At 66.0% G+C, this 55,759-nt stretch carries 55 protein-coding genes and 1 pseudogene (1 of these 56 cut by a window edge); 13 read left to right on the forward strand and 43 right to left on the reverse strand.

The features are described 5' to 3' along the window. Positions 1-682 precede the first annotated feature (682 nt). Positions 683-1,147 (forward strand): GNAT family N-acetyltransferase, encoded by a 465-nt coding sequence (locus tag VSR34_RS10195; RefSeq protein ID WP_342962506.1) that lies wholly within the window; start codon positions 683-685, stop codon positions 1,145-1,147. A 59-nt stretch (positions 1,148-1,206) separates the two neighbouring features. Here the strand turns inward: VSR34_RS10195 and VSR34_RS10200 are convergent, their stop codons facing one another. The 13 genes from VSR34_RS10200 to VSR34_RS10260 all read right to left on the reverse strand — a co-directional run bounded on the left by VSR34_RS10200 (position 1,207) and on the right by VSR34_RS10260 (position 15,805). Beyond that, positions 1,207-1,536 carry a DUF1488 domain-containing protein gene (locus VSR34_RS10200; protein ID WP_342962431.1) on the reverse strand — a complete coding sequence of 110 codons (330 nt, stop codon included), beginning with the start codon at positions 1,534-1,536 and terminating at the stop codon, positions 1,207-1,209. 37 nt (positions 1,537-1,573) lie between these two features. Further along, positions 1,574-2,044, reverse strand: coding sequence for a hypothetical protein (locus VSR34_RS10205; protein ID WP_342962432.1), 471 nt, complete (start codon positions 2,042-2,044; stop codon positions 1,574-1,576). Positions 2,045-2,076: 32 nt separating this feature from the next. Then, positions 2,077-3,009, reverse strand: coding sequence for an LOG family protein (locus tag VSR34_RS10210; RefSeq protein WP_036044358.1), 933 nt, complete (start codon positions 3,007-3,009; stop codon positions 2,077-2,079). Positions 3,010-3,015: 6 nt separating this feature from the next. Next, complete coding sequence (locus tag VSR34_RS10215) at positions 3,016-4,053, reverse strand: zinc-dependent alcohol dehydrogenase family protein (RefSeq protein ID WP_028230289.1); 1,038 nt, start codon at positions 4,051-4,053, stop codon at positions 3,016-3,018. Positions 4,054-4,180: 127 nt separating this feature from the next. Further along, positions 4,181-5,515: a nitrate/sulfonate/bicarbonate ABC transporter ATP-binding protein gene (locus VSR34_RS10220; protein ID WP_342962433.1), complete on the reverse strand. Its 1,335-nt coding sequence runs from the start codon at positions 5,513-5,515 to the stop codon at positions 4,181-4,183. A 25-nt stretch (positions 5,516-5,540) separates the two neighbouring features. Further along, on the reverse strand, positions 5,541-7,283 hold the full coding sequence (locus tag VSR34_RS10225; RefSeq protein ID WP_342962434.1) for an ABC transporter permease subunit: 1,743 nt from the start codon (positions 7,281-7,283) through the stop codon (positions 5,541-5,543). 67 nt (positions 7,284-7,350) lie between these two features. Then, the gene (locus VSR34_RS10230) at positions 7,351-9,165 is read right to left on the reverse strand and encodes an alpha/beta fold hydrolase (protein ID WP_342962435.1); all 1,815 of its coding nucleotides are present in this window, start codon (positions 9,163-9,165) and stop codon (positions 7,351-7,353) included. Between the two features lie 97 nt (positions 9,166-9,262). Then, positions 9,263-10,141, reverse strand: coding sequence for a potassium channel family protein (locus tag VSR34_RS10235; RefSeq protein WP_342962436.1), 879 nt, complete (start codon positions 10,139-10,141; stop codon positions 9,263-9,265). 40 nt (positions 10,142-10,181) lie between these two features. Next, positions 10,182-10,949 (reverse strand): polyphosphate kinase 2, encoded by a 768-nt coding sequence (ppk2, locus tag VSR34_RS10240; protein ID WP_342962507.1) that lies wholly within the window; start codon positions 10,947-10,949, stop codon positions 10,182-10,184. 99 nt (positions 10,950-11,048) lie between these two features. After that, positions 11,049-12,389 carry an SLC13 family permease gene (locus VSR34_RS10245; protein ID WP_028213015.1) on the reverse strand — a complete coding sequence of 447 codons (1,341 nt, stop codon included), beginning with the start codon at positions 12,387-12,389 and terminating at the stop codon, positions 11,049-11,051. A 52-nt stretch (positions 12,390-12,441) separates the two neighbouring features. Then, positions 12,442-13,479 (reverse strand): transporter substrate-binding domain-containing protein, encoded by a 1,038-nt coding sequence (locus tag VSR34_RS10250; protein ID WP_036019657.1) that lies wholly within the window; start codon positions 13,477-13,479, stop codon positions 12,442-12,444. 13 nt (positions 13,480-13,492) lie between these two features. Next, a complete protein-coding gene (locus VSR34_RS10255) occupies positions 13,493-14,914 on the reverse strand; it encodes a DUF2252 domain-containing protein (RefSeq protein WP_028213013.1) in 1,422 nt (473 codons plus the stop codon). 21 nt (positions 14,915-14,935) lie between these two features. Then, complete coding sequence (locus VSR34_RS10260; RefSeq protein WP_051381321.1) at positions 14,936-15,805, reverse strand: ATP-binding protein; 870 nt, start codon at positions 15,803-15,805, stop codon at positions 14,936-14,938. A 352-nt stretch (positions 15,806-16,157) separates the two neighbouring features. Here VSR34_RS10260 and potE point away from each other — a divergent pair, with 352 nt between their 5' ends. From potE to VSR34_RS10290, 6 genes are all read left to right on the forward strand, one after another. Further along, positions 16,158-18,407, forward strand: coding sequence for a putrescine-ornithine antiporter (gene potE / locus VSR34_RS10265; protein ID WP_342962437.1), 2,250 nt, complete (start codon positions 16,158-16,160; stop codon positions 18,405-18,407). Between the two features lie 36 nt (positions 18,408-18,443). After that, positions 18,444-19,283 (forward strand): universal stress protein, encoded by an 840-nt coding sequence (locus tag VSR34_RS10270; RefSeq protein WP_028230283.1) that lies wholly within the window; start codon positions 18,444-18,446, stop codon positions 19,281-19,283. 118 nt (positions 19,284-19,401) lie between these two features. Beyond that, positions 19,402-19,800, forward strand: a complete 399-nt coding sequence (locus VSR34_RS10275) for a hypothetical protein (RefSeq protein WP_342962438.1) — start codon at positions 19,402-19,404, stop codon at positions 19,798-19,800. Then, positions 19,797-20,399, forward strand: coding sequence for a hypothetical protein (locus VSR34_RS10280; RefSeq protein WP_342962439.1), 603 nt, complete (start codon positions 19,797-19,799; stop codon positions 20,397-20,399). Before VSR34_RS10275 ends, VSR34_RS10280 begins: the two co-directional genes overlap by 4 nt. A 40-nt stretch (positions 20,400-20,439) precedes the next feature. Further along, positions 20,440-22,035, forward strand: a complete 1,596-nt coding sequence (groL, locus tag VSR34_RS10285) for a chaperonin GroEL (protein ID WP_342962440.1) — start codon at positions 20,440-20,442, stop codon at positions 22,033-22,035. Between the two features lie 64 nt (positions 22,036-22,099). After that, positions 22,100-22,687, forward strand: coding sequence for a hypothetical protein (locus VSR34_RS10290; protein ID WP_342962441.1), 588 nt, complete (start codon positions 22,100-22,102; stop codon positions 22,685-22,687). Between the two features lie 22 nt (positions 22,688-22,709). On the opposite strand, the gene VSR34_RS10295 is transcribed toward VSR34_RS10290, so the two are convergent. From VSR34_RS10295 to VSR34_RS10305, 3 genes are all read right to left on the reverse strand, one after another. Continuing rightward, entirely contained in the window at positions 22,710-24,032 is a 1,323-nt protein-coding gene (locus VSR34_RS10295) for an erythromycin esterase family protein (protein WP_342962442.1), read from the reverse strand. A 79-nt stretch (positions 24,033-24,111) separates the two neighbouring features. Further along, positions 24,112-24,825, reverse strand: coding sequence for a phosphoribosyltransferase (locus VSR34_RS10300; protein WP_036044351.1), 714 nt, complete (start codon positions 24,823-24,825; stop codon positions 24,112-24,114). Positions 24,826-24,914: 89 nt separating this feature from the next. Further along, positions 24,915-25,568 (reverse strand): alpha/beta fold hydrolase, encoded by a 654-nt coding sequence (locus tag VSR34_RS10305; protein ID WP_342962443.1) that lies wholly within the window; start codon positions 25,566-25,568, stop codon positions 24,915-24,917. Between the two features lie 433 nt (positions 25,569-26,001). Between VSR34_RS10305 and phaZ the strand changes: the two genes are divergently transcribed. After that, complete coding sequence (gene phaZ, locus VSR34_RS10310; protein ID WP_028213003.1) at positions 26,002-27,264, forward strand: polyhydroxyalkanoate depolymerase; 1,263 nt, start codon at positions 26,002-26,004, stop codon at positions 27,262-27,264. Between the two features lie 94 nt (positions 27,265-27,358). Here phaZ and VSR34_RS10315 read toward each other — a convergent pair whose 3' ends face one another. From VSR34_RS10315 to VSR34_RS10400, 18 genes and pseudogenes are all read right to left on the reverse strand, one after another. Next, positions 27,359-29,698: an FAD-dependent oxidoreductase gene (locus VSR34_RS10315; RefSeq protein WP_342962444.1), complete on the reverse strand. Its 2,340-nt coding sequence runs from the start codon at positions 29,696-29,698 to the stop codon at positions 27,359-27,361. Next, entirely contained in the window at positions 29,695-30,219 is a 525-nt protein-coding gene (locus VSR34_RS10320; RefSeq protein WP_342962445.1) for a flavodoxin, read from the reverse strand. The genes VSR34_RS10315 and VSR34_RS10320 overlap by 4 nt, the downstream gene beginning before the upstream one ends. A gap of 51 nt (positions 30,220-30,270) precedes the next feature. Beyond that, entirely contained in the window at positions 30,271-30,720 is a 450-nt protein-coding gene (locus VSR34_RS10325; protein ID WP_028213001.1) for a CBS domain-containing protein, read from the reverse strand. Continuing rightward, on the reverse strand, positions 30,717-30,947 hold the full coding sequence (locus VSR34_RS10330; RefSeq protein ID WP_028213000.1) for a hypothetical protein: 231 nt from the start codon (positions 30,945-30,947) through the stop codon (positions 30,717-30,719). The genes VSR34_RS10325 and VSR34_RS10330 overlap by 4 nt, the downstream gene beginning before the upstream one ends. Positions 30,948-30,963: 16 nt before the next feature. Next, positions 30,964-31,614, reverse strand: coding sequence for a BON domain-containing protein (locus VSR34_RS10335; protein WP_342962446.1), 651 nt, complete (start codon positions 31,612-31,614; stop codon positions 30,964-30,966). Between the two features lie 50 nt (positions 31,615-31,664). Further along, on the reverse strand, positions 31,665-32,273 hold the full coding sequence (locus VSR34_RS10340) for an NAD(P)H-dependent oxidoreductase (RefSeq protein WP_028212998.1): 609 nt from the start codon (positions 32,271-32,273) through the stop codon (positions 31,665-31,667). 86 nt (positions 32,274-32,359) lie between these two features. After that, on the reverse strand, positions 32,360-33,226 hold the full coding sequence (locus VSR34_RS10345; RefSeq protein WP_342962447.1) for a FoF1 ATP synthase subunit gamma: 867 nt from the start codon (positions 33,224-33,226) through the stop codon (positions 32,360-32,362). Then, entirely contained in the window at positions 33,223-34,740 is a 1,518-nt protein-coding gene (locus VSR34_RS10350; RefSeq protein WP_342962448.1) for a F0F1 ATP synthase subunit alpha, read from the reverse strand. The genes VSR34_RS10345 and VSR34_RS10350 overlap by 4 nt, the downstream gene beginning before the upstream one ends. Further along, a complete protein-coding gene (locus VSR34_RS10355) occupies positions 34,727-35,476 on the reverse strand; it encodes a hypothetical protein (protein ID WP_028212995.1) in 750 nt (249 codons plus the stop codon). The genes VSR34_RS10350 and VSR34_RS10355 overlap by 14 nt, the downstream gene beginning before the upstream one ends. Positions 35,477-35,489: 13 nt before the next feature. Beyond that, positions 35,490-35,735 carry a F0F1 ATP synthase subunit C gene (locus tag VSR34_RS10360; RefSeq protein ID WP_017774099.1) on the reverse strand — a complete coding sequence of 82 codons (246 nt, stop codon included), beginning with the start codon at positions 35,733-35,735 and terminating at the stop codon, positions 35,490-35,492. Next, complete coding sequence (locus tag VSR34_RS10365; RefSeq protein ID WP_342962449.1) at positions 35,732-36,430, reverse strand: F0F1 ATP synthase subunit A; 699 nt, start codon at positions 36,428-36,430, stop codon at positions 35,732-35,734. Before VSR34_RS10365 ends, VSR34_RS10360 begins: the two co-directional genes overlap by 4 nt. Beyond that, positions 36,427-36,702, reverse strand: coding sequence for an ATP synthase subunit I (locus VSR34_RS10370; RefSeq protein ID WP_342962450.1), 276 nt, complete (start codon positions 36,700-36,702; stop codon positions 36,427-36,429). Before VSR34_RS10370 ends, VSR34_RS10365 begins: the two co-directional genes overlap by 4 nt. Continuing rightward, positions 36,695-36,979 (reverse strand): annotated as a pseudogene (locus tag VSR34_RS10375) (AtpZ/AtpI family protein); the annotation flags it as partial. The pseudogene VSR34_RS10375 and the gene VSR34_RS10370, both read right to left, overlap by 8 nt. A 17-nt stretch (positions 36,980-36,996) precedes the next feature. Next, positions 36,997-37,455, reverse strand: coding sequence for a F0F1 ATP synthase subunit epsilon (locus VSR34_RS10380; RefSeq protein WP_342962451.1), 459 nt, complete (start codon positions 37,453-37,455; stop codon positions 36,997-36,999). A 9-nt stretch (positions 37,456-37,464) separates the two neighbouring features. Next, on the reverse strand, positions 37,465-38,916 hold the full coding sequence (atpD, locus tag VSR34_RS10385) for a F0F1 ATP synthase subunit beta (protein WP_342962452.1): 1,452 nt from the start codon (positions 38,914-38,916) through the stop codon (positions 37,465-37,467). Positions 38,917-38,960: 44 nt separating this feature from the next. Next, entirely contained in the window at positions 38,961-39,611 is a 651-nt protein-coding gene (locus VSR34_RS10390) for a BON domain-containing protein (protein ID WP_342962453.1), read from the reverse strand. A 42-nt stretch (positions 39,612-39,653) separates the two neighbouring features. Then, complete coding sequence (gene ppsA / locus VSR34_RS10395) at positions 39,654-42,116, reverse strand: phosphoenolpyruvate synthase (RefSeq protein WP_342962454.1); 2,463 nt, start codon at positions 42,114-42,116, stop codon at positions 39,654-39,656. Positions 42,117-42,164: 48 nt separating this feature from the next. Continuing rightward, positions 42,165-42,617: a universal stress protein gene (locus VSR34_RS10400; protein WP_028212990.1), complete on the reverse strand. Its 453-nt coding sequence runs from the start codon at positions 42,615-42,617 to the stop codon at positions 42,165-42,167. A 190-nt stretch (positions 42,618-42,807) separates the two neighbouring features. Here VSR34_RS10400 and VSR34_RS10405 point away from each other — a divergent pair, with 190 nt between their 5' ends. Further along, complete coding sequence (locus VSR34_RS10405; RefSeq protein ID WP_042288546.1) at positions 42,808-43,287, forward strand: hypothetical protein; 480 nt, start codon at positions 42,808-42,810, stop codon at positions 43,285-43,287. A 53-nt stretch (positions 43,288-43,340) separates the two neighbouring features. On the opposite strand, the gene VSR34_RS10410 is transcribed toward VSR34_RS10405, so the two are convergent. Then, positions 43,341-43,991: a BON domain-containing protein gene (locus VSR34_RS10410; RefSeq protein ID WP_028212989.1), complete on the reverse strand. Its 651-nt coding sequence runs from the start codon at positions 43,989-43,991 to the stop codon at positions 43,341-43,343. A gap of 361 nt (positions 43,992-44,352) precedes the next feature. Here VSR34_RS10410 and VSR34_RS10415 point away from each other — a divergent pair, with 361 nt between their 5' ends. After that, positions 44,353-44,859 carry a lecithin retinol acyltransferase family protein gene (locus VSR34_RS10415; protein ID WP_042288548.1) on the forward strand — a complete coding sequence of 169 codons (507 nt, stop codon included), beginning with the start codon at positions 44,353-44,355 and terminating at the stop codon, positions 44,857-44,859. A gap of 211 nt (positions 44,860-45,070) precedes the next feature. On the opposite strand, the gene VSR34_RS10420 is transcribed toward VSR34_RS10415, so the two are convergent. After that, the gene (locus VSR34_RS10420) at positions 45,071-45,760 is read right to left on the reverse strand and encodes an NBR1-Ig-like domain-containing protein (protein WP_028230269.1); all 690 of its coding nucleotides are present in this window, start codon (positions 45,758-45,760) and stop codon (positions 45,071-45,073) included. A gap of 221 nt (positions 45,761-45,981) precedes the next feature. Here VSR34_RS10420 and VSR34_RS10425 point away from each other — a divergent pair, with 221 nt between their 5' ends. After that, on the forward strand, positions 45,982-46,476 hold the full coding sequence (locus VSR34_RS10425; protein ID WP_342962455.1) for a hypothetical protein: 495 nt from the start codon (positions 45,982-45,984) through the stop codon (positions 46,474-46,476). Next, positions 46,473-47,105 (forward strand): LysE family transporter, encoded by a 633-nt coding sequence (locus VSR34_RS10430; protein ID WP_342962456.1) that lies wholly within the window; start codon positions 46,473-46,475, stop codon positions 47,103-47,105. The genes VSR34_RS10425 and VSR34_RS10430 overlap by 4 nt, the downstream gene beginning before the upstream one ends. A 110-nt stretch (positions 47,106-47,215) precedes the next feature. Here the strand turns inward: VSR34_RS10430 and VSR34_RS10435 are convergent, their stop codons facing one another. The 5 genes from VSR34_RS10435 to VSR34_RS10455 form a co-directional block, all read right to left on the reverse strand. Beyond that, positions 47,216-48,748: an NAD(P)/FAD-dependent oxidoreductase gene (locus VSR34_RS10435; RefSeq protein WP_342962457.1), complete on the reverse strand. Its 1,533-nt coding sequence runs from the start codon at positions 48,746-48,748 to the stop codon at positions 47,216-47,218. Positions 48,749-49,047: 299 nt separating this feature from the next. After that, positions 49,048-49,488, reverse strand: a complete 441-nt coding sequence (locus VSR34_RS10440; RefSeq protein WP_028212984.1) for a hypothetical protein — start codon at positions 49,486-49,488, stop codon at positions 49,048-49,050. Positions 49,489-49,490: 2 nt separating this feature from the next. Next, positions 49,491-50,057 (reverse strand): hypothetical protein, encoded by a 567-nt coding sequence (locus tag VSR34_RS10445; RefSeq protein WP_036019651.1) that lies wholly within the window; start codon positions 50,055-50,057, stop codon positions 49,491-49,493. 243 nt (positions 50,058-50,300) lie between these two features. Continuing rightward, positions 50,301-50,660 carry a septal ring lytic transglycosylase RlpA family protein gene (locus VSR34_RS10450; protein WP_042288551.1) on the reverse strand — a complete coding sequence of 120 codons (360 nt, stop codon included), beginning with the start codon at positions 50,658-50,660 and terminating at the stop codon, positions 50,301-50,303. Between the two features lie 467 nt (positions 50,661-51,127). Continuing rightward, positions 51,128-51,760 (reverse strand): glycine zipper 2TM domain-containing protein, encoded by a 633-nt coding sequence (locus tag VSR34_RS10455; protein WP_028230264.1) that lies wholly within the window; start codon positions 51,758-51,760, stop codon positions 51,128-51,130. Positions 51,761-52,104: 344 nt separating this feature from the next. On the opposite strand from VSR34_RS10455, the gene VSR34_RS10460 reads away from it, so the two are divergent. After that, positions 52,105-53,217 carry a BMP family ABC transporter substrate-binding protein gene (locus tag VSR34_RS10460; RefSeq protein WP_028230263.1) on the forward strand — a complete coding sequence of 371 codons (1,113 nt, stop codon included), beginning with the start codon at positions 52,105-52,107 and terminating at the stop codon, positions 53,215-53,217. A 59-nt stretch (positions 53,218-53,276) separates the two neighbouring features. On the opposite strand, the gene VSR34_RS10465 is transcribed toward VSR34_RS10460, so the two are convergent. Together VSR34_RS10465 and VSR34_RS10470 are read right to left on the reverse strand one after the other, a co-directional pair. Continuing rightward, complete coding sequence (locus VSR34_RS10465; protein ID WP_028230262.1) at positions 53,277-54,344, reverse strand: purine nucleoside permease; 1,068 nt, start codon at positions 54,342-54,344, stop codon at positions 53,277-53,279. Positions 54,345-54,547: 203 nt separating this feature from the next. Beyond that, positions 54,548-55,759, reverse strand: partial view of a methyl-accepting chemotaxis protein gene (locus VSR34_RS10470; protein WP_342962458.1) — the 3' portion only. Its footprint extends 516 nt past the window's final position; the window shows 1,212 of its 1,728 coding nt (coding positions 517-1,728); the start codon falls outside the window, past its right edge; the stop codon is at positions 54,548-54,550.

Raw genomic sequence — 55,759 nt, forward strand, 5'->3', positions numbered from 1 at the left:
AAGTCGGCCTCACAGCGCTTTAAAAAGGTTGATTCGCGTTGAAATTGCACAATGCGAAAGATTTAGCGGCAGTGGGCGCGTAAATCGTGGAAGGCCGCTGCCCGTCGAGGGGTATTTCCGCAACCTGCTAGGGCTGCACCCATAATCCGTCAATCACTTCATTCTGGCCTTGTGCCAATTTCCAACTTTTCTGTCAAATATCGTCAATATCTGAGTTATTGTATTTTTTGAGATTGAAATACGCGGTAAGGCAGTGGCGCACCGTGAGCGCGAGCGGCCCGCACGTGGGGAAGTCCGGCAGTGTTGAAAGCAGTCAAATCATCGCCCGCGCCGTGGCTCGTGCCCATCCCGGCACAAGTCGCATGGGGTTGCGATTTTCATGACCTGGCATGCCCCCGGTTCCTGCGCGGTCAGGCCTGGACAATGCCCTCTCCTTGCCGCTACGTCACTTTCACAAAAAAATGTGGGCCTGAAATCCGTTCTGGGAATTTCCTGACATCACGATAGGTAGCAACCAACTGAAAATATCGTCGCCGGTTGAGACCTTCGACGTCGCGACATCATTCCCGAAAATCATCTACCGCCCGACTAACGGTGTGTGAACAATGAGTAACGTGATTGAATCCCTGCGATTGTTTTTACAGCCCTTTTTCCGGCCGATGCCGATGACGCGTATCAATGCATCACGCCTTCGCTTACGCGTTACATGGCGTGGGAGCCGCCGGCAAGCCCAGACGAATTCGCCACAGTCTGGCGAGCGTGGATAAAGTCATACGCCGACAACACAGAACTGGTCTTTACGGTGAGAGAGAAGCACACCAGCCGCTTCCTGGGGCTGGTGGGGCTGCACCACTTGCAAACATCGGCGCCAGAAATCGGGATATGGATTCGTGAGGAGTGCCACGGAAACGGATTCGGACGAGAGGCTGTAACCTGCCTTTACGTATGGGCAAGTGCGAATTTCGATCGTGCGAGCTTCATCTATCCAGTCGCTGAGGATAACTATCCCAGTCGTCGCATCGCCGAATCACTTGGTGGTGTCGTGGCGGGGAGCCGCCCGACACCAAAATATCGGGCTGTTTTGTACCGCATTCGGTGCCATGACCTCGGCGTCCGGAACGACACGCCCACCCAGAGCACTCATTAAGCAGCAGCAACAAACCTTGTTAGCGTACGAAAAAATGCCTTTCTCGAGGGCAGCCCGAACTAACCAGGTGAATCACCGCCCGGAGCCGCGTCTGGCCGCGCAGCCTCATCGGAATCGCTATACATGCGGAAAAATCCGCTATGAAGCGTAATCGCCTCGTACCGCGTCGCCTCGATCAGGCGGGCAGCCGCCCTTTCGATTGCGGGCCTATGCGCCAGAAAGGCGCCGCGTAGATCCGCTTCGCGCAGCGAGGCCGCGCCGAAATGATCTTCGAGCGCCTCGGCCGTGATGGCGCATTCGACACTCAGGTCGCCTGCCGTGGCGGGAAAGGTCAGCGTGAGGCGGTTGGCGTCATACTGCGGCGGCCGGTCGGGAAAGATGATGTTCATGCTGATGAGCCCCCTGGCATGAGCGTGGGTGAGCGAGCTAGATCGTGATGTAGCCCTGGAAGGACCAGGGCAGCGCCATCTGCGAGTCAACCGCCGCGGCGCCGCGCGCGATACAGCTGCCGAAAAAGCCGGGCGCGCCATCGGCCGAAAACACCGGCACGAACGAGAGCGAATCGTTGATCGTGACGAGGAAGTCGGGGTTGTAGCTCGACGGCGCGACAATCTTCACCGACTCGAAGAAGGCTGCGCCCTCCGCATTGCGCGCCCATTCGGCGGCTTGTGTCGGCGTGGGCGCGCGCATCTCGTAGCACGCAGGCAACTCGATGCTCTGCTCGCCGTGGGAAATCTGCGCGGCCGGCCGGAAGACCATTGTCGCTCCCGGATAGGGCAGGCAGCGCGGCGACTGCGGCACCGGACCTTCGGGCCCGAGCCGCAGCGGCGGCCACGCCGCGAGCGAAAGGCACAACAAGGGCGTGCGTTGAGCAAAGTAATCAGCGAGCCAGTTCATCTCTCTCTCCTTGCGGCGGACTGCCTGATGGGTCAGTCCTCTCCATACCAGTTGCGAATTGCGCTCCAGATTTCCCCGGCCGATTCGCAGTAGCGAAAGAGCGCGAGATCGTCCGGGTCGATCATGCCGGCCTCGGCCATGGCGTCGAAGTCGATCACACTGCGCCACCACGTCTCGCCGGCGAGCAGCACAGGGATCGGTGCGATCTTGCCCGTCTGCAAAAGCGTCAGGACTTCGAACAGTTCGTCGCAGGTTCCGTAACCGCCGGGAAAAAACACGGCCGCCTTCGCGCGCTCCAGCAAATGGAGCTTGCGAATGGCGAAGTAATGAAAGCGAAAACACAGTTCCGGCGTCAGATACGCATTGGGAAACTGTTCGCGTGGCAAGCTGATGTTCATCCCCACCGTGGGCGCTTCTACATCGAACGCTCCACGGTTGGCAGCTTCCATGATGCCGGGGCCGCCGCCCGTCACGACCGTGAGCTTCGGAAGCTTGCTCGTGCCCGGCGCGCGGCCGATCAGCGAGCCGAGTTCGCGCGCGACGTCGTAGTAGACGCTGCGGCGCAGTAGCGCTTGCGCCACGCGCAGTTCGCGCTGCGGATCGGCGCCTGCATCGGCCAGGGCGAGGCGCCGCGCGGCGGCGAGCCGCTTGCGCGCTCGCGCCGGGCTCGTGACGCGCGTGCTTCCATAAACGACCACGGTATGGGCAATGCCGGATCGCTGCAGGCGTTCTTCGGTTTTCCAGTAGTCGAGTTGCAGCCGCACGCCGCACATCTCCGGTCGCCGCAAAAACTCGGCGTCCTCGTCGGCCTGGACGTAGCTCTGGCTCTCGATCAGCTGGCGCACGCGCGGCGCCAGCCGCACCGCATCCTCGCCTGCCCGCTGCCGTTCGCGTGGCCCCTGACGCGCCACGCGCGCCTCGGAACGGTCAAGGCGCACGACGGTGGAAAGACCCCGGTTGCCCATGGCGCCTCACATCTCGATGATGACTTTCAGCGCCTGCGTGCTCGCCGCGTGCGAAAACGTCTCGTAGGCCTTGAGCACGTCTTCGAACGCGAAACGATGCGTGATCAGGCGGCTCGGGTCGATGCGCCCCGAGCACACGGTCTTGAGCAGCATGGGCGTGCTGACCGTGTCGACGAGACGCGTCGTGATCGTCACGTTGCGGTCCCAGAGCTTGTCGAGGAACAGCGAAGCCGGCACGCCATGCACGCCGACGTTCGCAATCACACCGCCAGGCGCGACCAGTCGCTCGCAAAGCTCGAACGTCGCGGGCACGCCGACCGCTTCGATGGCGCAGTCCACGCCCACGCCGTCGGTAAGCTTCATCACGGCTTCGACGGCGTCGCTCGCGCGCGGGTCGACGCACGCGGTCGCGCCGAATCGCTTCGCGCATTCCAGACGGTTCGCGTCCATGTCGATCATGATGATCTGCGCAGGCGAATAGAACTGCGCAGTCAGGAGCGCGGCCAGCCCGATCGGGCCCGAGCCGACGATGGCGACCGTGCTGCCCGGCTCGACCTTGCCGTTGAGCACGCCGCATTCGAAGCCCGTTGGCAGGATGTCCGAGAGCATCACGAGCGCCGCTTCGTCGAGGCCGGCGGGAATCCGGTAGAGGCTCGTCTGCGCGTGCGGCGTGCGCACGTACTCGGCCTGGGTGCCGTCGATGCGGTTGCCGAGAATCCAGCCGCCCGTCTTGCAGTGCGAGTACATGCCGCGCCGGCAGTATTCGCACTGCCCGCAGCTCGAAATGCATGAGACGAGCACGTGATCGCCGGCCTTCAGCGTCGACACGCCGCTGCCGACTTCATGAACCACGCCTACGCCTTCGTGGCCGAGGATGCGGCCCGGCTCGCAACTCGGCACGTCGCCCTTGAGAATGTGGAGATCGGTGCCGCAGATCGTCGTTTTGGAGATCTTGACGATCGCGTCGCCGGGGCCCTGCAAGGTGGGCATCGGCCGCGTTTCGACGGCGAACTTGCCCGGGCCGTTGTAGACCAGTGCTTTCATGTTCCCTCCAGGAATGTTCGGAGCCGCGCCTGGGGGCGCGGCCGTGACGGTGCAACGCTTCGCTCATCATGCGCGGTGGTCGGGCCGCACATTTGACATCGATCAATCGCTTGCCAGGCTGGGGGAATCAATCGCCAAATGTGCGCGTGTGGTCGTCGTAAGTGAACAACCCGGCGTACCGGCCCCAGTCGATCGCGGTCCGCAGCGTCGTTTCGGCGTCGGCGCGATGCAGGTGGTCCTCCAGTTCGAGCTCGAAGCGCGCACGCGGCGCTCGGTGCCCTTCCCGTTCGTCCAGGACCTCGCGGATGTGCGCGATGAGCGGCACGAACTGCACCACGTGTTCGCGAAAGAGCTGCTTGCGTTCGCTGTCTCCGGCGTGCACGAACATGCGACCGGCCGCCGTGAGCTTGATCGTGCGCTCCTGCAACTCCGCGAACGCCAGCAGATGCAGTGCGGCGGCCACGGGAAAGAGCTCGTCGGGTTTGAGCATCAGCGCGGCGGCCATCTGCGCCAGTTCTGCGTGGCCCTCGTGTGCGGCCGCCGCGAGCGCGTCGATGAAGCCCACGAGGCGATGGCTCGATACGGCGGGCAGGCGCAGGGCAAACGCACCGCGTACCGTGCCGGAGCCGTTGCCGGATTCGGCGAGGCGCGCGGTCAGGATGCCGTACAGCGTGTCGACGATCGCGCGAAACGCCGGATCGAGCCGGTTGCGCGGGCGCGGCAGCGGCACGTTCAGCGTCGCCACGATATGTCCAGGATGGCCGCCCAGCACGTGGATGCGGTCGCACATCAGCACCGCTTCCTCGATGTTGTGCGTGACCATGAGCACCGCCTCGATCGGCGTTTGCCGCTGCGTCCAGAGGTCGAGAAAGTCGCTGCGCAGCGTTTCGGCGGTCAGCACGTCGAGCGCCGAAAACGGCTCGTCCATGAGCAGCAGTTTCGGCTCGCTCACGAGCGCCCGCGCAAAGCCCACGCGCTGGCGCATGCCGCCGGAGAGTTCGCGAGGAAACGCGGATTCGAAGCCTTCGAGCCCGATCATCTCGATCGCGGCCATCGCGCGCTCGCGCACCACGCCGGGTTCGAGCCCCGAGGCATCGAGTCCCAGCTCGACGTTGGCGAGCACCGTGAGCCACGGGTACAGCGCAAACGTCTGGAACACCACGGCGATGCCCTCGGCGGGGCCTGCAAGCGGCGCGCTCCGGTACCGCACCCGGCCCGCCGCGGGGCGCGCGAGGCCGGCGGCCACGCGCAGGAGCGTAGACTTGCCCGACCCCGAGCGCCCGAGCAGGCCGAGGATTTCGCCCTCGCGCAGCGTCACGTCGATGTCGACGAGGACCGGCAACGGTTCGCCAGACGGACGGGTGAACGACATGCCTACGCGTTCGAGTTCCAGCACCGGCGCAGCGACGCCAGCTTCGGGCGCGCGGTCGAGTGTCATCGGGGGGCTGTCGGGAACTGACATTGAGGTGGCTTCCATGACGACAGGTTCAGGCGAGCCGCGTGCGGCGTTCCGCGAATACGTAGAGGGGCCGCCATATCAACCGGTTGGCGGCCACGACCATGAGCGACATGACGGCAATGCCGAGGGCGATGTGCGGGTAGTCTCCCCGTGCCGTCATCTGCGCGATATACGCGCCTAGGCCGCCGGCGCTCAGCGTGGTCGTGCCCCAACTGACGGTTTCGGCAACGATGCTCGCGTTCCAGGCGCCGCCGCTCGCCGTGATCGCGCCCGTCACGTAATACGGGAAGATGCCGGGCAGCAGCACCTGCAGCCAGCGCGCACGCCGCCCCAGCCGCAGGCTCGTGGCTGCCTCGCGCAGATCGGTAGGCAACGCCGTGGCGCCGGCTATCACGTTGAAGAGGATGTACCACTGGGTGCCGAGGATCATCAGCGGGCTCAGCCAGATCGCCGGAGCGAGCCCGAAGCGCACGATGCAGAACGCGACGACGGGAAACAGCAGATTGGCGGGAAAGGCCGCCAGGAATTGCGCGGCGGGCTGAACCCAGGCGGCCAGCCGCGGACGCAGGCCCACCGCCACGCCGACCGGCACCCAGACCACGGAGGCGAGCGCGATCAGCACCGCGACCCGCAGCAAGGTGAGCAAGCCGTTGCGCGCCGCCTCGGCCACGTCGGCCCAGGCGAGGGCCGGCGCGGCGAAGCGCAGCACGGCCACGGCCGCGGCGCCGACGCTTGCTGCGCACAACGCGAACCACAGCGCGTCGCCCGCGCGACGCGAGAATGGGTGGCTTGCCCATTCGAAACCGTGCCAATGCGCGCCGGGCGACAAACGCAGACGTGCGGCGCGTTGCAGCGCCGTACCGGCCGGACGGCACGCGTACTGAATCCACGGCGAACGATGAAGGAGGTCCAGCAGCCAGCTGCGCGCGATGGCCTGAGCCGCGACATCGCCATAGCGAAACCGGTCGGCCCATGCCACCAGCGGACGAAACAGCAGCTGGTCGTACAGCACGATTGCGAGGCTCATGGCGAGGATCGCCCAGCCCACTGCCGCGAGATCGCGCCGCATGATCGCCAGCGCCACCCACGACCCCACGCCGGGCAGCGCCACCTGCACGTTGCCCACCGAGATGGCCTCCGAGGCCACCACGAAAAACCACCCTCCCGACATCGACATCATCGCGTTCCAGATGAGCCCCGGCATCGCGAACGGCACTTCGAGCCGCCAGAAACGCTGCCAGCCCGAGAGCCGAAAACTGCGGCTCGCCTCGTCCAGATCCGAAGGCACGGTGCGCAGTGCCTGGTAGAAGCTGAACGCCATGTTCCACGCCTGGCTCGTGAAGATCGCGAAGATCGAGGCCAGTTCGGCGCCGAGCACGTTGCCCGGGAAGAGCGACATGAAGAACACCACCGTGAACGACAGGTAGCCCAGTATCGGCACCGACTGCAGCACGTCGAGCAGCGGAATCAGGATGCGCTCCGCCCGGCGGCTTCTCGCCGCGAGCGTCGCATAGGTGAAGGTGAAGACGAACGAGGCGGCGAGCGCGATCAGCATGCGCAGCACGGTGCGCAGCGTGTAGCCGGGCAGCGCCGCGGGCGAGAGCGAGATGGCCGGACCGTGGCCGCCCGCCAGCGGGCCCGTCATCTGGCGCGCGCCCTCGCCCAGCAGGACGATCGTGCCCGCTACCAGGACGACGGCCGCCACGTCGCGCCACCCAGGCATTCGCGGATACCACCGCAGCCCTCTCAATACTTCGGCATGGTGTTCCACGACGCTCCCCTGCTCACCCGGCGGCGCTCGACTTCGATTCGCGCGAGCCGTGACACGTCGCGCGCGCTCATGTTTCGAGCACGTATTCGCCAGGCGCCGGCCCGAGCCCGAGCCCGGGCTCCGGCGTGCGCGCGCTCACCTCGCCCGTCGAGCGCTCGCGCAGCCACTCGCACCAGCAGATCCACCACGAGCCATCGATCGCAGGCGTCTCGCTCACGTACTCGTGGCGGCTGCGGTAGGGCGCGTCGGGCTCGCGCGTCGCGCATCGAAAGTAGCGCCCCGCGTGGCCGGGCTCGGAGACGATGCCGGCGTTGTGCCCGCCCGCCGTGAGCACGAACGTGAGCGCGTTGTGCGTGAGCAGATGCAGCTTGTAGACCGAGCGCCACGGCGAAACGTGATCGCGCTCGGTCCCGACGACGAACATCGGCGCCTCGATGTCGGAGAGCGCGACGGGCCGCCCGTCCACGCAATAGCGGCCCGCCGCGAGATCGTTGTCGAGAAAGAGCTGTGTCAGATACTCGGTGTGCATGCGGTATGGCATGCGCGTCGTGTCGGCGTTCCACGACATCAGGTCGTTCGGCTTCGTGCGCCGGCCGAGCAGATACTCGCTCATCATGCGGGACCAGATCAGGTCGCGCGCGTTGAGCAACTGGAACGCCGCCGACATCTGCGCGCCGTCCAGGTAGCCCTGGCGCCACATCAGCGCATCGAGCGCGGCGAGTTCGCTTGCGTCGATGAACAAACCCAGTTCGCCGGGTTCGCTGAAATCGGTGAGCGCAGCGAGCAACGTGACGGAGCGCAGCACGTCGTGGCGCCCGTCTCGTGCCAGCGCCGCTGCGGCGATTGCGAGCAGCGTTCCGCCGAGGCAGTAGCCGGTCGCGTGGACTGGCTCGCCGCACCGCGCACGAACCGCTTCGAGCGCGGCAAGGAAGCCGTCGCGCAGGTAGTCGTCGAGGCCGAGATCGCGCGCTTCGGCGCCGGGGTTGCGCCACGATATCGCGAACACCGTGTAGCCCTGTTCGACCAGAAAGCGGATCAGCGAGTCGCGCGGCTGCAGGTCGAGGATGTAGTACTTCATGATCCACGACGGCACGATCAGGATCGGTTCGCGCTCGACAACAGGCGTCATCGGTGTGTACTGCAGCAGTTCGCACAGCGCGTTGCGCCAGACGACGCGGCCCGGTGTCACCGCGACGTCGCGCCCAGGAAGCCAGGGCTGCGCCATGCGCGCACGGGTGCCCCGCACGGTGTCGCCCAGGGCGTTCGCATCGTCGAGCCAGTTGCGCAGGCCATGAACGAGATTGGCGCCGCCGCTGCGCAACGTCGCCTCCAGCACCTCCGGATTGGTGGCGATGAAGTTGCCGGGCGAGCAGGCGTCGAGCCACTGGCGCGCCGCGAATCCAACCAGTTCCTCGTGGTGCCGCTCGACGCCCGGCACGCCGCGCGTCGCTTCGCGCCACCAGTGCTGGACCGCCAGAAACGCGTCGCGGTAGACACAAAAGGGCCAGTTGGACCAGGCGTGGGCCACGAAACGGGGATCCGCATGCCCGGCGTAGACCGTCAGGCCAGCTTCGTCCGCATCGTCGGCGACGCGGGACGACGGGCCCGGGAGCGCGCTCGCCGCGAGCCACCCGTGCGTCGCGAGATCGAAGCATTTTCCGGGCGAGATCGCGAGGTGCCCGCTCCAGTCGAGCGCGGCCAGCGCGAGCGCGAGCGGCGAAAGACCGAATGTCGCCGCCGCGAGCGTCGCATGGGCCGCCCGGTTCCATTGATCGGCGGGCGTATCGTCGGGCCGCCCGCACGGTACGGCACGCGCGCGCGCCGCGCGAAGCGCGCGGCTCGCATGCAAAGGTTCAGCATCGCTCACGGCGGAATCGGTCATGATGGGCGCGCTCCGTTCGCCGTCGGTGCGCGGGATGGCCCGGCGGCGTCAACCGCATTAATGTGCGTTCGCAGCAAGGTCCTTCGATTGATCTGAATCAAGCATGCGGAGGAGCGCCCGTCTGGACGATGCGTGCGCGATCAGCGGGCGCCGATTTGCCGGGCGGCGTTGTCCCGGAACCGCCGTGCCGGGGCGCGAGCGCGTCGCGCAGCGCTTCGAGGTCGCGATGCAGCGAGCCGATTTCCGCATGCAGCGCCTTGATATCCCGATGCATCTCGCGTCTGAGCCGCCGCTCTTCCTTGCCGATGAACCAGGTGGCGATGCCGGCAAAGGCCAGCGAAAGCATGCCGTAGCCGAGCAGCACGACGAAGACGGCAAAAACCCGCGAGGCGGGCGTCGTGGGCGCCATGTCGCCATAGCCGACCGTGGCGCTGCTTTCGAACGCGAGCCACAGCCCCTCGGCGTAGCTGTGCACGCGAGGCTCCAGCGCGTAGAACCCCGCGCCGCCAAGCAGCAGAACGATCGCGCCCGCGACCGGCAGCAACGCGAGGCGGTTCGGCTCGACATACGCATGCAGGGCAACGACGATACGCACCGCGATCATCGCCATGAAGGCGAGTCTGAGCACCCATTCGAGCGAGGACCAGGGATTCGCCCCGCCGATCACGCTCGCAAGCGCGCCACAGGCGATCGCCACATCGAAAGCGTTGCGGTCCAGATACCGCGCAGGTTTGCGGCACGACCACGCGGTGCGCGCGAGCGCGCCCGCGCACGCCAGCGCCATGCCGCCGTAGAGTGCGCGCGCGGTCAGGAGCATGGCGCCAGACGTCGCAAGCAGTTCGAGGTAGAACGCCGGAATCGCGATCAGGCAACCCGCGAGCAAAAGCCAGCGGGCATGCGACCACGCGTGCAACGCCGCTGCGCCATCGTGCGAATCGACGCCGCCGAGTCCTGCCTTGTGCCAGCTGATACTCATTTGCCGTATCCGTCGTTATGCAAGACGCGCAGCGAGCCGGTCAGAACCGCTCCTCGATGAAGCGAAACGGATAATCCGGCTCGACATACCCGCGCGCCTTATCGCGTTCGGGCAGCTTCACTGTCGCGCGCGGCACGCGTTTGTAGGGGATCCTGCTCAACATGTCGCTGATGATGTTGAGCCTCGCGCGCTTCTTGTTGTTCGAGTTCACGACGTGCCAAGGCGCGAAATCGGTGTCGGTTGCGACGAACATGTCGTCGCGCGCTTTCGAGTACTCGTACCAGCGGCTATACGATTTCAGATCCATCGGCGACAGCTTCCAGACCTTGCGCTCGTCATGAATGCGCGCTTCGAGACGCCGCGTCTGCTCCTCCTGGCTCACTTCGAGCCAATACTTCAGCAGGATCACGCCTGAGTCGATGATCGCCTTCTCGACGAGCGGCACGTCCTTCAGGAACGTTTTGACCTGCTCCTCGGAGCAAAATCCCATGACCCGTTCCACGCCCGCGCGGTTGTACCAGCTGCGGTCGAAGATCACCACTTCGCCCGCGGCCGGCAGATGCGGCAGATAGCGCTGCACGTACATCTGGGACTTCTCCCGCTCGGTGGGCGCCGGCAGCGCGATCACCCGGAAGATGCGCGGGCTGACACGTTCGGTGATCGCCTTGATCGCCCCGCCCTTGCCCGCGCCGTCGCGCCCCTCGAAAACGATGCAGATCTTCGCGCCCGTGTGCACCACCCATTGTTGAAGCGCCACGAGTTCCGCGTGCAGTCGCGCGAGTTCTTTCAGGTACTCCTTGTTGCCCATCGTGGCGCGCTCGTCGCTTTGCGGGCTCTCGGTACGTTTCACTTTTTTCGAATCGCTCATGACCCCTCCTCTGACAAAGGTAACGTTTCGAACCGGCCATCAACGCAACAGCCAGGTGAGCAGCAGCACATACAAGGCAGCCACGCCGAGCTGACAAAGCGTGATGGGCAACCCGTAGCGCATGAAACGGCCGAACGTGATCGGCGCACCCTCGCGCGCGCTGGCTCCGGCCGCGACGATATTCGCCGACGCGCCGATCAGCGTAGCATTCCCGCCCAATGTCGCGCCGAACATCATCGCAATGAAGACCGGCAACACGTTCGCCGGCCATTGCGTGAACTGCGCCGAGAGCGCCGCTTCCGGCACCACCTGCGCGACCACGAGATAGCTCTTGATCATGACGATGGACGCCGCGGCGACGGGCACATTGGCCAGCATGCTCGAAAGCAGGCCGATGCCCGCGATCAATGCGAGCGCCACCGGCGTGAGCTGCGCGCCGAACACGTCGTACAGGCGCAGCGCCATGATCTGCAGGAGCCCGGTCTTCACGACGGCCTGAACGAGGCAGAAGATGCTGGCGAGGAAGATCAGCGTTTTCCAGTCGATGTCGCGCAGCACGTCGTCGGTGGGTTCGACGTGCGCCGCGTAGCCCACCAGCAGCGCGAGCGCGCCCCCAACTAGCGCGACCGCCGGGGGCACGATGCGCGTGGGCAGATCCTCGCCGAAGATGAACAGCAGGACCATCGCCACCAGAATGGCGAGCGAGCAGCCGGCATACAGGGGCCGTTCGATCCGTGTCTGCGCCAGGTGTTCGGGCAAGGTGCGGCGCGCGTGCCACAACGGGCCCATCAGGCGCGGCAGCAGCGGAATGATCACGAGGATCGCCAGCACCCCCGCGGCGCTCACGCGCTGCAGATAGCCGCCGAACGTCATGCCGATGGCGCTGCCGACGAGAAACGTCGCCGGGTCGCCGACCAGCGTGAGCAGGCCCGCCGAATTGCTCACGATCGCCGTCAGGATGAGCGGCTCGGCGGGCTCGAAATCCAGCGCCCGCGCGACGCGAATGATGACCGGCGCCAGCAGGACCACCGTGGTGGCATTCGGCAGGAACGCGCAGAGCGGCACCACCACGGCCATCAGCACGAGCAGGAAGCGCTTGCCGCTGCCAGCCGTCGCGCGCAGATAAAAGTCGCCAAGCAAATCGAAAAGCCCCGTGGTCCTGAGCACGCGCGCGACGATCATGCCGCCGAACAGCAGGCTCAGTGGCCCCGCGGAGGTGCCGAACGCGCTTGCGATATCGCCGCTATCGAGGATACCGGGGACGATGAGCACGCAAACGCCGGTCAGCGCCGCCACTGCCATGTCGATCACGTTGAATGCGATGGCGAGAATCACCGCGGAAAATACGACGAGCACAACCGTGGTTTGCAACGTGCCCATCTGTTTCGTTCTCCTTGGTGGTTTGCGAACGTGTTGCGCGCCTGTGCCCCGGCTAGCGGGTGGGCGGTGCGTACATCAGGCCGCCCTGCGTCCAGAGCCGGTTGCGCCCACGCCCGATGTCGAATGGGCTATGCGAGCCCAGGTTGCGCTCGAATATCTCCCCATAGTTGCCCACGGCCGCAACGGCGCGCAGCATCCACCCCGGCGCGACGCCCAGCGAGCGATCGACCTCCGTATCCGGCATCAGCGCGGTGCGCACGGCGGCCTCGCGCTCGCGCTGCGAGAGGTTCTCGCGCGTGAGCCCGAGTTGCTCCGCGCTCACGAGCGCGACGAGCACCCAGCGCACGAGCGCGAGCCATGCTGCGTCGCCCTCCCGCACGGCGGGCCCGAGCGGCTCCTCGGCGATATCCCACGCCAGGATCGTCCAGCCCTGCGCCCCGCCCGGCGCGCTAGAACGCGCCACGGCCAGTTGCGACGCGTCGCTCGTCCACGCCCGGCAGCGTCCGGAGAAGAACGCGGCGCGGACATCGGCCGCGGACGCGAGCACCAACGGCTGCAGTTCGAGCTGATTCGCGGCCGCCCACCGCCGCAGGTGACCCGCGCTGGAGGTGCCCTCCTGCACGCAGACGCTGGCGCCCTTCAGATCGGTTGCGCTCGCAACAGGGTCCGAGGCGCGCACCATCAAGGCCTGCGCGTCGTAGTACAGGATGCCCGCGAACTGCAGTCCCAGCGCGCTCTCCCGCTCCAGGGTCCAGCTCGCGTGCGCGGACAGCATGTCGACGACGCCTTCGGCCAGCGCGGGGATGCGCTGGGTCGGACGTAGCGGCACGAAGGCGACATGATCGGGACTCCCGAGCACGGCGGCTGCCACCGCACGGCAAAAATCGGCGTCGAGGCCCGCCCATGCGCCGGCTGCGTTGCGCGCCGCGAATCCGGGGACGTTCTCGCCCACGCCGCAGCGCAAAACGCCGCGCGCCTTGATCTGGGCGACGGTCGCACCGTCCGCCGCGCGCGCCCCGGCGGCTGCGCCGAGCAGGAGCATGCCTGCGAAAGCGATTCTGGCAAACCAGTTGCGGTTGATGCGGTGCATCGTTTCCCCTCTTTCAATCCTCCGCCACCGCCTGAATCCGCCCTTCGCGGATCGCCCGGATGAACTCGCGATAATCCTGCCGGTTCTGCGAGCTGTATTCCGAAGCGAATTCGGTGATGGCGTCATCGAAGGTTCCGCCCGAGCCCATGTATCCGGCAATCATCGCAGCGTCGCCCGAACGCGCATGTGCGCGAGCGAGCGCATGCGCGCACATTCGGGCGTATTGGCGGAGCAGTCCCGCATCGAGCGCCTCGATCATGACGGCCATTTTCATGTCGCGAAGCTGCCTGACATAGAAGTCGCGCCCGCTGCTCCCGCGGCTCCAGCCCAGAAATACGTCGCTCGCGGCCTGCATGATGCGCTGGCCCGCGATCACACGCTGGCCGTGATTCGCGTGCAGGCTTTTGCCCGCGTACGGTTCGAGCACGGACGCTCTCGCCTCCTTGACCTGCAGGAACAACGGGTCGTCGTCGGAAGCCATGAAGAGACCGACACCGCACACCGTGCCGACGCTGCCCACGCCCACGACCTTGAGCGCGAGATCGACCAGATGGAAGCGGTCGAAGAGCACGCGCACATGCTCGGCGAGGCTCTCCCGATACGATGCGATCGCTTCGGCATAGCCGGATTCGAGCCCGGGTGCGAGATCGGCGTCGGGATGGAAGATGAGCGGCGGCTCGTCCTTGATGCGCGGCCGGGCGCCTTCCTCGCTAACGAGCTTCGGATACAGATGATCGGGCACCGTCTTGCGGCGCTCCACCTCGATGCGCTGCGCGATGCGCTTGCGGGCGTCCTCGACGATCTCCGGATCGCCCGACCTGTCCTGGTACTTCTGCAGATCGATCCGGTCGTACCAGACGTCGAGCGCACGCATGTAAGCATAGTCGTGCATGCGCTCGCGGTATTCGCGCGCGAGATCGGTCGTGAGACGCACGGTATCGCTGTAGGGCAGTTCGAGATGCTGCGCCGCAATCACGACGCTCGCGGCGAGCCGCTTCAGATCCCACTCGAACGGGGCGGGCAGCGTCTCGTCGAGATCGTTGATGTCGAAGATGACGTTGCGCTCGGGCGTGGCGAACCCGCCGAAGTTCATCAGATGCGCGTCACCGCACGCCTGCACGCGCAATCCGCTCGTGGGTGTCGTCGCGAGATCGGCGGCCATCACCGCGGCCGCGCCTCGATAGAAAGCAAACGGCGAAGCCGCCATGCGCCCGAAGCGTATCGGGATCAGGCGCGGCAAACGGTCCGCGTTGGACGCCTCGAGCACTTCGACGACATCGCGGCGCGCATCCGGCAACTTCCATCCTGCCTGCGATGAACGAGGCACCGAGTCGCGGATGCGTCGTCCCTGGGTCGCCCGCTCGTCGGGCGTGCGGTATGGGGCCGGCGCCGCATTCGCTGCGTGGGCGGCCTTGTGCGAAACAGCTTTGTCCATGATGTCCGCTCCTCTCCTGCCTCAACCCTGCCCGTTCGCGCCCGCGCTTTGCGCCGGAAGCTCGATATGGAATGTCATGCCGCGATCGGCGTTGCGCTCGGCCCAGAGCTTGCCGCCGTGCGCCGTGACGATGGTCCGGCTGATCGAAAGACCGAGGCCCAGTCCATCGGGCTTCGAGGTCACGAACGGCTTGAACAGCGTGGCGAACTGCTCGGCGTCGACACCGGGCCCCTGGTCGTGAATGGCGATGCACACCTTGCCCCGATCCGCCGTGGCCGTCACCTCGATACTCACGCTGCGCTGTGCTTCGTCGCAGTCCTCGACGGCATCGAGGGCATTCGACAGAAGATTGACGAGGACCTGCTGCAGGTGCACGGCATCCCCACGCAGTTGCGGCAGTGAGTGCGCGACGCTTGCGCTCATGGTCGCGCCAACCGCCCGCGTTTCGCGGCGCAGCAGGCGCACGGCTTCACGCACGAGTGCGCCCGCATCGATCGAGCTGCTTTCGGGCGGTTCCCGCAGCACCGATTGACGCATCTTTCGAATGATCGCGTGGGCGCGCACGCTATCGGCGACGACCTCGGCGAGCAGTTCCCGCAGGTCGCCGAGAGCCGGCGGCTCCTGGGCAAGAAAGCGCTGGGCCGCCTGGGCGTTGCTCAGAATCGCCGTGAGCGGCTGATCGACCTCGTGGGCGAGCGCGGCCGCCATCTCGCCGAGTTCCGACGCCCGCTCCCGATGCGAACGCCGCGGCTCGTGCTCCGCCATGGCGGCGTCCGCCGCGCCCGCCGTATCCGGTTCAGCGGCGCGCGCGAGCCGCAGCGTTCCGGGCGCGGACGACGCCGGATGCCTTTCTCGCCCTTCGTTATCCTGACCGCCCAGGTGTAGCTTCATCGCCGTCTCTTCCTTTCGCGTCGGCTGCCCTTTCAACCCGACCCAGGTCCGCTCGCGCGGCCTCTCGCCGGTAGACATTAACGAAGGCAAACCCTCAACGATTGACCTGGATCACAATTCCCCGGAAAGCGATTTATATGCGCGTTTCATGAAACGGCACATCCTGATGATCTGTGCAGTCAGCCAGACGACCTTAACCGGTTGACCTATGTCAATCTACGCTTCGCGGGCGGACTTAGCCTTCACACAGGCTCCACGCGTCCAGTCCGTGACGAGGTTCGTAGCCGCGCATGCGACGGCGTCGCTTCGCGCCGCCAGCCGACGGCAGGCGAGGCACGCACAGGAGATCATCATGACCGACCAACCCAGGAAGATGAACGTCGTGCAACTGACGTTCATCGTCACCGTGAACATGATGGGATCGGGCATCATCATGCTGCCCGCCAACATGGCGCAAGTCGGGGCGATTTCGTTGCTGTCGTGGCTGGTTACGGCGATCGGGTCGCTTGCCATCGCCTATGGCTTCGCGGAAGCGGGGCTGCTCAACCAGCGTGCCGGCGGCATGGCCGCCTATGCGGAAGATGCCTATGGCAAGGACGGCTACTTCCAGGTCTTCTTCCTCTACTTCCTCTCCATCGCCATTGCCAATGTGGCCGTTGCAAGCTCGGCGCTCGGCTATCTCGCCGCCTTCTTCCCGGTGCTGACCGCTTCTCCCATTGCGACCTGCCTTGGGGTGATCGGCCTGCTCTGGCTCACTACGCTCGCAAACTTCGGCGGCCCGAAGATAACAGGCCGCATCGGCTCGGTCACGGTCTGGGGGGTGATCCTGCCCGTCGGCTTCATCTCGGTTGCCGGCTGGTTCTGGTTCCACGGCGACACCTTCGCGGCTGGCTGGAATCCGAAGGGGCTGCGCCTCGTCGAGGGCATGGGTTCGAGCATCTCGCTCACGCTTTGGGCGTTTCTCGGCATGGAATCGGCGGTGCAGAATTCGTCGGCCGTCGAGAACCCCAAGCGCGATGTTCCGTTGGCCTGCATGTTCGGCACCCTCGGCGCGGCGGTCATCTACATTCTCTCCACGGCCGTGATCCAGGGCATCGTGCCCAATGCGGATCTCGCCCGATCGACCGGGCCGTTCGGTCTCGCGTTCAGCAGAATGTTCAGCCCTGCCGTGGGTTCCATCGTCATGGCCCTTGCCGCCATGGCCTGCGTCGGCTCCCTGCTCGGCTGGCAGTTCACGCTCGCGCAAACGGCGAAAGACGCTTCCGATAGCCATCTGTTTCCCGCTGTGTTCGGCAAGGCCAACCGCTGGGGCGCGCCTATTGCGGGCATGGTCATCATGGGCATCGTCCAGTCGATGATGGCCTTGTCCACGATCTCGCCGAACTTGAGCGAGCAGTTCGCGGCGCTCGTCAATCTCGCCGTGGTCACCAATGTGATTCCGTACATCATTTCGCTCTCGGCGCTCTTTGTGATGATGCGCAACGCGGGCGCGCCGTTGGCGAAGTACCGGCTCAACGCGACGGTGACGGTGGTGGCGCTGGCGTACTCGGTCTACGCGATCTACGCTTCGGGCAAGGACGCGGTCATGGGCGGCATGCTGGTCATGGCGATCGGCTACGCCATTTACGGCTTCGCGGCCAATCGCACCGGGTCGCAAGCCACCGCGCCCCGCGCGACCGCTGGTTCGGCCGCCGCGGCGATCGCCATCGCCGTGCTGGGGCTTTGGGCATTCATGCCGCGTCCTGCGCACGCACAGGAGCCAACGACGAGCGCGACGCTGCTGCGTGTCAAACAGACGGGGACCATCCGCATGGGCTATCTCGCCGACGCGCGCCCATATGCCTACAAGGACGCCGCCGGGCAAGTGACCGGCTACACGGTCGCGCTGTGCCAGAAGATCGCGGAACAGATCAGGAACGAAACGGGGCTCGCCACGCTCAAGACTCAATGGGTTCCGCTCGGGCACGGCGGCGAGGTGCCTGCACTGCGCGAAAAGCGCGTCGATCTGGTGTGCGGAGCGCCCGATACGCTCTCGAACAGGCAGGCCATGTCGTTTTCGATTGCTGTCTACCCTGGTGGCATCGGAGCACTGATGCGCACGGACGCGCCTGCCGGGCTACACGAGATCCTTTCGGGCCAGCACCCGTCTCATCCCGTGTGGCGCGCGTCGCCCGCGCAACTGCTGTCCCAGCAGACCGTTTCGGTGATCGCGGATTCGCCGGCGCAGCGCTGGCTCGCCGCCAAGCTCAACGAGTTCGCGATAACGGCGACGGTCGTACCCGTCACTTCGATGCAGGCGGGTTTGCAGAAGGTCATCGACCACCAGTCGAACGTCTTCTTTGCCGACCGTGCGCTCTTGCGGGCCGTGGCGCACGACAGTCCCGCAGCGGCCGACCTGGTCGTTCTCGACCGGCATTTCACGAGGGTTTCCGTGGCGATCGGGATGGCGCGAGGAGACGACGACCTGCGCCTGCTGGCAGACCGCACGCTCAGCCGCCTGTACGGGTCGCCGGAGTTCGCGGCCGTGTACGAAAAGTGGTTCGGAAAACTCGATACGGATTCGAGCACGTTCTTTCGGTGGGCGGCGCTGCCCGAATATTGATTCGGCCATCGAATCAGTTGCGCATGGAGATCGTCGATGAGCTACAAGACCGTGCTGGTCCATCTCGACACGAGCACAGGCGCCCATACGCGGCTCTCGTTTGCGCTGAAGCTCGCCCGGAAATTCGGCGCCCATCTCGACGGCGTGTTCGCCCTGTGCGACCCCCATCCCGTGGGCTTTTACGCCATGACGGCCGCAACGGACCGCTATGCCGCACACCGCGAACTCCTCGCGCAAAAGCGTGCTGCCGCCGAACGACTGTTCCGCGCCGAACTGACGCGTGCGCAGGTGCCTGGCGCGTGGACGGCACCGGACGGCTATCCCGTCACAATGGTCATGCAGCGCAGCCGAACCGCGGACCTGGTGATTCTCGGCCAATCCGGACCAAAAGATCCGGAATCCTATGTAGCAGACAATTTTCTCGAGACAGTTTTGCTCGGTGCGGGCGGTCCTGTTCTCCTGATACCGGAAACCGGGCCTTTCGAGGCAGTCGGCGAGCGCGTACTGGTCGGCTGGAACGAAAGCCGGGAGTCGGCTCGCGCCATTCACGACGCGATACCCTTTATCGCGCGGGCGGCGCGTGTCACTGTCGCCGCCGTCTCCACGCCGTTCAAGCCGGGCCCGACCGAGGCATCGTGCGCGGACGTTGCGGCCATGCTCGAACGACACGCTGCGACCCCAGTGGATGTGGTCCGTTTCGATCGCCCGTTGGCCGGGTCGACGGGCGACGCGCTCCTCAAATTCGCAGCCGACGGCGAATACGACCTGCTCGTCGCAGGCGCTTACGGCCACGCACGGCTTCAGGAGATTGTCCTGAGCGGGGTCACGCGCGCGCTGATTGCTTCGATGACGCTGCCGGTATTGATGTCTCATTGAGCGCCGGCGACGGATGAATTGATGCAGGTCAAGTGCTACGGCGCTCCCCGACGTTCGAATGACATCAAGTGCGAAAAGTCCGAAACCGTGGTGACTCGCGCCTACCGGAGCCCCGATCGTGCGAAACGTCCCCAACGTCCCGAAGGTCATGACCGCCGCGAGCCGTGACCAGACCGCGACCTTCTTTTTTCGCTACCGCGGCGGCCGCCGCCGCAGGCGATACGACGTGCTGATAGCGCTGAATGAATCGGGCAGCGTGTGCCATATCGAGGTCTGCCATGCTCTGCCGGCCGATGCTGATCCGCCGCCGCTTGCAACGGGACACCTGAGTGCCGCGCGGCTGATGCGCGCCGTCGATCTGGTGGGACTCGTAGGGCAGATCGCCTCGCACGACCACGCCAGGACGGAGCCGGGCCGACTCGTGTTCGACGGACACCTCCAGTTGCCATCGCGGCCCGTTGCCGCTCGCGCACGCCGCCCGAGCGGCTTCCCGAACAGGACGATGAGGTCATCATGAAACGTCGCTGGCGATGTGTCTTCGTTCTTGGCGCGGCGGTGCTCTCAATGGGTGCCTGGCCGCTACAGGCCCAATCCGGCGGCGACGCCGCGACGAGCGCCGGGACGGCGCCCCCGTTCTCGGGCAAAACCATCAAGCATGCGAAAGCGGTCGTCATTGCGATCGACACCGGCCGCAACAGCATCACGCTGCTCGAAGACAATGGCGAGCCCTACGACGTGATGGTCGACCGCAGCATCGGCGATGTCGGCAACTTGCGGTTGGGCGACACCGTCTCCGCTACGTTCAGCCGCGCGCTCCTGCTGCGCGCCGACAAGTCCGGTTCGAGCGGCATTCGCGAACGCGTCGACAAAGGCTTCACAAGCGGACCGTCCTTGCGCTCTTCGCTGTCGCTGTACCGGGTCGAGGCAGTGACGACGGTCGTCGCAGTCGATCGGGACAGGCGCCTGCTCACCTTGCGCGGCCCGACGCGCTCGGTGGTATTGCAGGCGTCGTCGGAAAGCCTGCTCGACGGGCTCCATCCTGGCGACAGCGTGCGGGTCGACTACGTCGAGGCGACCGCCGTGCAGATCCTGCGCGACGGCGAACCGTTGCACTGATCGAACGTTCTATCCGTATTCCTGATTAGCGAGATCCATCGTGACTGGAAAAACGCTCGTATTCCACCAGGCAGCGCGCCAGCGCCTTCTCGACGGCGTGAACGCCATCGCCGAAGCCGTCAAGGTCACGCTCGGCCCAGGCGGGCGCAACGTCATCGTCGAACGCAGCGGCGAGACGCCGCTCATCGCGAACTCGGGCGTCGTCGTAGCGGGTTCGGTCGCCGTGCCCGATGCGTTCGAGGAAATGGGCGTGCGCCTCCTGCGCGAAGTCGCCACGCGCACCAGCGAACTCGCGGGCGACGGCACGACGACCGCGACGACGCTCGCGCAGGCCATCATGGTCGAGGGCAACAAGTACGTTGCGGCAGGCTACGACCCGATGGCGCTGCGACGCGCCATCGAGTCCGCCGGCCAGCAAGTCGTCGCGCGGCTGCGCGAACTGGCGCGCCCATGCAGCGGCACGGACGAGGTGCGCCACATCGCCACGATTTCGGCAAGCGGCGACGCGAGCATCGGCGCCGTCGTCGCACAAGCCGTCGAACGCGTTGGCCGGGATGGCGCGATCAGCATCGAAGACGGCTCCAAGCTCGAAGACGAGCTGGAGACCGTGGAAGGCTCGCTGATCGAGCACGGCTTTGCCTCGCCGCTTTTCGTCGGCGACGACGCGCGCGAGGTCGTGCTCGAAGAGCCGCGCATTCTGCTGTGCGACGCGGCCATCAGCTCGATTACGCAAATGCTGCCCTTGCTCGAAGCGCTCAGCGCCACGGGCAAGCCGCTGCTCGTGGTGGCGAACGAGATCGAGGGCGAAGCGCTGGCGACGCTCGTGGTCAACCATCTGCGCGGCACGCTCAAGTCATGCGCCGTGCGCTCGCCCGAGTTCGGCGCGCGGCGCACCGAGACACTGAACGACCTCGCCGCGCTGACCGGCGCAACCGTCATTTCGGCGCAAACCGGCCGCACGCTCGAGCACGCCACGCTCGACGACCTGGGATCCGCGCGCCGTGTCGAGATCGCCCGCGACACCACGACGATCGTCGAGGCACGTGGCGATCGCGCCCGCCTCCAGGAGCGTATTGGCGCGCTTCGCGCGCGCATCGAACAGCTCGCCCCCGGCAATGAACGGGAGGCCCTTTCGCGCCGTCTCACGCGGCTCGCGGGCGGCGTGGCCGTCATTCGCGTCGGTGCAGCCACGGAAACGGCGCTGCACGAGCGCAAGAACCGCTTCGAGGACGCGCTCCATGCCACGCGCGCGGCCGTCGAGGAAGGCATCGTGCCGGGCGGCGGCGTCGCGCTGCTGCGCGCGCGGTCGGTTCTCGAAACGTTCGGCTCCGACGAAACGCAGCGGGCCGGCGCGAAGATCGTCCACGACGCGCTGGCCGCGCCGCTCGGCCAGATTGCCGAAAACGCCGGCGCCGACGCCCAGGTGGTCGTGCACACCGTGAGCGCCGCGCAGGGCGTATGGGGCTATGACGCCGCGCGCGGCACGTTTGGCGACATGATGGCGGCGGGCATCGTGGATCCGCTGAAGGTCACGCGCACGGCATTGCAGAACGCGGTATCCATTGCTTCCCTGCTGCTCACGACCGATTGCATGATCGCCCGGCAAGCCGGTCCTGGCTTCGACCGGCCCGAATGACGCAGGCGACAAACAGGCGACAAACAGGCGACAAACGCAAGTCACCCTGAATCGAGGAATCGACATGAACGACGCATTCGAACGACGCGCCCTGCTGCTTCACCTGGGCCGCACGCTGCAATTGCTGGCCCGCATTCTCGAAACGCACGCGACGGCCGAGACCATCGGGGAACTGATCGAGTTGAATCCGATCCTCGAAAACGAGGTCCTGCTCAGGCACGTTTCGCCTTCCATGAGCGTCGAAGAATTCGTCATGCGCACGCAGCAGGCCTTCTGCGGCTGGCCGCAGGCGTTGCTCGACGAAACGCTCGACCACGACGCCTTCGCCGCATCGGTACGCAACCGTTTGTTCGCGCTCAATGCCCGCGGCTGGCACGCCTATGCCGCGGGCCTGCGCTCCGAGGTCGCCTGGTTCGGCCTCGAATCGCCGCGGGCCAGCCGGCCGCGCGCGCGCCGTCGCAGTGATGATCGCGTCGCCGCGCGTTCGCCCGCGCGCGCGAACGTGGCTGGCGCAGGCGCCGCCGCTGCGTCGCCTCGGGACATCGAGCGCGACCAGGACGACCCGGAGCGGACCTCGGAGAATATCGAAGGCCTCTCGCCGCCGCGCGGCGCCACGCGCTTGAACGAACAGTCGCTGCCTGATTTCGAGTAGGCGCGTACGGCGCGAGGTCCGCTCATACGAATGGCGTTTCGGGGCGCCCCTCTCGCCTGTGCCAGCCCGCCGCGGGTTCGAGCGGCTCGACCGCGCTGGTTTCGTCGAGATGAAAAAGCGCGTCGAACTGCGAGGCGAGTTCGGCTTCGAAATAGTGGCTCTGCCGCTCGGTCCGCGGCAGATACAGCACGCCGATCGCGCGCTCGAGCAGCGGCTCGTCGAGCGTGCGCGAGCTCTCGTCCTGCATCGGCAGGAAGAAGCGATCGAAACCCGTGGTGTGGAACAGATGCTCCCAGCTTCCGTGCAGCGCGGGGCGTACCCATTTCTGCTCGACTTCGCCATCCCACTGCGAAGCCGCCGACACATGCCCGGTATAGGTCGTGAACCCGACCAGCAATGCCCGATGCTGCGCGTTTTCGCGCACGATCTGGCCGAGATTCCACTCGCCGCGACGCCGCGACTCCGTTGCGCGCGCATCGCCGAGATGCGAGTTGTGCGCCCAGACGACCACTTTGCCGCTGCCGCCGCGGCGAACGCGGTAGTCCGCCAGCGCAAAGAGCGTGTTGGCCATATGGGCGTCGCGCAGATTCCACGTGTTCAGCCGGCTGCTGAACATGCCGCGGTAGTAGGCTTCGGCGTTCACCACCACCTGGGCGTTCTGCTGGGCGAAGAACTGCGCATCGAGCGCGTCGGTGCCGTCGCGCGCAAGATAATCGAATTCGTCGGCGCGCAGTTGCAGAAGCTGGCGCACCGCGCCGGCGTGCGCGGCGGGCCGGGCGCCGAGCGCCGCGGCATACCCATAGGCCTGCGGCTCGCGCACATGGTCCAGCGCCGCGTAGCGCTCGCGCGCCATGGCGGCTTCGCCCGGGTCCACGTCCTCGAGATAGTGGATCACCGCGTCGGCAGACCGGTAGAGGCTGTAGAGATCGAGACCATAAACGCCGACGCGCTGCCGCTGCGGCCGGGTCGCATTGATTTCGCGCAGCGCGGCAATGAAATCGCGCACCTCCCGATTGCGCCACATCCACTGGGGGAAGCGCTCGAAGTCATCGAGCGCGGAGGTGGCGTCGTCGGCCCCCTCGCCCTGCACGAAACGGTTGATGCGCCACGCGTCGGGCCAGTCGCCTTCGATGGCGACCGTGTCGAACCCGTGTTCGGTGACGAGGCGCAGCGTGATTTTCGCGCGCATCCGGTAGAACTCGGCGGTGCCGTGGGTCGCCTCGCCGAGCAGAACCAGATCGCGGCCGCGCACCATTTCCAGAAGTGCATCGTAGTCCGTACTATTGCCGTTCAGACGCCGGGCAAGCGAGCGCACGGCAAGGAACGGGGTTTTCGATGGCTGCATGATGAAATCTCTCCATGCGGGTAGTGCATGATGCGCGTTCGCGAGGAAACCCGGCGGGACGCGCAAGCCCGTTAGCGGATCAATGCGCGCCGTCTTCCGGGGAAGCGGGCTGCCTGGCCGCGCCGTCGCCGCTCGTGGCCTTCTGTTGCCACTCATGCGCGGCATTGAGACAGGTTCGCACCTCTTCGTCGCTCGTCTGCGTGAAGTCGGCGTAGAACTGCCCGATACCCATGAACCAGTCCGGCTGCATCACGCAGACGAAGTCGTCCGCGGCCGTGTGAAAGCGCGCTTCGACCCCGGCTGGGCACACGGGCACCGCGACGACGATCTGCTTCGGGTGCCGTGTGCGAAGCGCGTCGAGCGCGGCATGCATCGTCGATCCCGTCGCGAGGCCGTCATCCACGACGATGACGGTTTTGCCCTCCACATCAGCCGGCGGCTGCTGGCCTCGGTAGGCCAGCTCGCGACGACGAAGCTCGACGCGTTCGCGCGCAATGGCCTCCACCACCTGCTCTTCCCTCACATGGAGTGCGCGCAGCACCGAATCGTTGAGGTAGATCGCCTCGCCGGTCGCTATGGCCCCCATCGCGAGCTCCGGGTTGTGCGGCGCACCGAGCTTGCGCACGAGCAGCACGTCAAGCGGACAGCGCAAGGCCCGCGCCACTTCATAGCCGACCGGCACGCCGCCGCGCGGCAGCGCCAGCACTACGACGTCGGTGCGCCCAGCGTAACGATGCAGCGCTGTCGCGAGCTGCATGCCGGCATCCGCGCGATTGCGAAATAGGTCACTCATGATCGATGTCCTGTATGCGATGCCTCGCCAGATCTGACGATGCGGGAAATGCGCGAATGGGCCCTGCCCGCGCGGGCGGCGCGATGCCTTCAGGATATCGCGCGGGTCAGCCAGCGCCCGAACCAGCCGGCGGCAAGGCGCGTCACTTCGTCCAGCGTGCCGGGTTCCTCGAAGAGATGGGTCGCGCCGGCCACGATGGCCATGCTGTGCTCGCAGGTCAGTTGCCCGGCGGCCTTCTGGTTCAGGCGGATGACCTCGGTGTCGAGTTCGCCGACGATCAGCAGTGTCGGCGCACGGACCGAGGCAAGCGCGGTGCCGGCGAGATCCGGCCGCCCGCCCCTCGACACGATGGCGCTCACGGTGTTGATCTGAGCCGCCGCGACGAGCGCGGCCGCGGCGCCCGTACTGGCGCCGAAGAGCCCGACGGGCTGCGTCGGGACTTCGGCCCATTGCCGCAGCCATCCAAGGGTGGAGCCCAACCGGCGCGCCAGCAGCGCGATATTGAAGCGGTACGTGGCGTCAACGTCGTCGTGCCGTTGCTCGTCCTGCGTCAGCAGATCGAACAGCAGCGTCGCGAATCCCTCGCGCTGCAAACCGGCTGCAACCTGGCGGTTTCGCGGGCTGAAGCGGCTGCTGCCGCTGCCGTGCACGAACACCACGACGCCGCGCGCCGTACCGGGAATTTCCAGAATCCCGCCGAGCTTCACGTAATCCACGGGAATCTGCACCTGCAAGGTCTGCATCTGTCTCTCCTGGGAACGCAACGGCGCGCCAGCGATACGCATGCTCCATGCCATCCCACGCCGTCGCGCCCGACGGCAACAGCGCTTATATCGATCATCGTGCCTGCCCCGCTCAGCCCGTTGACCTCGATCAAGCATCGGCCCGGATCGATTGGGCGATGCACGTTGCGGCTCGGGCGATCGCAATTGATATGCATCAAGCGCACGGCTGCCAATGGAACCACCATGGAAACGAAGCGCATGCACTCGGCCCATGCCTGACGACCGACGCCCAACGTGACTTGCGCGCGAAGCGCGTCTACGATGAATGGCGCTGCGCTGCCTTTTCCCCTCCAGCCACGGCTCCATCAGCCGATCACGCGGATGCCGGCACGATTCTCGCGAGCGTTGCGCGGTAATTGCCGCTTGATGGCGTGGATCATCGAGGTCAACGATGTGGTATGCCCTTGTGGAACAACAGCGTCAATGGCTGCGCGCCTGGCGCGCTGCATCCCAGTACGCACCCGTATTCGGCGCGTGGCCCGCTCCGGCGCTCGCGCAGGCCGCTTCGTCCTGCTATGCGGATGTGTTCGAGCCCCTTCTCGGCCTCGTGTCGGAACCGCCCCCGTTTGCAATCCGCACCGTTGCGCTCGATGAGGGCCGTTGCGACGTTGACGAACGTCTCGTCGCGCATGCACCGTTCTGCGACCTGCGGCGCTTCGCACGCGCGCACGCGAAGCGCGCCGTGCTGGTGTGCACGCCGCTGGCCGGCCATGCGGCCGTCATGATGCGGGAGACGGTGGAGGCGCTGCTCGCCGACGGCGACGTCTATATCACCGACTGGATCAACGCGCGCGACGTGCCGCTCGCCGCGGGCCGCTTCGGACTCGCCGAATACGTGGCGATGCTCGACGCCTTTATCGAAAGCCTTGTGCAGGACGACCGGCCGCTGCACGTCGTCGCCGTCTGCCAGTCCACGTTTCCGGCGCTGGGTGCGCTGGCGCTGCGCGCGCAGCGTGGCTGCGCGCCGCCCGCGAGCGTCACGCTGATCGGCGGTCCGATCGACGCGCGCATCAATCCGAGCACGCTCGGCCTCGCGGCCGCATCGCATTCGCTCGACTGGTGCCAGCGCCATCTGATCGACGTGGTGCCCTCCGGATTCGCCGGACAGGGCCGGCCCGTGTTCCCGACTTATCTGCAGCGGGCGGAGATCGCGCTCGTCTATCCGCATCGCTATGTGGCCCTGGCCGACCGCTATGCGCAGGCGATCTCGCGCGGCGATACCGGTGCCGTCGACGAGGCGCGGCGCGCGCTGGCGGAGTACACGGCCCTGCTGGACATGCCGGCGGAATATTTTCTCGATACCGTGGACATCGTCTTCCAGCGCGCCAGGTTGGCAAACCGTACATGGCGCGTGAACGGCACGCTCGTCGAGCCCAAGGCGCTGCGGGACATCGAGCTGCTGACCGTCGAAGGCACGCGCGACGCCGTCACCGGCGCCGGACAGACGCACGCGGCGCTGGACATGTGCAGCGGCATCGCCTCGGCGGCGCGCAAGGGCCTCGATATCGAGGAGTGCGATCACTATGGGCTCTTCACCGGCGAACGCTGGCGCGACGATGTGCATCCCGCGCTTCAGGCGGCCTTTGCGCGAGCCGATTCGGCGTGGCTGCGTCACCGCTCGGTGCCGCGCAAGACCCGCTTCGTATCGGGTTGAGCCGCGGGTTGAGCCGCGGGTTGAGCCGCGGGTTGAACTGCGGGTTGAGCCGCGTGCGGGCGCTGTGCGCCGGTTCCGGCGCGCTGATGCTGCGCTATTTGCAGACCTCGTCCTCGCGGTCCGACGCCGTCTCGCTGCTGGGCAACTTCTCTTCGTCCGGTCCGAGCACCGCCAGCGCCGCCGCGCGGCCAAGCGCGTGTAGCGCCGCGATCGCCTGCGCCGAGAAATCGAAGTCGCGCGCAAACGTCGCGCTGCTCGTGCAGGCGCCATTGAGCGCGATGCGGTGAATCTGCACGGGCGCCTGGTTGCCCATCAGCCGGATGTACTCGGGCGACTGCCGCACCCGCTCGGCAGCGGCGGCGTCGAGCTGGCCCGTGATGCGCTCGACGAGATCGCGGAAGTCGTTGGCGTTTTCCTCGAAGCGCAGATCGTTGCGCACCCGGTCCGCATAGACGATCTCGTCGCGGCGCAGCATCACCTCGAACAGATTCGACGGCAACGGCCGGGCGCCCGAAAACAGGTCGACGACGAACACGCGCCCGGCGACCTGGCCGCAGCGCTCGATCACGAGATCCAGCGGGGAGTTGCTGACGATGCCGCCGTCCCAGTACGCGCGGCCCTCCACGATCGTCCACGGCATGGCGGGCGGCAGGCTGCCGCTCGCGAGCAGGTGCTCGGGCGTCAGCCGGTCGACGTAGCTGTCGAAGATGCGCCGCTTGCCGCTTGCGACGTCCACGGCGCCGAGCAGCAGGCGCGTCGGGCTCGCGGCGAGCGCATCGAAGTCGACGTGGCGGCGCAAGAGCCCGAGCATGGGCTGCGTGTCGTAGTAGCTCGTCCACCATGGCGCGAAGCTGCCGGTTCCCGGTGCGCCCATCCACCAGCGCGGGCGCATGAAACCGGGCACGCCGAAGAGCGCGAGATGCCAGGCCAGTTCGCTTTGATGCAGTTGCGTGCAAGACTGCGGCGCGGCGAGGCCTTCGATCGACAGCTCGCGCCAGAAGGCATCGAGCGCTTCGACCGCGTGGCCGGGGTGGCTTGCGGCGATTGCGCCGTTGAACGCGCCAATCGACACGGCCGAGACGATGTCGGGCCGCACGCCATGCGCCTCCAGCTCGGCGATCGCCCCGCACTCGAACGCCCCGAGCGCACCGCCGCCTTGCAGGATGAGCACGGTCTGCGAAGGCAGCGCACCGAGGCGCGAGCCCGCCTGCGCCAGCGCCGCACCACTGCTCGCGAGATTGCGCCGGTGCCGGATCATCTCTTCGGCCGCGACGGCTTCGTCGGCCGGCGCTTCGATCGAGAACATCGCCCGCAGCACGTTGTGCTTCATGAAGAGCAGCGAGTACGGCCGCTGCGGAAACTCGCCGCGCTCGACGACCTCCTGGGCATCGGACGGATCGCCGAGAAAGTTGTAGGGCACGTCGAAGACGTCCCCATAGAAGATCGAGACATCGCGGTACGGCATGCGTGCGCCGAGCATGTTGCGCGCGGCGAGGCGTCCCTGTCGCACCGCATTGTCCCAGTGCTCGACGCGGTGGCGCGCGCCCAGCAGCGAGTCAGGGAAATTCGCGACGTCGCCGGCTGCATGGATGTCCGGGTCGGAGGTTTGCAGACACTCGTCGACGAGCACGCCATCGGCCAGCTCCACGCCGCTGCCCGCAAGCCATGCGCAGTTCGGTTCCACGCCGGTCGCCACGACAGCGAGATCGCAGGCGAGCGCACGGCCATCGCTCAGCACCGCGCCCGCGAGCGCATGGTGTCCCGTGAAACGCTCGATCGTGAGGCCGGTCAGCACCTCGACGCCATGCTGCACGCAGAGCTTCATGAAGTGCGCCGAAAGCAAGGCCGAATGCAACTGTGGCAGCAACTGGTCACTGCGTTCGACGAGCGTCACGGCGAGCCCCAGCTCGCGCAACACCGCCGCTACCTCCACGCCGACAAAACCCGCGCCGATCACGAGCGCGCGGCGCCGGCTCGCCGTCTCGGTTCGCAAGGCGACGGCCTCGCCGATATCGTGCAGACGGTGCACGCCCGTCAGCGTGGCGCCTGGGATATCGAGCCTGTGCGGCGACGCACCTGTCGCGATCAGCAGCTTGCCGTAGCCCACCTCGCTGCCGTCTTCGAGCTGCACGACATGCGCGCAGCAATCGAGCGCCGCAGCCTTCGCGTGCAACAGCAGCGCGATGTCGTGCTTCTCGTAGAAGTCCGCCGGGTGGATCGTAACCCGCGCCGCGCCGACCTTGCCCTTGAGGAAGCCCTTCGTGAGCGGCGGCCGCCGGTACGGCAGGACGGGCTCGCCGCAGAGGATCGCGATGCTCGCGCCGGGCGCTTCGTGGCGCAGCGTGCGCGCCGCGCACACGCTCGCAATGCCGCCGCCCACCAGCACATAGTCGAAGCGCCGCTCGCGCATGCCCGGCTCCGCCCCCGCGTTCATCGGGACGCCGTTGCGTGCTCGCGCGCGGCGAGTGCATCCTTGATCGCCAGCACGAAGCGGGCAACCTTCTCGACCGCCGCATCGGTGCGCATGTCGCGCGCGGAGATCGCACAGGTTGCAATCGGCGCGCGCCGCGCGAGCTGTTCCATCTGCGCGAACGCGTCTTCGCTTCCGCGTCCGCCCATCGTGCAAAAGAACGCCACGGTGCGCATCTCGTGCCAGTGCAGCGAGAGCCACGTCGAAACCGGCGTCGACGCGCGCGCCGCCCACACGGGCGTGCCGATCAGGACGACGTCGTAATCGGCGAGCGCATGCGTCATCGGCTGCAAGTGCGCGGGGCGCTTGCGGCCCACGTCGAGAATCGAAAGCAGGAAGCCCAGCGGCCCCGCGCGCCGCCGGATTTCGACCTCGCGCAGCCGTTCGTAATCCCCTTCGAGTTCGGCGGCAAGGCGCCCGGCAAACTCCGCCGTCGTCTCGCTGCGCGAATAGCAGACCACGAGAATTCGTGATGGCGCTTTCAAGGCAATCTCCCCCAAGGTTTCGCCGCCGCGCGAACGATGCCGCGCGCCGTGCTAGGTGCGGCGCTTCTCTTCGATATGTGGCTGGCGAGCGGAAACGAGACGCAGCTCCTCGAGCAGATTCGCGGCCGCATGCAGCAGATCGTCGAGCGAGACGATGCCGATCAGTCCGCCGTCGTCGCCGACCACGGGCAGCCGGCGCACGCCGTGCAGGCGCATGCGCTTGGCGAGCAGCCAGACATCGTCGGCGCCATTGGCGACGAGCGCCGGCGTCGACATCACATCGCCGGCGTACAGCTTGCCGGCCGCCGCGTCCGGGCTCACCACGGCCAGCACGATGTCGCGATCGGTCAGCACGCCGAGCGGCACGCGCACGCCTTCGTCGTCTCGCACCACCACGAGGTCTCCGGCATGCAGCGCACGCATTCTCGCCGCCGCTTCGACGATGGAGGTTTGCGGGTCGCAGGTGGCGACTTCACGTGTGCAAAGCGTAGCGGCGTTCATTTGATCACCCTCCATTCGGCGAGTAGTTGTTCGCACGCGCCCGCCTGCTGTGCATCTTCGCAAACGAGCGCGAACGGGACGCCCGCCTGCGCGGCGGGCAACGGAAGGAAGTCGGGCGTCAGCGAGCCGGCGTAGCGATGGAGGAGCAGAACCGCTGCGCAGACGATGGCCGACGCCGTCACGATGCCGAACGCCACGCGTTCGAAGCGGCGAAAGAAGCGATACATGGCAATGCTCCCGGTGTCATTCGACGCGCAGAAGATTGACGATCGTGTGCACGCCCGGCGTCGATTTCGCCGCGCCATAGACGAGCTGACGCTCGGCGTACGAGGCGACGTTGCCGGACAGGGTGACCGTGTCACCGTCGATCTTGATCTCGATGTGTTTCGCTTCGCGCTCGCCGTGGCGGCCAATGGCGGCGCGAATGCCGCGTGCAATGTCTTCGGCCGAGGTGGCGCCGCGAATGCGGATCCGGTTGTTCACGCCCGTCACGCCGAGCAAATGCGAAATCGCTTGCTGTGCGGCATGGCTTTGATAACCCCAGTCGCACTCGCCGAGCAACGTGACGCAACCTTTCTCGACTTCTACCTGGACGTCCTGATTATTGACGCCCACCGTCCATTCGAGGATCGCGCGCACCGTGTTCGCGATGTCCTCGTCACGGCGCGCTTCGTGCTGCGGAACACTGACCTCCATCTCCACGGCGATGCCGCGCACGCCCGCCACCCGGGCGGTCGCGCGTTGCGCGGCGAGCTTCGCCGCGTAGCTCGCCGGATGGCCCGACAGCGTCACCACGCCGTTGGACACCTCGACGCCGATACTCGCCGGCAGGATCGACCGGTCGCATGCAAGCTCGGCCTCTACGTCGCGCTTCAATTCCAGATCGGATTTCATTGCCGTCCACTCCTCATGTCGTTCCGGCGCAGCTTCGTTTCACCGGGGATTCACACCGTCGGTACCGAAGCGAAATGTCCGCGAACAAATTGCCGCACCTGCGCGAGGTTGGCGGAGGCGGTATCCACAGGCATTGCCGGGCCGACTTCGTCGAAATGCAGATGCCCGATCACATCGAAGCCCGATGCGCGGAACACGTGCGTATCCTGCAGTAGCTGCATGGCCTGCCACCGGCCGTCTGCCACGAACGAGGCCAACGGGGCGGCCGAAATGGTCACCACCACGGCGCGGCGCCCGGACAGCAAGCCGTGCACGCCGTCCGGCTGGGTCTCGTAGGCGAAGCCGCGGCTGAACACGCGGTCGATGTAGCCCTTCATCATCGCGGGCATCGCCATCCACCAGAGCGGGTAGATGACCGTGACGACATCGGCCGCGAGCACGTCTTTCTGCGCGATCACGACGTCGGCCATGCGCACGTGCACGTCGCTTCCCTCGGTCAATTCCTCGGCGGACAGCACGGGATCGAACCCCATGCGGTAGAGATCGTGAAGACGGACGTCATGACCGATGCGGACCAGCTCGCCCAGGTAGGCGCGCGTCACGCTCATGGTGAAGCTGTCTTCCACCGGATGCGCGACCACGATGAGGTGTTTCTGCATGGCGGTGGCTCCTTTCAAAAACCGCTGCACAGGGCCATCGTGCGCGCGTTCCCCGCCATCCGATTGACACACGTCAATCAGGACGATCAATCCCTCGTACGCTGCGCGGCCTCGCGTCCCGTGGTCAGCTCGACGATTTCCGAGGTGATCTCGTCCTGGCGCATCGCGCGATACTGTTGAGAAAGCGTGTCGAGCCGCTGTCGCACGTTGGTGCGCGCGGCAAGCATGGCGCGCACGCGGGCCTCGTTTTCGGCGGCGAACGCAAGCATGAGCGCCTCGCATAGCTCGAACGACACATAGAGCCCGACGAGCCCGCTCAGCAGACGCGCGGGCGCGACGTTGACGAGCGGTGGCAGGGCGCGCGGCGTCACCTCGAAGCGCGCGAAATCGAACGGAATGAGCGTGCGCTGCACGATGCGCAGCCGCGACTCGCCCGGCAGCGCGTGCGTGAGCGTGACGCGTGTCGCGCGCTCGCCGTCTGCGAGCCTCGCGTAGAGCGCATCGGAAACACGCGCCGCGAGATGCGGGACGGCGGCAGGGTGCGCCGCCATCGGTACGGACCATGCCTCGCCCATGCCGCGCTCGGCGCATGCGCTCGCGAGCCGGGTGCCGACCAGCAGCCAGTGGCGCGGGGAGGCGAGCGGGCGGCGCAGCGCCTCGTCGGCAATCCGGTCGTTGAGGCCCCCGACGAAGCCCTGCTCCGCACCGATGACGATGCAAACCTCGGCGCCTTCGTCCGCATGCGTCGCGCTCGTCGATGCGCTCGAAGGATCGAACGCCAGGACATCGCCAATCGCGGCCCCGGCCGCCGCCGCGCAAGCGCGGATGCCGGCAAGCCGGGCGTGCGCGTCGCGCGCGCGCGCCGCCGCGATTGCGCGCATGGCCCCGACCACGGCTTCGAGTTGATGGGTCGCGCCGATCCGCGCTTCGATCTCGCCGAGCTTGCCGCTCATTGCGCCCCCTCTGAGGCGGTTCCGCCGCGCCCGATGCATTCGCGCACCCGTTCGCGCAACGCGGCAACGCTCGCCAATGATTCGCGATCCGAACTATTGCCGATCGTGTGCGCGCCGACTTGTGCGATCCGCTCGCGAATCTGCGCAACGGCATGCGCGGGCAACGCATCGAATTCGCCGTCGGCGAGCGCGCCAAGCAACGCGATTTGTTGTGCGACGCCAAGCAGGCTGAAGCGCGGCTGCGCGAGCAAGGCGCGAATGCGCTCGCCACGTGCGATCTGCGCGCTCACGCGCGCATCGGTGAGGCCGCCGAAGCGCGCGAATATCTCCAGCTCCAGGAACTGCGCGTATTCGATCCTCAGCCGCCCCGCCACCTGGCGCAGCGCCTGGGCCTGCGCCTTGCCGCCCACGCGGCTCACGCTCAAGCCCACGTTGACGGCGGGCCGCTGGTTCGCTGCGAACAGCGCGGCATCCATCACGAGCTGGCCGTCCGTGATCGAGATCAGGTTGGTCGGAATATAGGCCGCGAGATTGCCCGCCTCGGTCTGCGCAATCGGCAGTGCGGTGAGCGAGCCGCCGCCCAGTTCCGCGCTCAGCCGCGCCGCGCGCTCCAGGAGCCGCGCGTGCAGATAGAAGATGTCGCCGGGGTACGCCTCGCGGCCGGGCGGCTCGCCGGTGAGCAGCGCCAGCTCGCGATGCGTGGCCGCGTGCTTCGAAAGGTCGTCGATCACGACGAGGGCGTGCTGGCCGCGGTCGCGGAAATACTCGGCGACCGAGAAGCCCGCGAACGGTGCGACCCATTGCATCCCGGGCGTAGCCGACGACGGCGCCACCACGAACACGCAGCGCTGCGGCGCGCCGCGCGCCCGCACGGCGTCGATCACGCGCTGCGCCGCCGTGGCGCGCTGGCCCACCGAGACGTATACGCAGATCACATCGCTCGCGCGCTGGTTGACGATGGCGTCGACGGCGAGCGAGGTCTTGCCCGTCGCCCGGTCGCCGATGATGAGCTCGCGCTGGCCGCGCCCGATCGCGAATAGCGCGTCGACGACCAGCACGCCGGTTTCGAGCGGCTCGCTCACGGCGGCCCGCTCGACGATGGCGGGCGCTGAGCGCTCCACCGGCAGCCACGCCTCGGCGGCGGGCGGCTCGCCGCCGTCGAGCGGCCGGCCGAGCGGATCGATCACACGCCCGAGCAGCCCCTCGCCAACGGGCACCTGAAGCACGGCGCCGGTGCGCTCCACACGCTCGCCGGCTTCCACGCCCGCCGCGCCGTCCAGCAGCACGACGTGCGCGAAATCGGCGTCGAGCGTGCGCACGTAGCCGGTCGCGCCGCTCGCGAAGCGCACCGTTTCGTCGAGCGCGACATCGGCGAGACCCGAGATGCGGGCAACGCCGTCGGCGATGCGTTCCACGCTGCCGCTGGTCTGGGCCTCGGGCGCAAACTGCACGCGCGCGAGCGCGTCTTGCGCTCGCGAAAGCCAGTTCTGCGCCCCGGACTCAGCCGCGCACACCGCCGCGCTCCAGCAGCGTCTCGCGGATGACGTCGAGATCGTGACGCAGATGGTTGCGCACCGCCGCGTGCGCGCCCGTGAGTTCGAGCCCGGCGATCAGCGTGGGGTCGGCCTGCACCCGCAGCGTGACGTCGCGCCCGAGCGCCGCGCTGAACGCCGCCTCGCAGGCTTGCCGTTCGGCATCGCTCAGCTCGCGCGGCGCGGCCAGTGCGAGCGGCGAACCCTGCGCGCCGAATTCGTCGCGCGTCTCGGGCGGCAGCTTCGCCAACGCCTGCGCCGTGCCGCTGATGAAGCTCTGCACACGCACCTCGGGCGGCATCCGGTCGAGAAGGCGTCCTGCAATTTCGACCGCCAGTCTCACCGCATCGTCTTCGATGTCGCGCGAGCGCGCGGCGCGCTCGCGTTCGATCTCGCTTTCGGCTTGCACACGCAATTGCGCGGCTTCGGCCCGCGCCTGCATGAGCAGTGTCGCCTTATGTGCTTCGGCGCCTGCTTCGGCCGCCCGCAGCGCCGCGTCATGCGAGGCCGCGAGGCGCGCGGTTTCTTCGCGCGCGGCGTCGTGCTCGGCCTGCGCCGCGCGGCGGCTCGCTTCGGCGTCGGCAAGCAGCGCCTGCGCGGCTTTCTGGCGCGCCGCGACGATCTCCGCCACGGGCCGGAAGAGAAAGCGCGCGAGCAGCCACACCAGCACGAGGGCATTGACCGTCTGCAGCGCGAGCGTCGACCAGTCGATATGCATGGCGCGACCTTCGCTACTTGACGAACGGATTGGCGAACAGCAGCAGGAGCGCGATCACGAGGCAATAGATCGCCATCGTCTCGATCATCGCGAGGCCGACGAACAGCGTGCGCGAGACGGTGCCCGCCGAATCGGGCTGGCGCGCGATGGCGTCCATCGCGGCGGCGACCGCGCGGCCTTCCGCGAGCGCGGGTCCGATCGCGCCGAACGACACCGCGAGCGCGGCGGCCGCGATGCTGACGATTTCGATGAGATTCATGGCTTTTCCTGTGCGCGATGGCCGGTGCCCGAGCGCTCGCCGCCCGCCGCGGCGCCGACGAACACCATCGCCAGCACTGCGAAGATGTAGGCTTGCACCGCGCCCGTGAGCAGATCGAGCGCCATCAGCGGAATGGGCACGAGCAGCCCCGCGAGCGAAAGCACGATGCCGACCACGAACACGCCGCTCATCACGTTGCCGAAGAGGCGCACGACGAGCGAGAAGGTGCGTGTGAGCTGCTCGACGACGTTCAGGGGGATCATCACCCAGGTCGGTTCGGCGAAGGCCGCCAGGTAGCCGCGCATGCCGCGCGTGCGCAGGCCGTGAAAGACGGTCGCCGCGAGCACGATCAGCGCGAGCGCCGCGTCGGTTTCGATATGCGCGGTCGGCGGTTCGACGCCTGGCAACAGCGACGACCAGTTGGCCGCCAGCACGAACACGAAGAGCGTGCCGATCAGCGCGCGGTACGGGGCGGGGTCGCCTTCGATGGTGTCGCGAATCTGGGCGTCGAGCGTGGTGACGAACAGTTCGAGAACGGTCTGCGTCTTCGAGGGCACGAGCGCGAGCCGCCGCGTGAGCAGCACCGCGGCGACGCCCATGCAGGCCATGATGGCCCACGTGATGACGACCGGCGCCGTGATCGCGAGCGGACCGAGGTGCCAGAGCGGCGTGGTGGTGAGCGGCGAGGCTTTCATCGTGTCCGCACCGCCTGGCGCAGCACGGCATGGCGCGCGAGCAGGAGCCCCGCCATACCCGCGAGCAGCGCCGCCACGCCCGTGCGCGCGAGCGCGAAGAGGAGCAGCGCGGTCAGCATGCAGCGCACGGCCTGTGCGCCTAGCGCGACACCGATCCGGCCTGCCGCAAAGAAGCGCGCGTTCCAGCGCAGCGCCGCGAAATGCGCCGCGCCTGCCGCCGTGCCCGCGGCGAGCCCCTCTACGCACCTCAAAAGCGTCAAATGATCAGTCATCCTCATGGCTCCGTTCCTGCCGGCGCATCCATTTCCACGCGAACCAGAGGCCCGCGGCCGCGCCGAGCATGAGCATCGGCGCCGAGAAGAACACACGCGTGCCGAACAGCCGGTCGAGCATGTGGCCGATCGCGAGCCCCGCCAGCGTGGGCAGCACGATGGTCCAGCCGAGAATGCCCATCTGTCCGAGCCGGCTGCCGAGCGAAGGCTCGGGTTGCGCGCGGCCACGCGCCTCGCGCTGCGCGGCATCGCGCGCGGCGCGCGCCATGTGGTTGGACTCTCGCGACGGATCGCTCATCGATCTCGCTCCCGGGCCGCCGCCATCGCCTGCCCGTCCGGCATGAGCGGGCCGCGCAGATGGCGCAGCATCTGCCGCACCGCCTGGGCGTGCAGCCGCACGCTCTCCACGCGCACGCGCCGCTCGGCGTCGAGTTGCGCGGCGCGTACGCTGGCGACTTCGCGCTCCAGCCGCTCGAGCGAATCGCCGACGATCGCCTCGCGGCACGCGAGCGCCACCGTGCGTCCCGCCGATACCGTCATGACACCGCCGTCCACCGCGCAATACCGGCGCGTCCCGTCCGCCGCGAGCCAACGCACCACCGAAGGCACGAGCATCGTGATGAAGTCCGCATGCCCCGGCCGGATGCCGAACGAACCGCTCTCGTCCTCGGCGCGCACCGATCCGGCGGCCTCATGGTTCACCACGATGTCGAGCGGCGTGGCGATCGTCAGATCGAGCAGCGTGGCGTCCATTTGCGCCCCCTATGCGAGTGCGGCCGGCGTGGCCGCCGTTGCCGAAGCACACTCCTTCTCGCGTGCCTCGTCGAGCGTGCCGACCATGAAGAGCGAGCGCTCCTGCCAGCCATCGCATTCGCCGGCGAGTATCGCCTTGCAGCCCGCCAGCGTATCGGCGATCGCGACCGAGCGGCCCGCTTGTCCCGAGAACGCCTCGGTCACCGCGAACGGCTGCGTGAGAAAGCGCTGCAGGCGGCGCGCGCGATGCACGAGCAGCCGGTCCTCGGCGCCCAGTTCCTCGACGCCGAGCAGCGCGATCACGTCCTGCAACTCGCGGTGGTGCTCGATGAGCCGCCGCACCTCGATCGCGACCGCCGCGTGCTCTGCTCCCACAACCAGCGGATCGAGCAGCACCGAAGACGAAGCGATCGGGTCGATGGCCGGATACATGCCCTCGGCGGCCATGGCGCGCGAGAGCACGACCATGCTGTCCACGTGCGCCGCGATGGTCGTCACGGCGGGATCGGTGAAGTCGTCGGCGGGCACGTAGACAGCCTCGACGGCCGTCACCGCCGCTTCCCCCACCGAGACGATGCGCTCCTGCAACGCGGCCACCTCGCTCGCGAGCGTCGGCTGGTAACCGACCCGCGAGGGCATGCGGCCGAGCGACGCAGATACCTCCGCGCCCGCCTGCACGAAGCGAAAAACGTTGTCGATCATCAGCAGCACGTTCTGGTGCTTCTCGTCGCGAAAGTGCTCGGCGATGGTGAGCGCCGTGAGCGGCACGCGCCAGCGCGCGCCCGGCGGCTCGTTCATCTGCCCGTACACCAGAACCGTGCGTGCGAGCACATCCGAGCCGCGCATCTCCGAGAGCATTTCGTGGCCCTCGCGCGACCGCTCGCCCACGCCCGCGAACACCGAGATGCCCTGATAGCGCGCCACCATCGCGTGAATCAGCTCCATCAGGAGCACGGTCTTGCCGACGCCCGCGCCGCCGAACATCGCCGCCTTGCCGCCCTGCGCGATCGGCGCGAGCAGATCGATCACCTTGAGGCCGGTGGTGAAGATCTCGGTCGAACTACGCAGCGCCGCGAGCGGCGGCGGCGCGCGGTGGATCGGCCGGCGCGGGGCGCCGGCGTCGAGCGGCGCGCCGCCGTCATGCGCCGTGCCGCTCACGTCGAGCAGACGGCCGAGCACCGCGTCGCCCACCGGAACCTCCAGCGGACCGCCTTGCGCCTCCACGCGGGCGCCGCGCCGCAATCCCGCCGTCGACTGCAAGGCGAGCGCGCGCACCGCCGTGGGCCCGAGATGCGCCTCGACCTCCGCGGTGAGACGCGAGCCGTCGTCGCGAACGATCGACAGCGCGTCTTCGACGGGCGGCAGTGGCCCGCTCTCGAACACGACGTCCAGCACCGCGCCGCGCAACGCGCTCACGCGCCCGACTGCACGCGGCGCGCGAACCGCGGCGGACGCAGACATGTCGTTCGAAGCGTGGCTCATGGGCACGGTGAGTCTGCGCGGCGTCACGCCAGCACGAGTTCGTCGATGACCGCGCTCACGCCAGGCTGCGTCCATGCGGCGCCGCGCGCGACGGCGCGCTCGGCTTCCGAAGCGACCGTGCCCTTCAGCGTGACCACGCCGTCGCTCATTTCGACATGGATGTGGCTGACCTCGTCTTCGGCGTGGCGCTGGAGCGACTTGCGGATGCGCTCGCTGATCTTGCGCGGATCCATGCGCCGGCTCGCCTCCACGCGGCTCGTGATGCCCGTGACGCCGCGCAGGCGCACGAGCGAGTGAATCGCCAGTTCGCGCTGCCATTCCCATTCGACGGCCCCGCGCAGGAAAAGGTGGCCGTTCACCACTTCGACTTCCACCGCGCGTTGCGGCACGCCTGCCGTCCAGTGCAGGATCGCGCGCGCCATGTCAGCGAGCGCTTCGTCACTGGGCGGGTTGGTGGCCGGCAGTTCGACCTGCAACCGCACGACGACCGAACGCGCGCCGCTCACCCGCTGTGCAGCGCGTTCCGCGATATGCGTCTGTGCAAGCGCAGGCACCCGTCCCCAGAGGCTCACGACGCCGTTCGCCACTTCGACCCGGATGTGCGATGCGTCCAGCGCGGCGTCGAACGCCAGTTCGTCCTGGACGTCCTGCTTCAGTTGCGTATCGGCTTTCATCGCATGCTCCGGGCGCGCGTCTTCATGACTCGAATCGGATTCCTAACTGGTTGAGATCGGCACGCTGCGGCTGCGAGCCGGTGCATCCGGACACGCATCGGGCATGCCGGCATCCGCATCGAGCGCGGGCTCGCTGGCCGCGACGCGCCGCTTGACGGCGACGAAGCTGTCGGGACTCACCGAGATCGAGTCGATGCCGCACTCGACGAGGAAAGCCGCGAACTCGGGGTGGTGCGCGGGCGCCTCGCCGCACAAGCCGACCTTGGCCCCGGCGCGATGCGCCTCGGCGATGACCCGGCGCACCATCCATTTGACGGCTTCGCTCTGCTCGTCGAACAGGCCGGCGAGCTGCGCCGAGTCGCGGTCCACGCCCAGCGTGAGCTGCGTGAGATCGTTGCTGCCGATCGAAAACCCGTCGAAGCGCTGTGCGAACTCGCGCGCAAGCACCACGTTGGAGGGAATCTCGCACATCACATAGATTTCCAGACCATGGCGCCCGCGTTCGAGGCCGTTCTCGCGCATGACCGCGAGCACGCGGTCGGCCTCCTCCGGCGTGCGGCAGAACGGAATCATGACGACGACATTGGTGAAGCCCATTTCATCGCGCAGGCGCCGGATCGCACGGCATTCGAGCGCGAAGCCTTCGCGGTAGAGCGGCGAGTAATAGCGCGACGCGCCGCGAAAGCCGAGCATCGGGTTGGCTTCCTTCGGCTCGAACTTTGCGCCGCCCACGAGGTTCGCGTATTCGTTGGTCTTGAAGTCGCTCATGCGCACGATTACGGGACGGGGATACTGCGCGGCCGCGATACGCCCGAGCGCGCGAGAGAGATGCTCGACGAAGTACTCGGTGCGGTCGTCGTAACCCACGGTCAGATCGCGGATGGTGCGCTTCGCCTCCCCGTCCTTCAGCTCGTCGAAATGGACGAGCGCCATCGGGTGAACGCGGATCTGGTTGCTGATCACGAACTCCATTCTCGCCAGCCCTACTCCATCGGCCGGAATGCGCCACCAGCGAAACGCCGCCGCCGGATTCGCGAGATTGAGCATGATGCCCGTGCGCGTGTGCGGCATGTTCGAAAAGTCGATCTCTTCAGCGTGAAACTCGGCAATGCCCTCGTACACCATGCCTTCCTCGCCCTGCGCGCAACTGACCGTGACCGCCTGGCGGTTACGCAGCACGCGCGTGGCGTTGCCCGTTCCGACGATCGCCGGCAGGCCGAGTTCGCGGCTCACGATCGCCGCGTGCGAGGTGCGGCCGCCGTGATCGGTGACGATCGCGGAAGCGCGCCGCATGATCGGCACCCAGTCCGGGTCGGTGGTCTGCGCGACCAGCACCGCGCCGTCCACGAAGCGCGCCATGTCGCGGGGCTGCTCGATCACGCAGACCTGACCCGCGCCGATCGCCTCCCCGACACTCACGCCCGAGAGCAGCTTCGGCCCCGTCTTGCCGATGCGCCAGGTCTTCAGCGCGCCGGCGTCGCGGCGCGACTGCACGGTTTCCGGTCGCGCCTGAACGATGAACAGTTCACCCGTGGCGCCGTCCTTCGCCCACTCCATGTCCATCGGGCAGCCGTAGTGCGCTTCGATGAGACACGCCCAGCGCGACAGATGCAGGATCTCGTCATCGCGCAGCACCCAGGCCATGCGTTCGGCGCGCGAGGTCCGCACGTTCTTCGTCGGCTGTGTCCGGCTGCGCGTGCGGATCATCTTGACCGCCTTCGCGCCGCGCGTCTTGCTGACGATGGGCGTGAGCGACGCCTCCTTCAGCAACGGCTTGAAGACTTCGTACTCGTCGGGGTCGACGGCGCCCTGCACCACGTTCTCCCCCAGGCCCCATGCCGCGTTGATCAGCACGATACGGTCGAACCCGGTTTCGGTATCGATCGAAAACATCACGCCAGCACCGCCCAGATCAGCGCGCACCATCTGCTGCACGCCCACCGACACGGCGACCTTGAGCGTGTCGAAACCCTTGGCCTGGCGGTAGCTGATTGCGCGGTCGGTATAGAGCGATGCGTAGCAACGCCTGCACGCGTCGAGCACGGCGGCGGCGCCGCTGATGTTCAGAAACGTTTCGAACTGCCCCGCGAAACTCGCCTCGGGCAGGTCTTCGGCCGTTGCGCTCGAACGCACGGCCACGCTCAGCGTCTCGTTGCCGGTCTGCCGGCAAAGGTCCGCGTAGGCGCTGCGGATGCCATCGGCGATGGCGGCAGGCCATTCGCCGCGCAAGATCGCTGAACGGATCAGTGCGCCCGTTTGCTCGAGCGTGCTGCGTTGGGCCGCGAGATCGTCCAGCGCGGCGGCGATCGGCGCGTCGAGGCCGTTCGCTTCGATGAAGTCGCGATACGCCTGCGCCGTGGTGGCGAAGCCGGGCGGCACCTTGACGCCGTGGGGCGCGAGGTTGGCGATCAGTTCGCCGAGCGACGCGTTCTTGCCGCCCACGCGCGCGAGATCGGCGCGCGTGACCTGCGCGAGCGAGACGACGGCCGAGGAAGCGTTTTCCATGGAATGCTCCGCTCATGAAGTGCGTTCAATGATTCCGGCTGGCCGCACTCAGGCGGGCTCGCCACGCACGAGCAGCACCGGACAATCCGCGTTGCGCACGAATTCCTCCGCCACGCTGCCAATGATGGCCCGCCTCACGCCGCGCCGGCCATGCGTGCCGAGCACGACGAGTTGCGCACCGAAGCGCGATGCGCAGCCTTGCAGACAGTGCGCAACGCTTTGGGTGATGCCTGCCACTTCGAGCAGTTCCGTCTCGCACTTCACGCCCGCGGCCTGCGCTTCGGAGCGCGCCGCCTTCAGGCGTTCCTTGGCCTCTTCGCGATACGACGCGAGCAAATCCGCGGGAACGTAGGTGAGCCCCATGCCGAACGGCGCCACGACGTCGATTACATGCGCAACACAGAGCTGGCCGCCCGTCAGCCGCGCAATGCGCAACGCCTCGGCGAGCGCCAGTTTCGAGGTCTCGCTCCCATCGAACGCAATCAGAATCTTCTCGTACATGCCCTGCCTCCTGACTCGCGGGCCATCCCGCGCCGCATTGCCCTGCCTGACGCACATCATCCGATCGGATGGCGTCTTCCCATTGACTTGCATCAAATGAAAACCGGCTTGACTTGCATCAGACGCAGCGCCGCGGGGAGCGGGATGCTCTTGCCGTGGCATTACCGGCCGCTCAAGCAAGGAGAGATCCATGAAAACCGCCTGCCGCCTTACGCTGATCGCCGTTCTGATCGCGGCAACGAGTCTCGACGCCAGCGTAGGTTCGGCGCAGACCGTCGCGACGCCAACGGAGAACGCCGCGACGCGGACCGTCCGTAACGGTGTCGCCTACATCACCGGCGGCGTGGGCAGCGACGAAGTCGCGGCGATGCGCAGCGTCGCCAGCCAGTACAGCCTGCGCATGACTTTCCTCACCCAGGGAGGCCAGTTCCTTTCTGACGTGGCTGTCGAGATCGTCGGGCCCTCCGGCGCTTCGGTCCTCAATACGAGCACGCTCGGACCGTTCCTTTACGTCTCCTTGCCCATGGGCAGGTACCAGGTCGCGGCGTATGCGGCGGGAACGAAGCAGACCCGCGTCGTGCACGTGAATGCGCGTCAAGGCACGAACGTCGAGTTCGTTTTCCCCGCGGCCGCGCATCAAGCCATGCCTTTGCGCGCCACCTCGCGATAGCGCCGCCAGCTACGCATGCCAAACGGCGCACGTTTCACGCGGCGACCGCCGCATCACTCCACGATCAGATCGTCCACCACGGCGCGCACGCCCGGTGCCGCCCACGCCGCGCCTCGCGCCACGGAGCGTTCCGCAACGGAGTGGACCTTGCCCGAGAGCCGGACCGTCCCCTCGTTCACGGTGACCTGAATATGCCGGGCCTCGCGGTCCGCATGTCGCCGCATGGCTTCGAGAATGTCCTTGCTGATCTTTTCCGGCGCCATCGTATTGCGGATGTCGATGTGATCCGTCACGTCCGCGACGCCGCGCAACTGCGCAATGGCGCGCACGGCGGTTTGACTCTGCCACGGCCATTCGACCGTGCCCCTGAGCACCACGTGGCCGTGCTCGACCTGCACCTGCACCGCGTCCTCGCTCAGCCCGGCTGTCCAGCGCAAAACGGAACGCGCGATGTGCGCGATGTCCTCGTCGGTGCGAACGTCCTCGCCGGGCAGGCGCACCTCCAGCTCGACCACCAGTGCGCGCACGCCGCCCACGCGGCGCGTGGCCTGTTCGGCGGCCATCTTCTCGGCAAGGCTCGCGAGATGTCCCGCAAGCGTCACCACGCCGTCTCTCACCTCGACGCCAATTCGCGAAGCGGTCACCGCCGGTTCCCACTCCAGTTCGGCTTCCACATCGTGCTTGAGCTGCAAATCGGTCTTCATCGTCGTCTCCGTCGAATCGGTCCCTGGTGGACCATCGAGACGAGCCTGGCACGGGCTGCATCGCGCCGGCTGATCTGCATCAACTACGCGGCGTCGGGCTCCGTTCCGTCCCGCAGTGCTCGCATCTGCTCGCATCGCAATTCGACATCAGCCGTTTTCCTTCACGGTGTCGGAGTTTTCCGACATGCAAAGCAGAGATCGGACATCAATCTCAGCCGGGGCTGATTGTTACCGCGTGCGTCAAAACCAATACTTCAGGCGTGGCGAAAGCGAAGGTGTCAGATGTTCAGCGGCGAGCAAATGCATATCCGGGACGCTGTCCCGGCCAGGTCAGGAGCCGCTGCTGGTTCTGGAGCGAGTCATGAGCCAGCACGCACAAGCCGGTAGTGCAGATGTCGTGTGTACACGCGATGTGTCAGTCGGCGCCCACCTCGCCACGCAGCGGCCCGGTTATCGGCATCACGGCATCTACGTCGGGAACGGCCGCGTCATTCACTACGCCGGCCTTTCGCGCGGCCTTGGCAGCGGCCCGGTCGAGGTCGTCTCCATCGAGCTTTTTGCTGCGGGCTTCGGCTTCGAGGTCGTTCAGCACCCGCACGCGCGGTACGCGGGACTCGAGGTCGCTCGCCGCGCGGCATCGCGGCTCGGCGAGAAAAACTACCGGTTGCTCACCAACAATTGCGAACATCTCTGCCTGTGGTGCGTGCTTGGACACGGGAAAAGCGAACAGGTGGATGCCTGCATGCGCAATCCTGCTCTCGCCGCACGAGTGCTGCTTACGTTGATGGTTTGCAAGCTGATGCGTGACGGTTTGCTGGCGTCTTTCGGCAAGACGATGAACATCCCGGTCCCGGTCCTGGGCTGCTGATGCCGCCGCCGACCGCGCCATGGTGAATGAGATGCATCAAACGCGACTGTCCGGAAATTTCCCTCTGGCTCGCGCGATGGCACCGCCACAAGACGGTGCTCGACGGGCTGGTCCCATGCAAGCTGGCAGCGCAGTCGAGTCTCCGCACACTGTTCCGGATGCGCTCGAACAACGATAGTCCGGAAAGCTCGGTCTATCGCCGATATCTGGCCTATCGAGCCATGACTGTCACGACTACATGCAGGATGAACGATGGACCAAAGCACGGATGCCCTTCGCGGTCCTCGATTCGCCAGATTGAGGCAACCGTGCAGTTTTCATTTGGCGCAGCGAAGTCGACCGACAGACGTATGGGTTGCCCCGGTTGCGTGTCGGGAATTGCAATTTCCCTGTGCAGACTCGACAGGTGCGCATCCAGAACGACCTCTAGCCCGGTATTGTTTCGGGTCCGCCGCGCCATCACGTACTCACCATCGACACGCACGAGGCGACGACCCAGCCACGGGCGTGTACCGAGGTTCTGTATCTCCCATACCTTTTGAAACACCTCTCCCGGCAGGACTACCGTTTGATCTGGCGTCGTGACATCGGCATTGAAGACGGCAACATCTTCCGGGTCGTGAAGGCCTACCGCCCTGTTCGTAGGCGCCACGGGTGCTCCCGTTGCTGGCGCTCCACTGAGATCAGCGTAGTAGCGGAACAGCAGCAATGGCGATACCTGTATCGCCCTGGCCAGTTTCACCAACGTCCGTACTGAGGGGTCTTGAGCGATTCCGCCTGAAAGCCCGTACAGATACGTTCTCGACAAACCCGCCTCCCTGGCAATCGCCGTCATCGATTTACCAAGTTCGCGGCCACGACGTGCGATCAACGCTCGCAGCGTCTCTTTCCTCACTTGCATTCGCTTTCCCCATCGGCCTGCAGGTGGCTACGCGATCGTACACCAGGAAGGACAGTTTGATCGTCGCTACAAACCGCAAAGTCCCGAGAATACGGCTAATGGCGACCACCACGGCCAGGGGCGTCAATCACAGAGCATGCTCGCTCGTTAGATGGGTGAGCAACAAAATTACTGAGAGCACGGTTGGCCGCAATGCAAACCAACGTGAACTGGAGACAGTGATGTCCGATATTCAAAGCTGCGCTGAAGCAATTGCCCGAACGGGATCTGGAATCATCCCGATGACCATGGCGATGATGGAGAGTTACGCATCGCTGATCGACGGCTTCCCAGCGATACCCGAAGAAACGAAGCGGAGTTATCGCTTCGATGACGAGACCGACGGATTTCTCCCATTCGGATCGGAATATGCTCATGCCGACACGAAGCCTGTGCGGTTGCTTGAAAACGAACTCGCCGTTCTATCCGGCTCACTACTCACTCAACTGTCCGATTGCGCGATTCCTGCGACCTACCACGCAGTCCTGAATCCCGGTCGGCCCCGCCAGCGCAGCTCGCTCATTTACTTCGCGAACCCAGATGGAGCAGAAGAGCTCATCGGATTTTGCAGGAAAAAGCGTGTCGACCTGTCCAGGTCGATGAATGTTCACCACACCCGATTCGGCAACCGGCCCATCGCTCCTCGAACATATCCGGCACTACCGGGCGTGCAATGATCACTCCCGTTACGCCGCAGTTCTTCGACGGGTTCTTGTTGGGGATAGTACTGTTTTCCGCCCCTGGCCCAAAAGATGCCCTGGTCCTACGCCAAGGGGCCAGTGGCGGCTCTCTATGGGGTGTAGTCGCCATCTGCGTTATCGCCGATGCCGTACTCATCGCAATCGGCGCGGCCGGCGTCGGGGTTCTGCTCGACAGCCACCCTCGGGTCGTATCAGCGATGCTGCTCGCCGGGGCCGCATACCTGGTCTGGTTTGGCGGACAGCGCATGCTGGCCTGCATCAGAAACACGTCCACGCCCAACGGAGTTGACGGCGCTCCCAATATCCACCGAAGCCTGTTGAATACCACGCTCATGCTCAGTTTTGCCAACCCCTACGCATGGTTGGATACCATCGTCCTCATTGGCTCGACAGGAGCGGCAACGCCAGTCGCAGCGCGCCCATCCTTTTTCATCGGCACGATGTCGGCATCATGTATCTGGTTCATGATCCTCGCCACGGGTGCCCGGAAACTCACAGGCGTCTTCAAATATCCGAAGGTCTGGCGCTGGCTCGACGCCGCTATCGCGCTATTGATGGCATACCTCACAGCAGGGTTGCTGCGGGATGCGATACGGTCGTTTTAGAGTCAAGGCAAAGGTATTGGCCAAGCCATATTCGGTGTCGTACTGGATGAAGCCCTGGGCACCGTTACCGCCCTCGCGGCGCTGCGCAGCCGGAAGGCGCGTCGGGCACATCAGGCCGGAAAGCCATCGGCCGCGTTCGGCGACTTCTGGTGACTGTCCGGCGCGAAGGCAATGCCATCCTGCCGGCACATGCGGCGCACCGCGCGCCGCGCGGTAATCAGGCCCGACGGCAAACCTCCGCCGGGCATGACCCACTGGCCGACCATCAGGAATCGCTGCAAGCCCGGCAGCGTGAGCGGCAACGGCCTTAAGCCCGTCTGAGGCGTGAGCAACCACCCTTCCATGCTGCCGTGCCAATTGCGTGTGCAGCGAACCACGGTGGCGGGCGTCGCAACATCGACCACTTCTATCGCATCGCCCACGCCGGGTATGCACGCGTTGAATATCCCGATCACGCCGTTCGCCACGCGTTGCTTTTCCGCTTCGTATTCCTGCGGATCGCGTTCGCTCAAATGCGACCAGTACTCCACATTGCGCGTCGGCAGCGTGCACGTTACGGCGGTTTTGCCAGGAGGCGCGAACGTCGGATCGTAGTTGAACAACCGGAAGGCAATCTGATTCAGCGCCGTTTGCGGATCGACCGTGAACGGCTTTTCGAGCAGACGGGTCATGTATCCGCACTGCTGCGAAAAAACGCGCGCCACGCCAAGGCTCACCTGCAGGAACGAGGGGAAAGGCTTGTACGTGCGATAGACGTGCGCCATGCGCTCGCCGACATACCGCCCGTCGAGCAGATCGTAAATGGTCGTGTGTCCGTCGGCGGCCGAGACGACCCAATCGGCTTCGATGCGCTCGCCGTCGCCGAGTTGCACGCCCACTGTCCTGTCGTTTTCCACGAGAACGCGCTCGACGCTCGCGCCTGTGCGCAACACGCCGCCAAGGTGCTGCAGGTTCTGCGCAATCGCGCCGATCACCGCCTGCGAGCCGCCAATCGGATAGCCCGCGTTGCGGTTGCTGACCCACGCGAGCGCGAAGACGAGCGCGAGCACTGCGAGCTGCGCATTTTCTCCTTCGCCAAAGAAGCCTCGCAGCAACGGGTCGTTGAAACGCTTGCCATAAGCTTCGGAGGTGATATGCGAGAGGTTTTGCAGAAGCGGCATGTGGGGAAGCAATTGCAGCCCTGTCCTGATGCGCTCTCGCCAGGCACTGCTCAACGATGGCAGCGGACATTGACTCAGGCTGCGCACGGCATGCACGAACTGCCGGATCTGCGCATCGTCCTGCGGCGCGTGCCGTAACAGCTCCGCTTCGAGCCTTTCGAGATCAGGGTAGATAGAGAGTCGCGCGCCGTGTTCGCCTTCTACGCGCATCCATTCTTCCGGATAGACGAATTGCAGGCGGTCGATGTCGAACACTTCGCGCCATAACGCGTGCATGGGGTCGCGCGGATTCGAGCCCAGCAGCCAGTGCAGACAAGCCTCGAAGGTATAGGCGCCGCGCCGCCAGCTGGTGGCGAGTCCGCCGGGACGTTCGTGCTGTTCGAGCACGGTGACGGCATACCCGCACTTGCGCGCATAGACCGCGGCGCACAGGCCGGCGATACCGGCGCCAACGATGATCACTTTGGGGGCGATGGGATTCATGTCTGTGACTCCGGCATGCAGGCCGCTGAATCAGGTACCAGGAACAGGCTGATCGTTAGCGTCGTTCCTCGTCTTTCGAAGGTTGCCGACGCGGCTGCGCCGGTTCGTCACCAGGCGGCGCCGGCTCCCGCGTACAGGCGTCCGGGGGCGTGGAATAAGGGATGTCGTCGCAGCAACACGCGTACACCGGAAACCCGTATGCGTTCGTACCGACGATGGTCGTTGGCCCGTGCAGCGGGCACACGGCAGGATCGCCTATCACGCTTGTCCTCCTGATTTCGCCGGCGTGCCGAGAGACGCTACTTGCCTTGCAGCAGATCCATGAATGGCGGGAAGGTAAGCATCAAGCTTAACGCCAGCAGGACCGACGAGACCAGAATGACCCATCCGAGCGCCACCGATTTCGTGCCCCACTGACGCGAGAGCGCGAACCACGATAGCAGCCACACGACGATGGCGCTCGTCGTGACGCCTGAAAGCGCGCCCGTCGGCTTGTAGAACGTGAAGAACCTGGCAGCCGCCGGAAATGCATCGCCGGCGAGCGCGAACAGGCCGACGGCAAAGCATCCAATGCCCGCCGCAAGAATCGCGGCGGCCGCCGGTCCATTGGCAATCGTCTCCGCGCTACCGGACTGTTCCGCGTGTTTTGCCCCGGCCGTCTTTTCAGGAGCGAGCGATTCGCGAACCAGTCCCGTGTCTGCGGTCGAGGGCGAGCTGTTGCGGGTCTCAGGGGCGTTCATCTTCACTCTCCCGTCATGAGGTGGATCGCGGTGCCGCCGCGCACGGGCGCGTATTTGTTCAGGAAGGCGCCGAACGCCCCCGCTACGCCTGTCGCGATGAAAGCAACGACCGTAAATGCAAGGACAGCGTGGCGGATCTGCCGCAGCCTGGCGAGAGCGGGACCGTATTTCCCGAATACATACGCCACCATCGTGATGGAGATCGGGGCGAGCCACGCCACATGCTCCTTCCATTCCATTCCGAGGCTGTGCCAGCCGGACGTGTCGCGACTCGACATCAGAAGGCTCTTTGGGTAGCTCGACAGGTCGGCCAGGCCTGCCGGCGGCACCGCCCGATACCACGGGTAAACAATGTATGCGCCCGAGAAGACAGCCGCCCAGGCGAGCACCACCATTGCGACCAGGTACACCATCAGCAGCCTGTGCTCCCTCGGCGACGGCACCGACGGGCCACCCGGCGCAGTCATGCGGTAAAGCTCGGCAATCGCGCCGGAAAACGCGAGCATGAAAAGCGCCCCGAAGCCCATGCCGTGCAGGACGGTCATCAGGTCGCGAAATGAAATTTCCATGATGGGTCTCCAGTCTGACCGCGTTTCTGCGTCTTTTCTTGTTCGAAATGCTGCGCTCAGACGCTCTATCACGTTTGACCTGAGTCAAGACTGGGGAGATCAAATACCAGGCAATGCGGGGCTGTCGCCCGACCGGCGCACAGTTCGCCGCACCGGTTTTCAGCGGAAACGCAACCAGGAATGCGCGCTAAGCGCATAGATAAGATTGGGCGCGTCTTGCAGGCTCGGGCCCGGAGACAACTGTCACCTTCCTGTTGTCAAGACTCCGGCGTCGTCCGGGTCCGCGTGCGTGTTCTCATTGCTTTCCACGCGTTCGATCTGCACTTGCATCGACCGTGCGTCTGTCAAACCCAAGGCCTTCGCCGCGGCATAGGAGAGATCGATAATGCGTTTTTTGACGTAGGGGCCGCGATCGTTGATGCGCACGACAACCGATTTTCCGGTTGCCAACGACCTGACGCGCACATGGCTGCCGAGCGGTAACGTTCGATGGGCAGCAGTGAGTGCCCCGGCGTCGAAGCGTTCTCCGCTTGCGGTCAGTCGGCCCTCGAACTTCTCCGCATACCATGACGCCTCGCCCGACTGCACGATCTCGCGCCGCATATGACAGGAATCAGCCTGACACGCAGCATGCCTCGGCGCAATCTGTCCGCAAGCGGTGAATAATGCGCAGATTCCCAGGACGCCCATGTGGCGGAATGATAGCGCCATGGATTCACATGCCAGTCGGTGAGAGAGGATTAACTTCCGAAAGAGGCGGCGCATTTCGCGTGCCCGGATACTCGATCCAGGCGATTCTTCCAGGCTTCGCGCAATCGCCCGTGCGATGGGCACGGGCACGCCGCAAGTACGTGAAATAACTATTTATCAGCGGCCAAAAGGCAGCGCTGACGCCACTGAAATCTCGCGGACCGTTGCAACACGTTTTCGCAAAAGCAGGCGAACCACCTTCCCTTAGTCATCCTCATGATGTTCGTGAGACGCCATTCGATCGAATCTCCTGTCCCCCATGAGTCCGTCGAGATACACATGAAAATGCGATTCGTGAGGCGAGACGACCGCGTCCGCAATCAATAGCGCGCAAGCTGGCTGCCGTTGACCTGTACACGATCGCCCGGGCGCAGGTCGCCCGGCGTCGGCACGTTGAACGCTCGCGTCGAGCCGTCGCTCATGCGCACGTCGATCTGGAATCCCGTGGGCTGACCCATCTGCTGGCCAATCTGGTTGCCTGCGTAGGCTCCGCCGAGCGCACCGATGACGGTCGCTGCATCGCGACCGTGTCCCCCTCCAACCTGATTACCGAGGACGCCGCCAACCAGCGCGCCGACCACGGTGCCGGCAATCCCCGAAGCACCCGTGGCGCTACTCAGGGCGTGGATGCCCGCGATCGTGCCGTACTGCGTGCCGTACTGCGTGCCATATTGATTGCCGTGTTGCGAGTTGTATTGCGAACCGTACTGGCCGATGTTTTGCGTGTCACGCGGCGGCTGCGGCGCGGGGGGCGCCTCGTAGACGGGTTGCCCAACGGTGCCCGGTTGTGCGTACACGGGCTGGCTGGGCGCGGGCGCAGCATACTGGCTCTGGTAGCCTTGCTGCGCGCCGTACGGCGCGTATCCCGTAGCAACGCATGCGGACAACGAAAGACTGGCCGCAGCGACAAGCGCGGCGATGAGGGCGGACCGGGTAGAAAGGATGGGCATCACGGTGGAGTTGGCTTTGCCGTTGCGCCGGGCACGGCGAATTAAACGAGAGGAAGGCAGTTGCGCGGCAGTATACGGAATGCTCGCCCGCTCGTCCGCTGCGCGACGGTAACAACATGTAAAGTCCGTTGCGGGGTTAACGGCGAGCGCCGGCCTCTCCGGATCGCGACGATCTTTTGGCGCGCGCCCCGCTCCCCCGAAGGAATCTATATCGAATCCGTTATACATCACATAACGGATCATATTTTCGGCTTCAATATTGACTCACGACCATCTTCGCTGGCGCGACGCAGCCGGCCGTCTGCCCAATGGCGTCGCATCCTTACCTTCCCGTCTTCGGAGATTCAATGAGAACAACATTCGCGCGCGCGGCGATCCGCTCACTGCGCCCTGCGGTCACGCTTTTGGCGGCGCTTGGCACCTGTGTCGCGCTGAGCCCCACGGCCCTAGCAGCGGTGCCGATGGGCGTCGCGTTCGTCTACCTCGGCAACCCCGGCGACGCTGGCTGGACCTACGCGCACGAACAGGGCGTGAAAGCGATCGAAGCGAAGTTCGGCGACAAAATCAAGGTCACGCGCGTCGAGAACGTACCCGAATCCGCCGACTCGGAGCGCGTGTTTCGCGATCTCGCGAACAAGGGCAACAAGATCATCGTGGGCTCGAGTTTCGGGTTTCAGGATTTCGAACTGAAGACCGCAAAAGATTATCCCGATGTCGTTTTCGAGCACGCAACCGGATACAAGAAGGCCGCGAACTTTGCGACCTATGACGTGCGCACGTACCAGAGCGCGTATCTGGCCGGGCTAGTCGGCGGATATACGACGAAGACGAATACGCTCGGCTTCGTCGCCTCGGTGCCGGTGCCGGAAGTGGTGCGCAACATCAATGCCTTCACAATGGGTGCGCGTTCGGTCAATCCGAATGCGAAAGTGAAGGTCGTCTGGATCAATAGCTGGTTCGACCCGGGCAAGGAGAAACAGGCCGCCGAAACGCTGATCGGCCAGGGCGCCGACGTGCTGATCCAGAACACCGATTCGACGGCCACGATGCAGACCGCCGAGCAGAAGAAAGTGCACGCGTTCGGCTGGGACTCGGACATGAAGAAGTTCGGCCCGAACGCGCAACTGGGCGCATGCGTGAGCTATTGGGGCGTCTACTACTCGCACCTGGTCGAGCAGGTGCAATCGGGCAAGTGGACCAACGCGCCGACGTGGTGGGGGCTCAAGGAAAAAGCAATTGACCTCGCCGACATCAACACGGCGGCCGTATCGCCAACCGCGCAAAAGGCGTTGGTGCAAAAGCGCGACGACATCATCGCCGGCAAATTCGATCCGTTCGCGGGGCCGATCAAGGACCAGAGCGGCGCGATCAAGGTGGCGGCCGGCACGTCGCTGCCCGATGCCGAATTGCTGCGACTGAACTGGTTCGTGCAGGGCGTGGAGGGCACGTTGCCGAAGTAACCCGGCGGACATTAGGCAACGCGAACCGGCGCGGTACGCTTCACCGCGCCGATAACGCGCTAGCGCTGCGGCACGCCCTCGCGCCACTCGCCCCAATGGGTGATGATGTCCTGGACGAGCGGATTGCCCGCGAGGAACAGATTGGCGATCGCGATCGTGAAGCCGCCCTGCGATGCGTAGTTGAGCAAATTATCTGCGCTCGATTGCTCCGCATACGGCCGGTCGAAGTCCGAGCCGGCACGCAGCACCGCGACGCGCTTCAGATCGACCCGATGTGCGGTCGCCGCGCGCGTGAGCGCCTCGAAGGTCGCGTTGTCTTCCTGCTGCGTCGTGCAATACGTGCCCTTGCCGTCGGTCAGGATCTTCGTCCACTGTCGCGCTCGCTCGCCGAGCTCTGTGCCCGACCACCAGGTATCGCCCGCCAGCGTATCGCACTGGATCACCGTGGGCGGGCGGTTCGCGGGCGCGTAGTTGTATTTGGCCCGGGCAGCCTGCGCCTGTGCGTTATCGGTCAGCGTCACGCTGCGCGACAGCGCGAATGCCGCCTTCGAGAGCGCCGGGTTGAGCTGGAATACTTCAGTGCGATAGTCGAGCGGCGGCTTCTGCGTCGGGTCTGTCGTGTTGATGCCGAGATAGCCGGTTTTCCAGACCGACGGGATTTCGCGTCCGTCGATCTCCCACTGAATGCCGAAGTCGACGAGCCAGTTCGCCCAGGCAGCGGAACCGACCGTCCCCTGAAGCGGATCGATACCGGCGATGCCCGCCACCATGAAGTACGTGCGACGCAAATCGAAACGCGGTGAGAACGTGAGCGCCATGATCGACGCGGCGGCGTTCGCGTGCCCCATGCCCGTCGTCATCACGCAGACGTCGTGGCGATTGCAGTGCACGGCCGGGTAGTCAGGGGACAGGCCCGCGACGGTGATGTCCTGCCATGGTCCGAGATTATCGAGCCATACTTGCCCTTCCGGGCCGAACATCGAAATGATCATCACCTTGACCGGACGCCCATGCGGGCCGCCATCATCCTGCGCAAAACCGTCGTCGGCATGCGCGATGGCCGGGACAACGGCCGCGCCGGCCACTAACAACGATGAAATCACTGCAGCAAAAGCACGATTTAGCATAAGGGGCCCCACCTTTCAGGTAAGAACTGCGGTTGCGCAACGTGAATCGCGTGCCGTTTTGTCGACTGATGTCGCGGTTTTTTTTCGGCGTGCAGCGTGGGACCTGGGCGTGAACCGTTCAGGCAACAGTGAGTATAGGCAGCAAAAAAAATGTGTGGCGGCAAGCAGAAGCAATTCGATGCGGACCTTCTTCGCATCGACGATCAGAACATCTCCCACTCTTCGTTGGACGACCTTGCCGCCGTTGCGGGGACAGGAGCGGCAGCACCGATGGCCGGCTTCGCAACTGGCTTTGGCACGCGGGTCGTCACCCGTGCTGCCGGGCTCGCCGCGGGCGCGCGCTTGCGGCCGCTGGGCATCGCCGCGCGCGAGGTCGCAGTGCCGGAATCGGAGAGCCTGAACACGGCGACGGCAGTGGTCAGATTCGTCGCCTGCTCTTCGAGTGAATGGGCGGCCGCCGCAGCCTCCTCGACGAGCGCGGCGTTTTGCTGGGTCACGTCGTCCATTTGCATGACGGCCTGATTGACCTGCTCGATGCCGCGGCTCTGCTCCGCGGAGGCGACCGCGATTTCTCCCACGATGTCCGATACCTGCTTGATAGCGTGCTTGACCTCGCCCATCGTCGCGCCAACGTCGCCCGCCTGTTGCGCACCGTGCCTGATCATCGCCACCGACGAACCGATCAGTTCCTTGATTTCCTTTGCCGCCGCCGCGGAACGCTGTGCCAGGCTGCGAACTTCACTGGCGACCACCGCGAAGCCCCGACCCTGCTCACCCGCACGCGCCGCCTCCACAGCGGCATTGAGCGCGAGGATGTTGGTCTGGAACGCAATGCCCTCGATCACACCGGTGATCTCCGAAATCTTCGTCGAACTGCCGCTGATTTGCTCGATCGTGCCGACCATCCCTTGCACGGCCTCGTTGCCCGCATCGGCCATATCGGTGGCCCGGGTTGCCAGCATATTGGCCTCGCGGGCGTTATCGGCGTTCTGCTTCACGGTTTCGGTCAGCTCGGTCATGCTCGATGCGGTTTGTTCGAGCGATGCCGCCTGTTCTTCGGTGCGGGCCGACAGGTCAGTGTTGCCGGCAGCGATTTGCCTCGCCGCCACGGTGACCGACTCGGCGCTCGACTTGATGCCCCGCACCGTATGGCTCAACTGCACGTCCATTTTGTTCAGCGCTTCGAGCAATTGGCCGAATTCGTCTCGCGTGCGCACCGTGATCCGGTTTTCGAGCTGGCCGGCGGCGATCTGGTTTGCGACACCCACCGCTTCGCCGAGCGGTCCCGTGATTGCACGGGACAAATAGAACATGGCCGCCATGGCGCCCGCCATGCCCATGCCGATCAATGCAATGGAAACCCATTGAATCGTGCCGAAGGTGGCTTCGCTGTCGTCGACAGACTGCTTCGCCTG

The sequence above is a fragment of the Paraburkholderia sp. JHI2823 genome (assembly GCF_038900695.1).
Taxonomy (GTDB): domain Bacteria; phylum Pseudomonadota; class Gammaproteobacteria; order Burkholderiales; family Burkholderiaceae; genus Paraburkholderia; species Paraburkholderia mimosarum.

What these genes read in the sequence shown, in the direction of transcription:
- VSR34_RS10200 (WP_342962431.1), bottom strand. Translation starts at nt 1,536, where the DNA reads ATGAACATCATCTTTCCCGACCGGCCGCCGCAGTATGACGCCAACCGC.
- VSR34_RS10205 (WP_342962432.1), bottom strand. Translation starts at nt 2,044, where the DNA reads ATGAACTGGCTCGCTGATTACTTTGCTCAACGCACGCCCTTGTTGTGC.
- VSR34_RS10210 (WP_036044358.1), bottom strand. Translation starts at nt 3,009, where the DNA reads ATGGGCAACCGGGGTCTTTCCACCGTCGTGCGCCTTGACCGTTCCGAG.
- VSR34_RS10215 (WP_028230289.1), bottom strand. Translation starts at nt 4,053, where the DNA reads ATGAAAGCACTGGTCTACAACGGCCCGGGCAAGTTCGCCGTCGAAACG.
- VSR34_RS10220 (WP_342962433.1), bottom strand. Translation starts at nt 5,515, where the DNA reads ATGTCAGTTCCCGACAGCCCCCCGATGACACTCGACCGCGCGCCCGAA.
- VSR34_RS10230 (WP_342962435.1), bottom strand. Translation starts at nt 9,165, where the DNA reads ATGACCGATTCCGCCGTGAGCGATGCTGAACCTTTGCATGCGAGCCGC.
- VSR34_RS10235 (WP_342962436.1), bottom strand. Translation starts at nt 10,141, where the DNA reads ATGAGTATCAGCTGGCACAAGGCAGGACTCGGCGGCGTCGATTCGCAC.
- ppk2 (WP_342962507.1), bottom strand. Translation starts at nt 10,949, where the DNA reads ATGGGCAACAAGGAGTACCTGAAAGAACTCGCGCGACTGCACGCGGAA.
- VSR34_RS10245 (WP_028213015.1), bottom strand. Translation starts at nt 12,389, where the DNA reads ATGGGCACGTTGCAAACCACGGTTGTGCTCGTCGTATTTTCCGCGGTG.
- VSR34_RS10250 (WP_036019657.1), bottom strand. Translation starts at nt 13,479, where the DNA reads ATGCACCGCATCAACCGCAACTGGTTTGCCAGAATCGCTTTCGCAGGC.
- VSR34_RS10255 (WP_028213013.1), bottom strand. Translation starts at nt 14,914, where the DNA reads ATGGACAAAGCTGTTTCGCACAAGGCCGCCCACGCAGCGAATGCGGCG.
- VSR34_RS10260 (WP_051381321.1), bottom strand. Translation starts at nt 15,805, where the DNA reads ATGAAGCTACACCTGGGCGGTCAGGATAACGAAGGGCGAGAAAGGCAT.
- potE (WP_342962437.1), top strand. Translation starts at nt 16,158, where the DNA reads ATGACCGACCAACCCAGGAAGATGAACGTCGTGCAACTGACGTTCATC.
- VSR34_RS10270 (WP_028230283.1), top strand. Translation starts at nt 18,444, where the DNA reads ATGAGCTACAAGACCGTGCTGGTCCATCTCGACACGAGCACAGGCGCC.
- VSR34_RS10280 (WP_342962439.1), top strand. Translation starts at nt 19,797, where the DNA reads ATGAAACGTCGCTGGCGATGTGTCTTCGTTCTTGGCGCGGCGGTGCTC.
- VSR34_RS10290 (WP_342962441.1), top strand. Translation starts at nt 22,100, where the DNA reads ATGAACGACGCATTCGAACGACGCGCCCTGCTGCTTCACCTGGGCCGC.
- VSR34_RS10295 (WP_342962442.1), bottom strand. Translation starts at nt 24,032, where the DNA reads ATGCAGCCATCGAAAACCCCGTTCCTTGCCGTGCGCTCGCTTGCCCGG.
- VSR34_RS10300 (WP_036044351.1), bottom strand. Translation starts at nt 24,825, where the DNA reads ATGAGTGACCTATTTCGCAATCGCGCGGATGCCGGCATGCAGCTCGCG.
- VSR34_RS10305 (WP_342962443.1), bottom strand. Translation starts at nt 25,568, where the DNA reads ATGCAGACCTTGCAGGTGCAGATTCCCGTGGATTACGTGAAGCTCGGC.
- phaZ (WP_028213003.1), top strand. Translation starts at nt 26,002, where the DNA reads ATGTGGTATGCCCTTGTGGAACAACAGCGTCAATGGCTGCGCGCCTGG.
- VSR34_RS10315 (WP_342962444.1), bottom strand. Translation starts at nt 29,698, where the DNA reads ATGAACGCGGGGGCGGAGCCGGGCATGCGCGAGCGGCGCTTCGACTAT.
- VSR34_RS10325 (WP_028213001.1), bottom strand. Translation starts at nt 30,720, where the DNA reads ATGAACGCCGCTACGCTTTGCACACGTGAAGTCGCCACCTGCGACCCG.
- VSR34_RS10330 (WP_028213000.1), bottom strand. Translation starts at nt 30,947, where the DNA reads ATGTATCGCTTCTTTCGCCGCTTCGAACGCGTGGCGTTCGGCATCGTG.
- VSR34_RS10335 (WP_342962446.1), bottom strand. Translation starts at nt 31,614, where the DNA reads ATGAAATCCGATCTGGAATTGAAGCGCGACGTAGAGGCCGAGCTTGCA.
- VSR34_RS10340 (WP_028212998.1), bottom strand. Translation starts at nt 32,273, where the DNA reads ATGCAGAAACACCTCATCGTGGTCGCGCATCCGGTGGAAGACAGCTTC.
- VSR34_RS10345 (WP_342962447.1), bottom strand. Translation starts at nt 33,226, where the DNA reads ATGAGCGGCAAGCTCGGCGAGATCGAAGCGCGGATCGGCGCGACCCAT.
- VSR34_RS10355 (WP_028212995.1), bottom strand. Translation starts at nt 35,476, where the DNA reads ATGCATATCGACTGGTCGACGCTCGCGCTGCAGACGGTCAATGCCCTC.
- VSR34_RS10360 (WP_017774099.1), bottom strand. Translation starts at nt 35,735, where the DNA reads ATGAATCTCATCGAAATCGTCAGCATCGCGGCCGCCGCGCTCGCGGTG.
- VSR34_RS10365 (WP_342962449.1), bottom strand. Translation starts at nt 36,430, where the DNA reads ATGAAAGCCTCGCCGCTCACCACCACGCCGCTCTGGCACCTCGGTCCG.
- VSR34_RS10370 (WP_342962450.1), bottom strand. Translation starts at nt 36,702, where the DNA reads ATGACTGATCATTTGACGCTTTTGAGGTGCGTAGAGGGGCTCGCCGCG.
- VSR34_RS10380 (WP_342962451.1), bottom strand. Translation starts at nt 37,455, where the DNA reads ATGGACGCCACGCTGCTCGATCTGACGATCGCCACGCCGCTCGACATC.
- atpD (WP_342962452.1), bottom strand. Translation starts at nt 38,916, where the DNA reads ATGTCTGCGTCCGCCGCGGTTCGCGCGCCGCGTGCAGTCGGGCGCGTG.
- VSR34_RS10390 (WP_342962453.1), bottom strand. Translation starts at nt 39,611, where the DNA reads ATGAAAGCCGATACGCAACTGAAGCAGGACGTCCAGGACGAACTGGCG.
- ppsA (WP_342962454.1), bottom strand. Translation starts at nt 42,116, where the DNA reads ATGGAAAACGCTTCCTCGGCCGTCGTCTCGCTCGCGCAGGTCACGCGC.
- VSR34_RS10400 (WP_028212990.1), bottom strand. Translation starts at nt 42,617, where the DNA reads ATGTACGAGAAGATTCTGATTGCGTTCGATGGGAGCGAGACCTCGAAA.
- VSR34_RS10405 (WP_042288546.1), top strand. Translation starts at nt 42,808, where the DNA reads ATGAAAACCGCCTGCCGCCTTACGCTGATCGCCGTTCTGATCGCGGCA.
- VSR34_RS10410 (WP_028212989.1), bottom strand. Translation starts at nt 43,991, where the DNA reads ATGAAGACCGATTTGCAGCTCAAGCACGATGTGGAAGCCGAACTGGAG.
- VSR34_RS10415 (WP_042288548.1), top strand. Translation starts at nt 44,353, where the DNA reads ATGAGCCAGCACGCACAAGCCGGTAGTGCAGATGTCGTGTGTACACGC.
- VSR34_RS10420 (WP_028230269.1), bottom strand. Translation starts at nt 45,760, where the DNA reads ATGCAAGTGAGGAAAGAGACGCTGCGAGCGTTGATCGCACGTCGTGGC.
- VSR34_RS10425 (WP_342962455.1), top strand. Translation starts at nt 45,982, where the DNA reads ATGTCCGATATTCAAAGCTGCGCTGAAGCAATTGCCCGAACGGGATCT.
- VSR34_RS10430 (WP_342962456.1), top strand. Translation starts at nt 46,473, where the DNA reads ATGATCACTCCCGTTACGCCGCAGTTCTTCGACGGGTTCTTGTTGGGG.
- VSR34_RS10435 (WP_342962457.1), bottom strand. Translation starts at nt 48,748, where the DNA reads ATGAATCCCATCGCCCCCAAAGTGATCATCGTTGGCGCCGGTATCGCC.
- VSR34_RS10440 (WP_028212984.1), bottom strand. Translation starts at nt 49,488, where the DNA reads ATGAACGCCCCTGAGACCCGCAACAGCTCGCCCTCGACCGCAGACACG.
- VSR34_RS10445 (WP_036019651.1), bottom strand. Translation starts at nt 50,057, where the DNA reads ATGGAAATTTCATTTCGCGACCTGATGACCGTCCTGCACGGCATGGGC.
- VSR34_RS10450 (WP_042288551.1), bottom strand. Translation starts at nt 50,660, where the DNA reads ATGCGGCGCGAGATCGTGCAGTCGGGCGAGGCGTCATGGTATGCGGAG.
- VSR34_RS10460 (WP_028230263.1), top strand. Translation starts at nt 52,105, where the DNA reads ATGAGAACAACATTCGCGCGCGCGGCGATCCGCTCACTGCGCCCTGCG.
- VSR34_RS10465 (WP_028230262.1), bottom strand. Translation starts at nt 54,344, where the DNA reads ATGCTAAATCGTGCTTTTGCTGCAGTGATTTCATCGTTGTTAGTGGCC.